This is a genomic window from Nocardia sputorum, assembly GCF_027924405.1.
Lineage (GTDB): Bacteria > Actinomycetota > Actinomycetes > Mycobacteriales > Mycobacteriaceae > Nocardia > Nocardia sputorum.
The window spans coordinates 2,624,678-2,681,209 of sequence record NZ_AP026978.1; the positions used below are offsets into that span (position 1 = coordinate 2,624,678).

General features: G+C 66.9%; 51 protein-coding genes and 1 pseudogene (1 of these 52 running past the window's edge). 26 read left to right on the forward strand and 26 right to left on the reverse strand.

The genetic code is table 11. From position 1 onward, the window contains the following. A protein-coding gene (locus QMG86_RS12075; protein WP_281880922.1) for an ABC transporter permease crosses the window boundary here: on the forward strand, nt 1-374 show its 3' end. 409 nt of this gene lie to the left of the window's left edge; the window shows 374 of its 783 coding nt (coding positions 410-783); the start codon falls outside the window, past its left edge; the stop codon is at nt 372-374. 63 nt (nt 375-437) lie between these two features. Here QMG86_RS12075 and QMG86_RS12080 read toward each other — a convergent pair whose 3' ends face one another. After that, complete coding sequence (locus tag QMG86_RS12080) at nt 438-773, reverse strand: RNA polymerase-binding protein RbpA (RefSeq protein WP_043719627.1); 336 nt, start codon at nt 771-773, stop codon at nt 438-440. Between the two features lie 243 nt (nt 774-1,016). Between QMG86_RS12080 and QMG86_RS12085 the strand changes: the two genes are divergently transcribed. After that, complete coding sequence (locus QMG86_RS12085) at nt 1,017-1,337, forward strand: hypothetical protein (RefSeq protein ID WP_159844287.1); 321 nt, start codon at nt 1,017-1,019, stop codon at nt 1,335-1,337. Here QMG86_RS12085 and QMG86_RS12090 read toward each other — a convergent pair. Continuing rightward, a complete protein-coding gene (locus tag QMG86_RS12090; RefSeq protein ID WP_350356381.1) occupies nt 1,309-2,391 on the reverse strand; it encodes a hypothetical protein in 1,083 nt (360 codons plus the stop codon). The two genes, QMG86_RS12085 and QMG86_RS12090, sit on opposite strands and share 29 nt — an antisense overlap. A 226-nt stretch (nt 2,392-2,617) precedes the next feature. Further along, complete coding sequence (locus tag QMG86_RS12095) at nt 2,618-3,334, reverse strand: M23 family metallopeptidase (RefSeq protein WP_281879548.1); 717 nt, start codon at nt 3,332-3,334, stop codon at nt 2,618-2,620. A 184-nt stretch (nt 3,335-3,518) separates the two neighbouring features. Between QMG86_RS12095 and QMG86_RS12100 the strand changes: the two genes are divergently transcribed. Next, on the forward strand, nt 3,519-3,830 hold the full coding sequence (locus QMG86_RS12100) for an ArsR/SmtB family transcription factor (RefSeq protein WP_281879549.1): 312 nt from the start codon (nt 3,519-3,521) through the stop codon (nt 3,828-3,830). A gap of 38 nt (nt 3,831-3,868) precedes the next feature. On the opposite strand, the gene QMG86_RS12105 is transcribed toward QMG86_RS12100, so the two are convergent. Beyond that, nucleotides 3,869-4,855, reverse strand: a complete 987-nt coding sequence (locus QMG86_RS12105; protein ID WP_281879550.1) for a glycosyltransferase family 9 protein — start codon at nt 4,853-4,855, stop codon at nt 3,869-3,871. A 212-nt stretch (nt 4,856-5,067) separates the two neighbouring features. On the opposite strand from QMG86_RS12105, the gene QMG86_RS12110 reads away from it, so the two are divergent. The 6 genes from QMG86_RS12110 to QMG86_RS12140 all read left to right on the forward strand — a co-directional run bounded on the left by QMG86_RS12110 (nt 5,068) and on the right by QMG86_RS12140 (nt 10,131). After that, complete coding sequence (locus tag QMG86_RS12110) at nt 5,068-5,658, forward strand: HdeD family acid-resistance protein (protein ID WP_281879553.1); 591 nt, start codon at nt 5,068-5,070, stop codon at nt 5,656-5,658. A gap of 175 nt (nt 5,659-5,833) precedes the next feature. Next, on the forward strand, nt 5,834-6,139 hold the full coding sequence (locus QMG86_RS12115) for a hypothetical protein (protein WP_039801814.1): 306 nt from the start codon (nt 5,834-5,836) through the stop codon (nt 6,137-6,139). Between the two features lie 767 nt (nt 6,140-6,906). Next, nucleotides 6,907-7,392, forward strand: a complete 486-nt coding sequence (locus QMG86_RS12120; protein ID WP_281879555.1) for a DUF4383 domain-containing protein — start codon at nt 6,907-6,909, stop codon at nt 7,390-7,392. Nucleotides 7,393-7,684: 292 nt separating this feature from the next. Continuing rightward, on the forward strand, nt 7,685-8,011 hold the full coding sequence (locus QMG86_RS12125; protein WP_281879556.1) for a hypothetical protein: 327 nt from the start codon (nt 7,685-7,687) through the stop codon (nt 8,009-8,011). Nucleotides 8,012-8,391: 380 nt separating this feature from the next. Further along, nucleotides 8,392-9,024: a hypothetical protein gene (locus QMG86_RS12135; protein ID WP_281879558.1), complete on the forward strand. Its 633-nt coding sequence runs from the start codon at nt 8,392-8,394 to the stop codon at nt 9,022-9,024. Between the two features lie 267 nt (nt 9,025-9,291). After that, nucleotides 9,292-10,131, forward strand: a complete 840-nt coding sequence (locus QMG86_RS12140; protein WP_281879560.1) for a patatin-like phospholipase family protein — start codon at nt 9,292-9,294, stop codon at nt 10,129-10,131. A gap of 201 nt (nt 10,132-10,332) precedes the next feature. Here QMG86_RS12140 and bfr read toward each other — a convergent pair whose 3' ends face one another. The 3 genes from bfr to QMG86_RS12155 form a co-directional block, all read right to left on the reverse strand. Further along, nucleotides 10,333-10,812 carry a bacterioferritin gene (gene bfr / locus QMG86_RS12145; RefSeq protein WP_067807548.1) on the reverse strand — a complete coding sequence of 160 codons (480 nt, stop codon included), beginning with the start codon at nt 10,810-10,812 and terminating at the stop codon, nt 10,333-10,335. Between the two features lie 58 nt (nt 10,813-10,870). After that, a complete protein-coding gene (locus tag QMG86_RS12150) occupies nt 10,871-11,062 on the reverse strand; it encodes a (2Fe-2S)-binding protein (RefSeq protein ID WP_281879561.1) in 192 nt (63 codons plus the stop codon). 485 nt (nt 11,063-11,547) lie between these two features. After that, nucleotides 11,548-12,000: a MaoC family dehydratase gene (locus tag QMG86_RS12155; RefSeq protein WP_281879562.1), complete on the reverse strand. Its 453-nt coding sequence runs from the start codon at nt 11,998-12,000 to the stop codon at nt 11,548-11,550. A gap of 501 nt (nt 12,001-12,501) precedes the next feature. Here QMG86_RS12155 and QMG86_RS12160 point away from each other — a divergent pair. Further along, nucleotides 12,502-14,097 carry a GMC oxidoreductase gene (locus QMG86_RS12160; RefSeq protein ID WP_281879563.1) on the forward strand — a complete coding sequence of 532 codons (1,596 nt, stop codon included), beginning with the start codon at nt 12,502-12,504 and terminating at the stop codon, nt 14,095-14,097. A gap of 19 nt (nt 14,098-14,116) precedes the next feature. Here the strand turns inward: QMG86_RS12160 and QMG86_RS12165 are convergent, their stop codons facing one another. From QMG86_RS12165 to QMG86_RS12175, 3 genes are all read right to left on the reverse strand, one after another. Next, nucleotides 14,117-14,386: a cold-shock protein gene (locus tag QMG86_RS12165; protein ID WP_281879564.1), complete on the reverse strand. Its 270-nt coding sequence runs from the start codon at nt 14,384-14,386 to the stop codon at nt 14,117-14,119. Between the two features lie 16 nt (nt 14,387-14,402). Then, nucleotides 14,403-14,564 (reverse strand): hypothetical protein, encoded by a 162-nt coding sequence (locus QMG86_RS12170; protein WP_281879566.1) that lies wholly within the window; start codon nt 14,562-14,564, stop codon nt 14,403-14,405. Nucleotides 14,565-14,687: 123 nt separating this feature from the next. Then, entirely contained in the window at nt 14,688-15,107 is a 420-nt protein-coding gene (locus tag QMG86_RS12175) for an Hsp20/alpha crystallin family protein (RefSeq protein ID WP_281879567.1), read from the reverse strand. A gap of 145 nt (nt 15,108-15,252) precedes the next feature. Here QMG86_RS12175 and QMG86_RS12180 point away from each other — a divergent pair, with 145 nt between their 5' ends. Then, nucleotides 15,253-15,639: a MerR family transcriptional regulator gene (locus tag QMG86_RS12180; protein WP_281879569.1), complete on the forward strand. Its 387-nt coding sequence runs from the start codon at nt 15,253-15,255 to the stop codon at nt 15,637-15,639. Here the strand turns inward: QMG86_RS12180 and QMG86_RS12185 are convergent, their stop codons facing one another. From QMG86_RS12185 to QMG86_RS12210, 6 genes are all read right to left on the reverse strand, one after another. Continuing rightward, nucleotides 15,640-16,059, reverse strand: coding sequence for an ATP-binding protein (locus QMG86_RS12185; protein WP_281879570.1), 420 nt, complete (start codon nt 16,057-16,059; stop codon nt 15,640-15,642). A gap of 319 nt (nt 16,060-16,378) precedes the next feature. Continuing rightward, nucleotides 16,379-16,822, reverse strand: coding sequence for a response regulator (locus QMG86_RS12190; protein WP_281879571.1), 444 nt, complete (start codon nt 16,820-16,822; stop codon nt 16,379-16,381). Beyond that, on the reverse strand, nt 16,819-18,444 hold the full coding sequence (locus QMG86_RS12195) for a sensor histidine kinase (protein ID WP_281879573.1): 1,626 nt from the start codon (nt 18,442-18,444) through the stop codon (nt 16,819-16,821). Before QMG86_RS12195 ends, QMG86_RS12190 begins: the two co-directional genes overlap by 4 nt. Further along, complete coding sequence (locus QMG86_RS12200; RefSeq protein WP_434086174.1) at nt 18,441-19,691, reverse strand: PP2C family protein-serine/threonine phosphatase; 1,251 nt, start codon at nt 19,689-19,691, stop codon at nt 18,441-18,443. Before QMG86_RS12200 ends, QMG86_RS12195 begins: the two co-directional genes overlap by 4 nt. A gap of 554 nt (nt 19,692-20,245) precedes the next feature. After that, the gene (locus tag QMG86_RS12205; RefSeq protein ID WP_281879574.1) at nt 20,246-21,298 is read right to left on the reverse strand and encodes a fused (3R)-hydroxyacyl-ACP dehydratase subunits HadA/HadB; all 1,053 of its coding nucleotides are present in this window, start codon (nt 21,296-21,298) and stop codon (nt 20,246-20,248) included. 104 nt (nt 21,299-21,402) lie between these two features. After that, complete coding sequence (locus QMG86_RS12210) at nt 21,403-21,552, reverse strand: hypothetical protein (protein WP_281879575.1); 150 nt, start codon at nt 21,550-21,552, stop codon at nt 21,403-21,405. Nucleotides 21,553-21,882: 330 nt separating this feature from the next. Between QMG86_RS12210 and QMG86_RS12215 the strand changes: the two genes are divergently transcribed. Next, nucleotides 21,883-22,173: a hypothetical protein gene (locus tag QMG86_RS12215; RefSeq protein ID WP_281879577.1), complete on the forward strand. Its 291-nt coding sequence runs from the start codon at nt 21,883-21,885 to the stop codon at nt 22,171-22,173. Nucleotides 22,174-22,196: 23 nt separating this feature from the next. On the opposite strand, the gene QMG86_RS12220 is transcribed toward QMG86_RS12215, so the two are convergent. Next, a complete protein-coding gene (locus QMG86_RS12220; RefSeq protein WP_281879578.1) occupies nt 22,197-23,558 on the reverse strand; it encodes a hypothetical protein in 1,362 nt (453 codons plus the stop codon). A gap of 109 nt (nt 23,559-23,667) precedes the next feature. Between QMG86_RS12220 and QMG86_RS12225 the strand changes: the two genes are divergently transcribed. Beyond that, nucleotides 23,668-24,570: a helix-turn-helix transcriptional regulator gene (locus QMG86_RS12225; RefSeq protein ID WP_281879579.1), complete on the forward strand. Its 903-nt coding sequence runs from the start codon at nt 23,668-23,670 to the stop codon at nt 24,568-24,570. 456 nt (nt 24,571-25,026) lie between these two features. Here QMG86_RS12225 and QMG86_RS12235 read toward each other — a convergent pair whose 3' ends face one another. Further along, nucleotides 25,027-25,650 carry a TetR/AcrR family transcriptional regulator gene (locus QMG86_RS12235; protein WP_281879580.1) on the reverse strand — a complete coding sequence of 208 codons (624 nt, stop codon included), beginning with the start codon at nt 25,648-25,650 and terminating at the stop codon, nt 25,027-25,029. 55 nt (nt 25,651-25,705) lie between these two features. Here QMG86_RS12235 and QMG86_RS12240 point away from each other — a divergent pair, with 55 nt between their 5' ends. The 3 genes from QMG86_RS12240 to QMG86_RS12250 all read left to right on the forward strand — a co-directional run bounded on the left by QMG86_RS12240 (nt 25,706) and on the right by QMG86_RS12250 (nt 30,119). Further along, nucleotides 25,706-27,151: a M14 family zinc carboxypeptidase gene (locus QMG86_RS12240; RefSeq protein WP_281879581.1), complete on the forward strand. Its 1,446-nt coding sequence runs from the start codon at nt 25,706-25,708 to the stop codon at nt 27,149-27,151. A gap of 392 nt (nt 27,152-27,543) precedes the next feature. Beyond that, nucleotides 27,544-28,986 carry an FAD-binding oxidoreductase gene (locus tag QMG86_RS12245; RefSeq protein ID WP_281879582.1) on the forward strand — a complete coding sequence of 481 codons (1,443 nt, stop codon included), beginning with the start codon at nt 27,544-27,546 and terminating at the stop codon, nt 28,984-28,986. Beyond that, nucleotides 28,983-30,119, forward strand: coding sequence for an FAD-dependent monooxygenase (locus QMG86_RS12250; RefSeq protein ID WP_281879583.1), 1,137 nt, complete (start codon nt 28,983-28,985; stop codon nt 30,117-30,119). Before QMG86_RS12245 ends, QMG86_RS12250 begins: the two co-directional genes overlap by 4 nt. 49 nt (nt 30,120-30,168) lie before the next feature. On the opposite strand, the gene QMG86_RS12255 is transcribed toward QMG86_RS12250, so the two are convergent. Beyond that, nucleotides 30,169-33,147 (reverse strand): helix-turn-helix transcriptional regulator, encoded by a 2,979-nt coding sequence (locus QMG86_RS12255; protein ID WP_281879584.1) that lies wholly within the window; start codon nt 33,145-33,147, stop codon nt 30,169-30,171. Nucleotides 33,148-33,834: 687 nt separating this feature from the next. Between QMG86_RS12255 and QMG86_RS12260 the strand changes: the two genes are divergently transcribed. The 4 genes and pseudogenes from QMG86_RS12260 to QMG86_RS12275 form a co-directional block, all read left to right on the forward strand. Next, nucleotides 33,835-34,179: a hypothetical protein gene (locus QMG86_RS12260; RefSeq protein WP_281879585.1), complete on the forward strand. Its 345-nt coding sequence runs from the start codon at nt 33,835-33,837 to the stop codon at nt 34,177-34,179. A gap of 925 nt (nt 34,180-35,104) precedes the next feature. Beyond that, on the forward strand, nt 35,105-36,058 hold the full coding sequence (locus tag QMG86_RS12265) for an ADP-ribosylglycohydrolase family protein (RefSeq protein ID WP_281879586.1): 954 nt from the start codon (nt 35,105-35,107) through the stop codon (nt 36,056-36,058). Between the two features lie 132 nt (nt 36,059-36,190). Continuing rightward, nucleotides 36,191-36,823, forward strand: a complete 633-nt coding sequence (locus tag QMG86_RS12270; RefSeq protein WP_281879587.1) for a hypothetical protein — start codon at nt 36,191-36,193, stop codon at nt 36,821-36,823. 18 nt (nt 36,824-36,841) lie between these two features. Continuing rightward, nucleotides 36,842-37,076, forward strand: a pseudogene (locus QMG86_RS12275) (protein kinase domain-containing protein); the annotation flags it as partial. Nucleotides 37,077-37,191: 115 nt separating this feature from the next. On the opposite strand, the gene QMG86_RS12280 reads toward QMG86_RS12275, so the two are convergent. Then, the gene (locus QMG86_RS12280) at nt 37,192-37,710 is read right to left on the reverse strand and encodes a choice-of-anchor K domain-containing protein (protein WP_281879589.1); all 519 of its coding nucleotides are present in this window, start codon (nt 37,708-37,710) and stop codon (nt 37,192-37,194) included. A gap of 837 nt (nt 37,711-38,547) precedes the next feature. Here QMG86_RS12280 and QMG86_RS12285 point away from each other — a divergent pair. After that, on the forward strand, nt 38,548-38,964 hold the full coding sequence (locus tag QMG86_RS12285; protein WP_281879591.1) for a VOC family protein: 417 nt from the start codon (nt 38,548-38,550) through the stop codon (nt 38,962-38,964). A 986-nt stretch (nt 38,965-39,950) separates the two neighbouring features. Next, nucleotides 39,951-41,018 carry an acyl-CoA dehydrogenase family protein gene (locus QMG86_RS12290; protein WP_281879593.1) on the forward strand — a complete coding sequence of 356 codons (1,068 nt, stop codon included), beginning with the start codon at nt 39,951-39,953 and terminating at the stop codon, nt 41,016-41,018. Between the two features lie 106 nt (nt 41,019-41,124). Here QMG86_RS12290 and QMG86_RS12295 read toward each other — a convergent pair whose 3' ends face one another. Together QMG86_RS12295 and QMG86_RS12300 are read right to left on the reverse strand one after the other, a co-directional pair. Continuing rightward, nucleotides 41,125-42,192, reverse strand: coding sequence for an IPT/TIG domain-containing protein (locus tag QMG86_RS12295; RefSeq protein WP_281879594.1), 1,068 nt, complete (start codon nt 42,190-42,192; stop codon nt 41,125-41,127). A gap of 249 nt (nt 42,193-42,441) precedes the next feature. Further along, nucleotides 42,442-47,352, reverse strand: a complete 4,911-nt coding sequence (locus tag QMG86_RS12300) for a beta strand repeat-containing protein (protein ID WP_281879595.1) — start codon at nt 47,350-47,352, stop codon at nt 42,442-42,444. Between the two features lie 290 nt (nt 47,353-47,642). On the opposite strand from QMG86_RS12300, the gene QMG86_RS12305 reads away from it, so the two are divergent. Further along, the gene (locus QMG86_RS12305; protein WP_281879597.1) at nt 47,643-47,846 is read left to right on the forward strand and encodes a hypothetical protein; all 204 of its coding nucleotides are present in this window, start codon (nt 47,643-47,645) and stop codon (nt 47,844-47,846) included. A gap of 620 nt (nt 47,847-48,466) precedes the next feature. Here QMG86_RS12305 and QMG86_RS12310 read toward each other — a convergent pair. The 3 genes from QMG86_RS12310 to QMG86_RS12320 all read right to left on the reverse strand — a co-directional run bounded on the left by QMG86_RS12310 (nt 48,467) and on the right by QMG86_RS12320 (nt 51,623). Further along, nucleotides 48,467-49,708: a lipase family protein gene (locus tag QMG86_RS12310; protein ID WP_281879598.1), complete on the reverse strand. Its 1,242-nt coding sequence runs from the start codon at nt 49,706-49,708 to the stop codon at nt 48,467-48,469. 924 nt (nt 49,709-50,632) lie between these two features. Continuing rightward, nucleotides 50,633-50,818, reverse strand: a complete 186-nt coding sequence (locus QMG86_RS12315) for a hypothetical protein (RefSeq protein WP_281879599.1) — start codon at nt 50,816-50,818, stop codon at nt 50,633-50,635. Between the two features lie 169 nt (nt 50,819-50,987). Continuing rightward, entirely contained in the window at nt 50,988-51,623 is a 636-nt protein-coding gene (locus QMG86_RS12320; protein WP_281879600.1) for a TetR/AcrR family transcriptional regulator C-terminal domain-containing protein, read from the reverse strand. A 71-nt stretch (nt 51,624-51,694) separates the two neighbouring features. Here QMG86_RS12320 and QMG86_RS12325 point away from each other — a divergent pair, with 71 nt between their 5' ends. Then, nucleotides 51,695-52,681, forward strand: coding sequence for a zinc-binding alcohol dehydrogenase family protein (locus tag QMG86_RS12325; RefSeq protein ID WP_281879601.1), 987 nt, complete (start codon nt 51,695-51,697; stop codon nt 52,679-52,681). A gap of 334 nt (nt 52,682-53,015) precedes the next feature. Here the strand turns inward: QMG86_RS12325 and QMG86_RS12330 are convergent, their stop codons facing one another. Continuing rightward, entirely contained in the window at nt 53,016-54,305 is a 1,290-nt protein-coding gene (locus tag QMG86_RS12330) for a hypothetical protein (RefSeq protein WP_281879602.1), read from the reverse strand. Between the two features lie 485 nt (nt 54,306-54,790). On the opposite strand from QMG86_RS12330, the gene QMG86_RS12335 reads away from it, so the two are divergent. Both QMG86_RS12335 and QMG86_RS12340 read left to right on the forward strand, forming a co-directional pair. Beyond that, the gene (locus QMG86_RS12335) at nt 54,791-55,654 is read left to right on the forward strand and encodes a hypothetical protein (protein WP_281879603.1); all 864 of its coding nucleotides are present in this window, start codon (nt 54,791-54,793) and stop codon (nt 55,652-55,654) included. Nucleotides 55,655-55,705: 51 nt separating this feature from the next. Further along, the gene (locus tag QMG86_RS12340) at nt 55,706-56,530 is read left to right on the forward strand and encodes a matrixin family metalloprotease (RefSeq protein WP_281879605.1); all 825 of its coding nucleotides are present in this window, start codon (nt 55,706-55,708) and stop codon (nt 56,528-56,530) included. Nucleotides 56,531-56,532: the final 2 nt, after the last annotated feature.

The following is a 56,532-nucleotide window of genomic DNA, read 5'->3' on the forward strand; positions in this document are numbered from 1 at the left end:
TCGGCGTGATCCTGCTGTTCGCGTTCGCGATGTCCTGGGTCGGCGCGCTGACCGGCTTGCTGTCACCGACCGTCGAGGTGGCGCAGAGCGCCGGGCTGATCTGGCTGTTCCCGCTGACGTTCATCTCCTCGGCGTTCATCTCGGCCGAGACCCTGCCCGGCCCGCTGCGCACGATCGCCGAATGGAATCCGATCACCGCGGTCTCGGCGGCCGGACGCAAGTTGTTCGACAACGACTCGCCGCCCACCTTCGTCCCGCCCAGCGGCTGGGCCGCCGACCACTGCGTCGAGTACGCGGTGGCCTGCTCGGTTGGGATCCTCGTGGTGGCCGTGCCGCTGGCGCTGCTTCGCTACCGCAAGGTGGCCAGCCGCTGACCCGGACAGCGAACGGCCGCCGCATCGAACGATGCGGCGGCCGTTTCCGTACTGCGCGAACCGTCAGGCGCGGCGGCGGGTCTTGAGCAGTTCGAGGCGCTCCTTGAGCAACTCCTCGAGTTCCTCCTTGCTGCGGCGCTCCAACAGCATGTCCCAGTGCGTGCGCGGCGGCTTGACCTTCTTGGTCTCCTGCGTGGTGCCCTCGATCAGCACACCCTCCTGGCCGTTGCGGCACAGCCAGGTCGGCGGGATCTCGGCGTCGTCGGCGAAGGGAACGTCGAATTCCTCGCCGTTGTCGGTCCGGTACCGGGCGATCCGACGCGGAGCCAGGTCGTGGTCGCGATCGGTCTCGTAGCTCACCGCTCCGAGCCGACTGCCTCGGAGTACGCGATCTGCCATGGTGTGCCTCTCCCTGTGTGCTCGAGTCTTCGTGCGCTGCGACCGTGTCCGCACGAGTGCGCGGGGCATCCGCCGGACTTGATGTACAACGATCGGGCCTGCGCCGATAGTTCCCGACGCGGCCGCGGTGAACCGTTCCATTGTAGTGCCCTCGGCACGCCTGCCTCGCCATGCCCGATGCGGGGCGATTCTCCGGGGGTCAGTGAGCGGATCGCGGGTCGCGGGCTATTAGTGTTCTGCGTCATGTCGCGCCGCTTGTCCTGCCAGTGGTGTGGGCGGGAGATCGTGGAATCGGAGGCCGGCCGCCGTCGCCGGTACTGCCGCCAGTCCTGTCGCCAACGCGCCTACGAACACCGCAACAGCTTGAAGGGGACCGGGATCCCCGACGACGCGGTTGTGCTCAGCGCCCAGGAGGCGGCCGACTTGGCCGATCGCTGGTTCGCCGCCCGCTGCGCCGCCGAGGACGTCGCCACCGCCATCGCGGAGGGTGCGACGTCCGATGAACTCGCCGCGCTCGGCAAGACCCTGGTCGCGCTCACCCGTGACGCCGAACGCCTCCGCTGACCGGCTCCGCAGCCGAACGGGGATGCCCCGCGCCGGCGCCGCGGTGACGGAGGTACACCGCGCCGAGCAGCACGCCGACGGTCGCGGCCAGTCCGCCTGCCGCGAGCCAGCTGGCCTCGTCCGGGTGGACCAGCGACTGCGCCCGCATCGCCTGCCAGAAGACGAGCGCGAGCACACCGGCGTACCCGGCGGCCAGCACGCCGACGACCGCGGCGCGGGCGCGTTCTGGCCGCAGCCAGCGGTAGCGGGGAGCGAGCCAGGCGAGCGCGACAGCCACCAGCGGCAGGACCTGGATGCCGTGCAGCCCGACGAAGTGCGGAACGCGCAGGTCACCGCCGACGGTGCTCCAGTGCGTGATCGGCATGCCCGCCATGGCGTCGCGCGGGGCGAGATCGCCCGCGTCGGCCAGGACCGTGTGCCCTGCGGCCAACTCGACCACGCGCCCGTCGCTGTCGCGGACGAGTTGCTTACCGGTGAACCCCATCAGGTAACCCAGCGCCATGCCGACGACGGCCAGGGCCAGACCGGCGTGGATGGCCCGCGCTGTCGGGCGGTCCACCAACCGCTGCCAGGCCAGGATCAGCACGATGATCAGATTGGCGAGGAACAGGCCGGGCACGCCGGAGGCGAAGACCACCTGCCCGATCGAGTTCACCGGGTCGTCCTCGGTGTTGAAGTGGCTGAAGGTGCCGCGGGCGGCTTGCACCACGATGAATCCGACGTCGATGAATCCGGTCACCGCGAATACCGTGCCCAGCCACCAGGTAGCGCGGTTTCCCTTGTGCGGCAACGACAGCAGCCATGCCAGAGTGAGGCTGTAGAGGAAGAAGGCCAGCCCGAACTTCATCGGCTTGAGCCAGACCGACTCCCCGAGCAGCGTGCGGTCGTCGACCAGCATCGCCGCCAGGCAGAACAGGACGAGCGCGGCCATCGCGGTGACCGTGCCGAGTAGCGGTCGATGCAGTCGCGCGCGCCCCGCCACTGTCGTGCTCGCCCGCGATCGCGGCGTCGAGGACTCGCCCTGCGGCGCCGTGGCGAAATGTGTTGTGGACATGGACCGAACGTAGAAACCGCGAACCCCGCACAGCGTCCCGCCGCAGCGCCATTCGCGCCTAGTACCCCGGTATCGGGTCGAGCGTCCCGGCGATACCAGGGAGGCGGCATGGTGGGGAGATCGGGAAAGGGCCGCGAACGCGCCGTTGCGTTCGCGGCCCCGTCGAGGGCGACGGCATTGTCGCCGAGTTTGTTCGCGGGCTCATGTCCCACGAACGGGTCCGGGATCAGTCCTCCGCGGCGAACCCGACGTCGATGCCGCGCCCGGCCAGCCAGGGACGCGGGTCGATCGGTGCGCCGTCGGGCAGGTGGACCTCGTAGTGCAGATGCGGGCCGGTGGAATAGCCACGGTTGCCGACCGTCGCGATGACGTCGCCCGCGCGGACCGGCTGGCCCACGGCGACGAGGATGTCGTTGACGTGGCCGTAGACGCCGACGGTGCCGTCGTCCTGTTGCACCCGCACCCACAGGCCGAAGCCGGAGGCGGGTCCGGCCTCGATCACGACGCCGTCGGTGACCGCGGCGATCGGCGCCCCGAGCGGGTCACCGAAATCCAGGCCCGCGTGCAGCGTGCCCCAGCGAGTCCCGAAATTCGAGGTGAGCACGCCGGCCACGGGACGGACGGTCTTCGGTGGGGTGAAGTCCTGGGCGATCCGGTTCGGGTCCCACGGTGCGGGCAGCGGGGCGGCTTGCGGCGCCTGGTTCTGGTCCGGGGCGAAGACGGCGAACTGCGTCGTGCCCTCGGCCGGGCGGATCTCGCCCGAGGCGATCTTGCCCGCGACGAGGCGGGCGGAGGCGTCGGTGTCCTGGTCCTGCTGCGCCGCGGCGAGGATGCCGACGGAGGCGGTGACGACCGCGGCGGCGGCGAGGACACGGGCGGCGGCGCTGTCGCGGCGCAGCCGGGTCACGCTCCGGCGAATCGGTAACGGAAAGGTCACGGGCATGCATCGAACGTAAGGGAGCCGGCGCGCCGGTCGGCAATCCTGTGGCTATCGTCACCGGGCATCGAACGCCCAGCTCGTCGGTCACGGGTAGGTAACGATGATTCGCTGTTCGGCGCATGAGCTGGGAATACGCCCTCTTGCCCAACTGTTGACCGGCGAAACGTCGGACGCCCACACTATGTGAGTGGCGACTAATGGAGTTCGTGCCCTGACGGCGCTGGCGGACCCGACCCGGCGCGCTATCTTCGAGGCTTTGCCGCAGAACCCGCGCTCGGTCGGCGACATCGCGCACGACCTGGGCGTCACCAGCTCGGCGGTCTCCCAGCATTTGCGCGTGCTGCGCGAGGCACGGTTGGTCATGATGCGGCCGGAAGGCAACCGGAGGCTGTACTCCTTGGATCCGCGTGGCCTGGCCGACGCCCGTGACTATCTCGAGCAGTTCTGGCCGAGTGCCATCGCCGCGTACTCCGCGGCGATCGCGACCGCGAACGCCTGAACCGCGGACGCGTCATCCCGGGTGGCGTCGGGGGGCGGTCATCCGACGCGCCGATACGCAGGTTTGCGGCGGTCGGTGTTCGTGCGGGGCCAGTTGCGCGTGCTCAACTGTTTGTCGACCGCATTGATCACCTCGGTGACCCCGATCTGCAACAGCCCGGGATCGGGGGTGTCGGCGTGCGGGTCGCCGATCTGGCCGCTCCACAACACCGCGTGCCTGCCCAGCAGGTGCGCGGGCGGGCCCGCCCACCGCGGGGGCGTGGGGCCGAACAGCAGGACGGTGCGGGTGCCGAACGCCGTGGCCAGATGGGCGACGCCGGTGTCCCCGCAGATCACCAGCGCCGCCTCGGCGACCGTGGCGGCCAGATCGATGAGGTTCTGTTCCCCGGCGAGCACCCGGCCGGCCGGCAGCCCGGCCCGCGCGGCGATGCCCAGTGCGAGTTGGCGTTCGTTCTCGTCGCCGGTCAGGACCACTTCGCGCCCGAGGACCAGCAAGTGCCGCACCACCGCGGCGAAACGGTCCGGGGGCCAGCGGCGGGCCGGCGCGCCTGCGCCGACGTGCACGACCACGCAGTCGCGGCGGCTGGTCGTCGACACCGGCGGTACCAGTCCGAGGTTGCGTCGATCGGCTCCGATGCCGTCGTACTCGAGCAGGTGACACCAGCGGTCCACAACGTGCATGTCGGTTTCCCACTCGGGGCCGGGTAGCTCGGGAAACGCGGCGTTGCGAAAGGAGAGGATGCGTCCGGGGTCGGTCTTGGCCAGCATGACGATGCTTTCCGCGCTGGCGCCGTGCAGGTTGACCGCCAATTCGGGTGGGGGCGCGTCCCAGCGGAGACTGCTCGGATCGGCGGTCGGCACCAGTGCGTCGACCGAGGCGATCAAGTCGACGATGGGCTTGAGCCGCTGCGGTGCCGCCAGGACGATGCGATCGTGGGGTTTGGCCCGGCGCAGTGCACGTAGAGCCGGGACCGCGGTGAGTAGATCACCGAGCCCACGCGCCTGCAACACGAGCAGAACCGCCACCCTCTTCTCCTAGCCACCCGAGTCTCACCGAACCCCGACCCACCCGTTCACCCCAGGGGCGCCAACGAAGAGTCACTCCGTGATGACTACCCGACCGGCCGGACGGCGAAACGTGAACTCCGGGCAACGCCGCGGTACCGGCCGAACAACCGCCGTGCGGCCGGGTCGGCAAATGATCAGAAAACGCGGAACCTCAGCTATAGCATCAATGCATGACGACAAACAGCGTGGTAGAGGGTCCCTTGCAGTCTCTTGCCCGCCGTGCGTGGCAAACCGTTCTGCTCACCGGCGTTCTGGCGGTGATCCTCGGCATCTTGATCCTGGTCTGGCCGGACATCACCCTGCAGGCGGCGGGCATCGTCTTCGGCATCTATCTGGTGGTCACCGGCTTCCTGCAGTTGATCGCGGCCTTCGGCGCGCCGGCCAGTGCCGGGCTGCGGGTGCTGTCGTTCATCATCGGCGTGCTGTCCATCGTGGTCGGCGTGTTCTGCTTCCGCGACGAACTGGCCTCGATCCTGCTGTTGGGACTGTGGATCGGCATCGGCTGGCTCTTCCGCGGGATCGCGCTGCTGGCGGCGGCGATCTCGGAACCCGCGATGCCCGGGCGCTGGTGGCAGGTGTTCTTCGGCGTGGTGACCGCGGCCGCGGGTGTCGTCCTGATCGTCTGGCCGGTTCGGTCGGTGGCTACGCTGGCCGTCTTGGCGGGGGTGTGGCTGATCATCCTCGGCATCATGGAGATCGTCGTGGCGTTCGGGGTCCGCAGGGACGTGCGGACGGTGGGCGCCGCGCACGCCGCCGCCTGACCACGGATTTTCGCCCGGCCGGACGCGATCGGCGCCCGGCCGGGCGATGTCGTGTCTCCCGGCGCCGGGACCAGCACGGTTCCGTCCGGTCGGAACTCGTGACAGAATCACAGGCGCATTTTCACGAGACGTCGGCTTCGGGGTTGGTCGACATCGAAAAGAACTGGAGGCACGAATGATTCGTACTGCTGGGTTTGTCGGTGCGCTCGCCCTGGCAGGGGCCGCGGCCATGCTGTCGGCGGGAACGGCGCAGGCCGCGGTCGGCACGCTGGGGATCAACGGTGAGCTGCACGCGGATCCGGTGGGCTGCTTGAACACCGACGGCACCTTCTACACCACGTTCCAGATCACCGTCGTCAACAGCACCGATCGTGCCGTCACGCTGTACTCCGGAAGGGACTGCACCGGTTCCGTGGTCGGCGAGCTGCCCGTGGAGAAGATCGGTTACCTGCCCAAGGGCGGCAGCGTCTCCGTCAGCTGAACCGACCGTAGCGATCGCGGCCGAGGCGTCGCGTCACCCATCGCACGAGTTTCGTCGGTGTGTGCGCGAGCGCCTCGGCCGTTTCCGTGCTCGCCCCGCCCGTGCGGGGGTGATGATCTGCGGATACGCCTGTCGCGTCGGGGATCGCGCTACCGCGCGCGTGAACTCGTTTCCATCGTGCGGGCCGGACGTCGGGTGTCCTGTGTGCGCGGCCAGTCACTCGGGTTCACCGCGGTGGATTCCGAGGTCGCCGGTGCCGGAACCGGCGGGGCGGCAGCCGAGCGGCGGCTACCCCGCGGATCCCATGCCATCGCCGACGCGGCCGCGCCCAGCAGAACGACCACGATCATCGTCACAACACACCAGACCAACATGGCCCTTGCCTCCCTGGCATCACCATCCGGTTGACAGACTGCGTCGGCTCACCAAGGCGGACAGTTGTTTTCGAGTCGGTGACAGTATTCACCGACCGGATGGCGCGCGCGAGTCCTCGGCGCGGGGCTGAGGTGTCCCGGCTTCGTCCGAAACCCGCCACTGATCTTGTGGCGGACGGGTGTGCCAGCGCGAACATCGCCGACTCGGGTCCGGTGCGGCGATCGGAGGAGACGGGGATCACGATCACGCCGTGACCGCACGTGTGTGGGTGGCGTCTCAGGTCCCACTCGTTCGTCGCGCGCAGTGGCCCGAGGGCTCGCTGTTTGCCTCGTTTTCGCCCGGGTAGCACGGTGGGGACGGAGGTCAACCCACAGCGAAGGGCTGGTTCGGCGATGTCCAATTCCACATCCGGCGCGACAACGGATCGGCGGTCTCCGCTCCAGGTCGCCGCCATGGCGGTCGGAGCGACGTTCCTGCTGGTCGGCATCCTGGGGTTCATTCCGGGAATCACGACCGACTACGGCGAACTCGAGTGGGCGGGGCATCACTCCCAGGCCCAGTTGCTCGGTCTGTTCCGCGTGTCGGTGCTGCACAACGTGGTCCACTTGGCTTTCGGCATCGCCGGAGTGCTGGCCGCGCGCACCGCTGCGTCGGCGCGCGCGTTCCTCATCGGCGGCGGCGTGGTGTATCTCGTGCTGTGGCTGTACGGACTGGTCGTGAACCCTGACAGCGACGCGAACTTCGTGCCGCTCGATACGGCCGACAACTGGCTGCACTTCGTGCTCGGCGCGGGCATGATCGCCCTCGGCGTGGTCTTGGCGCGGCGGCCCATGACTCAGGCGCCTGGAGCGGGTAGGCAGACCGGAATCCTGGAGTAGCCGACACCCCCAACCGCGGCCGGTGCGGGTAGTAGCAACGAAAGTAGCTGCAGGTCAACTGGTCTCACAGCCGAACGGGCTTCACCGACGCCGCCGGGTTCTCGGCGGTGCGCTCGATCCGGGTGATGCCGGAAAGCTGGCTTGCCGAACGCCGAACATGTTGACATCGACTGCTGTTGACAACATATGATGTCAATAACTTGCTCAGCCTGCACTCCGCGCCGTAACCGCGCGAGCCGCAGGAGTGCAGGCCTTCGACTACTTCGGCAACGATCGCGGCAAGGGAGCACCGATGAGGGCCAAACCACCCGCGCTGGGATATCTCCGCAAAGACGTCTCGGGTGTGTCCCAGGATTGGGACGAAGCGCAGATGCGGAGTTTGGCCAAGCGGCTGGGTTACGAGCTGTGCAAGACGGTGACCTTCGGCGCCGGTACCGACGCACCGGTGGATCGCCTCGTCGACGTCGTCCGCACGTTCGGCGTCGACGCCGTGATCGCTCCCGGTCTGCACCACTTCGGCAATGCGGTACCGGCGCAACTGGTCGAGGTCTGCGACCTGATCACCGTGACGCCCCAGCAGACGTACGCCCGCTCGGCGCTGTCGCGGATCTGGGCCTGAATCGGTCCAGCCCTTGGGTGAAGTCCAGCGCTGTTCAGCGCTGGCGCCAGCCCAGCGGACCCGGCAGGTCCACACGGTTCTTCTTGGTTCGGGAGTTCCGCGACCAGGGGCCGATTCTGATACTCCCCGACGACAGCCCCGATTGGGTGACGTTGAGCTTCAGCGGTCCGAACGATTTGCGCTGACGATATCCGATTGGCATGAGCAGCCTCCCTGACTCGACCCCAGGATGACGGATTCGGTTATCCCACAGGGTCTTCGCTGGTCGAGGCATCCCTGATCGGCAGCCCGGTCGGATTCATGCCGTCGAGACCGTCCCGCAGGCACTGCGACCCGGAAACGATGGGCGGTCTACTGGTGAAGTGCGCTCTACTGATGCCATGGACGGTACTGGAAGCCCTTGGGAGAATACGACGCACGACTGGGCCGGCGCCGTGGACCTCGCCCACCTGGAACGGATTCGCCGCGAGCCGGAAGCGATGGCTCCCGGCGGTATCCGTCACCTGATTCTCGAAGTCGTCGCCTACGCGGCGGACGAAGCCGCATGTGGGAACGGCGGACGGTGCGTCGTGACCTTGCACACCGATGGTTCGGTGTCGGTGTCCGACGATGGAAGAGGCACCGACACCCGCATCGACGTCGGCGGCCGCCACGTCAAGAAGCCGATCATGGCGACGAAAGATCTGCGGTTCTTCGACTTCCCTGATGCGGAATGCCTGCCCGACGGTCATCCGCGCCGTGGCATGTCCGTCGTCGCGGCGCTGAGCCCATGGCTCGTGCACACCAATCGCCGGCGGCACGGAGCTTGGACGCAACGCTATGAGAACGGCGTCCCGGTCACCGATCTGCTGCCGGTCGCCGCGGACGGCACGACCGGGACGACGGTCCACTTCCGGCCGGGCCACGACTTGCCCGAGGCGGCCGAGCCGACGGTCGACGAGCTGGTCCGGTTGACGTCGCCGTGGCGGCAGTTGTCGGTCGAGGTGATCCGCGCCGGTGCGGCATCGCGGTGAGCCACGACGTTATCGGTACACACCGGCAAACTGACGTCGCCCAACATCAGACCGGAGAAGACACCCGAGCGCGCTCCTCGCCTCCCGTCCGATACGCGACAGCGGTCCGCGATCGGTGCGAGTTATGCCCAGGCAGGAGCTGATACAGCGGACGGTTGTCGTGTCGGGTATCCGCGGACACAGCGGCGGCACGATGGTCTTACGAGGATCGTCGAGTCGGCTCGGCGAGCAGCCGTCGGCCAGGCACGGTGCGGATAGGCTGGCGGTATGTCGGACTCGGTGGTTCCCAAAGAGTTTTCGGTCGCGCTCGTGCTGGGCGGGGGCGGTCCGGTCGGCATCGCGTGGTTGGCGGGGTTGGCCACCGGGTTGCGGGAAAGCGGTGTCGACTTGGCGCTGGCGGACCGCTTCGTGGGGACCTCCGCCGGAGCGGTGGTCGGCGCGGTGCTGGCCGATGGTGGCGATCCGGCGCGGTTGTTGCGGCCGCCCTCGGCATCGGCGCCGGTGCGCGCGGATCCGGCGCGGATGGGGGAGATCCTCGCCGTGCTGCGGACGCCCGGGCAGGATCCCGCTGAGGGGCGTCGCCGGGCGGGTGCGCTGGCGCTGGCCGCCCGGGTCGGCGATCCGGACGAGCACATCGCGCGCATCGGCGGGCTGGCCGGTGTGACGCAGTGGCCCGAGCGCGACCTCGTCGTCACCGCGATCGACATCACCACCGGTGACCTGCGGGCGTGGACCAGGGACGGCGCGGCGTCGTTGCCCGCGGCGCTGGCGTCGAGCACCGCGGTGCCGGGCGTCTTCCCGCCGATTCCGATCGACGGGAGTCTCTACGTCGACGGCGGGCTGCGCTCGCCGGTCAACGCCGACCTCGCCGCGGGCGCCGATGTCGTGGTGATCGCGGAACCCTTGGCGCACATGTTCCCGCGTATCCCCAGTGATCGCGAATTGGGTTCGGCCACCGAGATTTCCATCGTCCCCGACAACGACGCCATCGCCGCGTTCGGACTCGACGTGTTCGCCCCGGCCGCGCTGGCCCCCGCACACGCGGCCGGCGTGCGTCAGGCCGCCGAGGCGGCGCGGCGGCTGAAGGACGTCTGGCCGGACCGCTGAGCGAGACGGTCGCTCACGACCCGGCTTCGTCCGGCGCGGACCCGAGGATGCCCTTCATCTCCGGACGATCGCCAGGCTGGATCGGTAGCTGTTCGGTGGCTGGCGAGCATCGGAAGTAACTGACCCGGCGATACGCGCCGGCGCGGCGAGCGCTGGAGGGCATCGCCGGGCAGTCCCGGCGTGGCGCGGCGGAAAGCCGGGTCAGTCGTCCGGGGTCTCGGTGAAGCGCTGGAGGTACAGCGGCTCGCCGAGCTTCTCCACCAGATCGAGTTCGGTCTCCAGGTAATCGACGTGCTGTTCCTCGTCTTCGAGGATGTGCTCGAAGATGCGCGCCGAAGTCACGTCCCCGCGCGACCGCATCAATTCGATGCCTCGCCGGAGTCGTTCCACCGCTTCCAGCTCGATCTGCAGATCGGCCCGCAGTTGCTCCGGCACGCTCTGCCCGATGCGCAGCGGATTGAGCTTCTGATAGTTCGGCAGCCCCTCCAGGAACAGAATCCGGTCGGTGAGGAGCTCGGCATGTTTCATCTCATCGATGGACTCGTGCCGAGTGTGTCGCGCCAGCTTGGTGAAACCCCAGTTCTCCTGCATCTTGGCGTGCAGGAAGTACTGGTTGATCGCCGTGAGTTCGGCCGTCAGTTGCTCGTTGAGCAACGCCACGATGTCCTTGTCGCCGTCCATAGCAGCGATCGTGGCACAAAAAGTGCGCAGCGCGGGAGAGACCGCCTGGTGTGTCGCTTCAGGCGGCCGTGGGTTGCGCTCCGGTCGTCGCCCGGGCGCGGCCTATCACCTCGGCCAATCGCGCCGTGCAACTGCCGCAGCCGGGTTTCCAGCCACAGGCGTTCTTCACCTGGCGGATGCTGTCGGCGCCCGCCGCAACGCAGGTGTGCACATCGCCTTCGGACACCGCGTTACAAATACAGACGTACATGAAGCCTCACAGCCAGGATCACCTTTCCGCTGAGGTTAGCCTCGACTAACGAGGTAAGCCTCCCCTAATGTATAGCACCTCCGCCGACCGGGGGGAAACCCCGACATGCGGGCCTGGCGCTTTTCTCCCCACCCGGTCGCGGCGCCGGCCGTCGGCGAGCCGCTGCACGGCGAGGCGCCGCAGGCCGCTGGACTCGAGCCCGGCGTGGCCGGGGAGCGGCACGCCGGCCGCGCGGTTCGTCGGCGTGCCGCTCCCGCGCTTCCGACGTCGAGCGGATCACCGCCCCTTAGCTGTGTGCGCCGAACCCGCGGGTATGGCGCAGTGCTCAGCCGTCGTCGCGCAGTGGCGCGGGATCCGGGGGCGCCGTCGTGATCGTTCCCGCGCTGTCCGCTGAACCATGGACAGCCCGAAGCGTCGCCCCGCTACTGCTCGGCCGAGTGAACTCACCGATCGGCAAGTGAGGTGTTGCGAATCAGTGTGCCCCCTCAGTCCAGGTAACGGACCAGGTGTTCGGCGACGCAGGCCGGCTTGTCCGCACCCTCGGCGGTAATGGTCACGGTCCGTTCGGCCTGCACGCCGCCGGGCACGTCGGTGACGGCGGTGAGCGTGACGGTGCCGCGCACCCGGCTGCCGACGCGCACCGGGCTGACGAAGCGCGCTTTGTTCAGCCCGTAGTTGATCGCCATCCGGGCCGACCGCACCGTCATCAGCTGCTGGCTGATCGGGGCGAGCAACGCGAGGGTGAGGAACCCGTGGGCGATGGTGGCCCCGTACGGGCCATTCGCGGCGCGGTCCGGATCGATGTGGATCCACTGGTGGTCGCCGGTCGCCTCGGCGAATAGGTCGATGCGCCGCTGGTCGATCTCGAGCCACTCGCCCGGGCCGAACTCGGTGCCCACCGCGGCGCGCAGGGCGTCGAAATCGGGGAAGTCGGTCATGCGGCATCCTTTCTGCGAGCGGCATCTGCACGATATCCGGGGAGCGGCAGCGTGCGGAATCCGCTGCCGCGAACGGTCCTTCATCGCCTTTCGGGTGGCATCGAGCGGCAACGCGCGCAGCAAACGAATCAAGCGTGGAACCCTGTAGCCCGCCATTCGAGCGCAGCGCAGCAAGGGCGGCGCCTACGCGGCCCCGGGACGGTTCCCCAAGAATCCTTCGTTCTCGGCGGGATGGGTGTTGAATCGCCGACGAGCAACATGGCGTTCTTGCTGCGGTGATGCGCCCGCCGGGCATTCCGTACTTTGCACTGGCGGCTCCTCCGGCAACTTCGGCTCGGCCCAACCGTGGTGCGCCGGAATGCGCGTACCTCCCCGGAATTGTGATCTTTGCTACAGATTCGCACACTACCGGACACATATGTCCGGTCATATTACTGTCCCGTAGCGGCCGTGGTCGGCCGCGCGAGTTCCCTGCTCGCGTCTGATCTTCGAGGGTGTGTGATGTCAGCAATTACGCGCCGGTCACTGTTGACCGGGGCTGCCGCGGCGGGTGGCCTGCTGGCCGCTTCGCGCTACGCGAACACGACCGGTCCGATCGCCGCGCGGGTGAACAGCGTTCCGCTCACCCGCGAGGAGCATCGGGTGGTCGTCATCGGATCGGGGTTCGGCGGCGGCGTCACCGCCCTGCGCCTTGCCGAGGCCGGAGTCCGGGTACTCGTGCTCGAACGGGGCCTGCGCTGGCCGACCGGTCCGAATTCCGAGACCTTCCCGCGCGCCTCGGCGTTGGACAAGCGGGTGCTCTGGTACAAGTCCAGCCCGGTGCTGTTCGGTAAGCCATTGGTTTTCGAGCCGTTCACCGGTTTGGTGGAGGCGGTGCCCGGGACCAACATGACCGCGCTGTGCGCGGCGGGCGTGGGCGGTGGATCGCTGGTCTATCAAGGAATGTCCCTGCAACCGGCGCAAGCGGTGTTCGACACCCACTTCCCCGAGGCCCTCGACTGGGCGACCATGGATCGCGTGCACTACCCGCGGGTCGCGCACATGCTCGGCTTGGCCGTGGCCCCGGACGAGCTGATCGCCAGTCCCAGCTACGCCGCCTCGCGGGTCTTCGCCGACCACGTGCGGCGCGCCGGACTTCCGCTGTCGAAGATCCCGATGCCCATCGACTGGAACTACGCGCTGGCCGAACTGCGGGGGGAGATGAAGCCCTCCTACACCAACGGTGACGGCGCCATGGGGGTGAACAACGGCGGCAAGCACTCGGTGGACGTCACCTATATCGCCGCGGCCGAGGCGACCGGTCTGGTGACGGTCGAGCCGCTGCACCAGGTCACCGACGTGGAGCGTGCCGCCGACGGCCGGTGGATCGTCCACGTCGAGCGCTTGGACACCAGCGGCGCCGTGCTGGAGAACAAGATCATCACCACCGGCGCCCTCGTGATGGCGGCCGGAAGCCTCAACACGACGAGGCTGCTGATGCGCGCCTCGGGCAGAGGGCTCATCCCCGACATGCCCGACGGTCTCGGTCAGGGCTGGGGCACCAACGCCGACCGCATCTATCTGTGGACCGATCCCACGGCGAGTTTCGGCGCGGAGCAAGGCGGGCCGGTCGTCTACGGAAGCGAGAACTGGGACGATCCGCACACCGCCCACACCGTGATCCAGGCGTCCATCCCACCGATGGGCGCCGACGCCAACAGCACCATGATGGTCGGCTACGGCGTCAGCGACGGTCGTGGCCACTTCGTCTACGACGCGGCCCGCGACGACGCCGTTCTGCAGTGGCCGCAGGACGGTGACAGCTACATCCAGGACAACCACATCGGTCCCGCCGCGCACCGGATCGCCGGTCCGGCAAGCATTCTCACCGACACCAACCTGCTGTTCCCGTCGACCTGGCACCCTCTCGGCGGTGCGAGCATGGGGGCCGTCTGCGACCTGGACGGCCGGGTGCACGGTCAGCGGGGTCTGTACGTGCTCGACGGCGCGCTCATGCCCGGCAACACCGCAGCCTGCAACCCGTCGATGACGATTGCCGCGGTGGCCGAGCGAGCCTTGGACAACTTGGTCGCGCAGGACGTCGGCACGATCATCTGACGGCTCCCGGCCGGGCCGGTCACCGAGGTCGTGGTCTAGCGTCGGGAAGCAGTGGACGCACCGCCGTGGCTTCGGGGCCGCGCTTGCGCATGGTGGCCGTGAACAGGACGGGCTGGCCCGCGTACAACGATTTGTAGCCGGTCATCTCGATGCTGGTGTACTCGACGAACACCTGCGTGGGATCGTCCGCGGGCTGGAGAAAGCCGAAGCCCTTCTCGATGTTGAACCAGACCACTGTGCCGCGGCGCCAGAAATCCGCCGCGGCACAGTGGTGGGGTCGGCTTGTCATGCCGGATCGGTCCGGATCAGGCGGCGTCGCGGCGCACTGGATCGGCGTGCATGATTCGCTGCCACCAGGCGTCCAATGGACTGGGGGCGGGCCAGACGACCGTCGCTTCGGGTCCGGACTCGGTCGGTGCGGGCAGCGGGTCGCGTAGATCGGTGCGTGCCATGAGCGAGCTCTCCATCAGGTGTTCCTCCGCAAGGATACCGCTGGGTGATAACGCCTTTCGCGTTCCGGCCAGGGGCGGGCCCGCGCATACGGGCCCGCCCGGAACGGGGCCGGGGCTTCCCCGTTGGCCGCGGCGATCTCAGGCGTCGATCGCCTTGTGGCCGTTGCCGCGACCGATCTCGATCTTGCGCGGCTTGGCCTTCTCCGCGACCGGAACCGTCAGGCGGAGGACGCCGTCGGTGTAGTCGGCGCGAATATTGTCGGTGTCCAGATTCTCGCCCAGGAACAGTTGACGGCTGAACACGCCGCGGGGGCGTTCCGCGGCGATCATCTCGCGGCCCGAGTCGAGTTCGGGACGACGCGCGCGCACCGTCACCACGTTGCGCTCGATGTCCAGGTCCAAGGACTCGGGGTCGATACCGGGCAGGTCGAATTCGACGACGAACTCCTCGCCCGCGCGCCAGGCATCCATCGGCATCACCGCGGGATGTGCCTTCGTGCCGAACACCTGCTGCGTCAGACGGTCCAGATCGCGGAACGGATCGGTGCGCATCAGCATGGTCGCCACCTCCAACTCACTCCATTCTCCGTAGTAGGGGCCAGATAACCTCTGTCATCTGGCATAGATTTTTTATAGCATCGAGAGAAGTTGAGTGCAAGGCGCTAAGCTAGGAAATCTATCGGGCAACACGAGGTGAGGATGAATGGCGCAGGAGAGGGGCAACTCGGGGCATCTGCCGGATCCCGGTCAAGCGGTGTACGGGATCTCGGTCGCTGCCGGGCTGGCCGGCATCGGGGTGCAGACGCTCAGACTCTACGAGCGTCACGGGTTGCTGACTCCCGCGCGTAGCGACGGCGGTACCCGTCGCTACAGCGGCAACGATCTCGCCCGTCTGCGGCGGATCACCGACTTGGTCGCCACGGGCGTGAACTTGGCGGGCATCCGGCGCATTCTCGACCTGGAGGATGCGAATGCCGACTTGCATGCCGACAACGACCGGCTGAACGCGGCCAACGACCGGCTGCAGGCCGACAATGTCCGCCTGCGGGACGCGCGGGACAACTCGGCCGATGAGGCCCAGACGCCGTGACTACCCCGAGAAGCGCGTGCGCAGATCGACCACCGTGCCGGAATCGCCGGTGGTCACCGTGACCTCTGGAATCAACGCGCGGATCAGTGGCATGCCGCGCCCGCGCAGCGAATCGGGCTGCGGATCCGGTTGTTTCCATCGACCGCTGTCGGAAATGGTCACCCGGAGTTCGTCGCCGTCGATCGATGCGCGCAAGCGGACCGTGCCGCCGTCGCCGTGATGGCCGTGCTCGACGGCGTTGGTGCAGGCTTCACCGACGGCCAGCAGCACGTCATAGGCCGGGGCCGCCGCCATGCCGCACTCGGCGAGCCATTCCTGCAGGGTGTGGCGAACACTGGCCAATTGCACCGCCTCGGCGGGGAAGTCCAGCTCCAGCGGCGTCATGGCGTCGGATAGCGGGACTCGCTCGCCCGCGCTCACGACCGCGCACCAACCGCCGGGACCGGAGTGCGTCTGTCGTGGCGCGGTCTTCCCGTCGTCGTGCCGTGCCAAGGGCGTCGATGCGCCGTCACCTCGTTACCTCCCTGTCGGGGATCGGTGCGCTGTACCCGCGCCACGCCGAGCGCGTGGACCATCGTCGGGCTCGGCTGCGGTGTTCGCCGCGCGTGTGCTCCCCGAGGCTATACCCAGTTGATCATCGCCCATTCGTCGGCTGGCTCCGTCCGTGAGAACCCGGCCCCGGCCGTCCCGTGACATCCGTGAATCGACGTGCCCGAGCCCACTGCCGCGGGGGAACGCCTCACAGACTCTGGCGCGGCAGCCGGACGACCTGGACGAAGAAGTCGTCGATCTGTTTGATGGCGGCGACGAACTGGTCGAGGTCGACGGGTTTGGTGACGTACGCGTTGGCGTGCAGGCGGTAGCTGCGCAAAATGTCCTCTTCGGCCGCGGAGGTGGTCAGCACGACCACCGGGATGTGCGACAGGTCGGGATCGGCTTTGATCTTCTCCAGCACTTGCCTGCCGTCGTACTTGGGCAGATTGAGGTCGAGCAGAATCAGGTCCGGCCGGGGCGCGTCCGCGTACCTGCCTTGACGGTAGAGGAACTCGAGCGCCTCCTCGCCGTCCCTGGCGACATGCAGGGTGTTGCCGATCTTGTTGTCCTCGAAGGCCTCTCGCGTCATCAGCTCGTCGCCGGGGTCGTCTTCCACGAGCAGGATGTCGATGGGCTGGCCGGAGGTCATGCGGGGGCTCCTTCTTGAACGGGGACGTCGGCGGTGCGGGCGGTGCCGTCGGCTCCGGCGGCGCGCAGGGTGAAGCAGAAGCGGGTGCCCGCGGTGTAATCGGTGTCGATCCAGATCCGGCCGCCGTGATACTCCACGATCTTCTTGCAGACGGCCAGCCCGATGCCTGTTCCGCTGTACTCCTCACGATTGTGCAGCCGCTGGAAGATGACGAACACCTTCTCGGCGAATTCGGGCGCGATCCCGATGCCGTTGTCGGAGACCGACAACAACCAGGCGTCGTCCTCCTCGGCCGGTTCGCAGGTGATCTCGATCTCCGGTGCGCGGTCGGGTGCGTGGAACTTGATGGCGTTACCGATCAGGTTCTGCCACAACATCGTCAGCAGCGTCGGATCGCCGACGATCTCGGGCAACTCCTCCGGGCGCCGGATGCGCGTGGTGGTGTCGTCGATGGCCGTGGAGAGGTTGGTCATGGCCTTGTCCAGGGTTTGACCGAGGCCGATGGATTCGGTGCGATCGGTGATCCGGCCCACGCGGGAGAAGGTGAGCAGATCGTTGATGAGCCCCTGCATCCGCTTGGCTCCGTCGACGGCGAAGTCGATGTACTGCTTGCCGCGCTCGTCGAGTTTGTCGCCGTAGCGTTTCTCCAACAGCTGGCAGAACGACGCCACCTTCCGCAACGGCTCCTGCAGATCATGCGAGGCGACGTAGGCGAACTGCTCCAGCTCCGCGTTGGACCGGCGCAGTTCCACGGCCTGCAGGTCGAGATCGGTTTTCTGCTCGGCGAGGACGGCTTCCTTGGCGCGCGAGGAAGCCAGCTCGGCGACGATGCGCCTGCGCATGCTCTCCACCGCGTTCGCGACGGTCACCAGGTCGGCCGGACCGTGCGCGTCGATGTGGTGATCGAACTCGCCGCTGGCCACCCGCAGCGACGCGTCGGTCAAGGAGCCGAGGGGACGGGCGATCAGGCGCCGGATCAACACGGTCAGCAGCACGCCGGTCAGCAGGAACGCGATGACCATCCCGGCCAGCACCGCGTCCCGGACCGCGCGAGTGTGCGCGAGTTCGTCCTCGTCGTCCGCGATGGCCGCCGCGAGACTGGTGTTCTGTACATCGAAGCGCGCGCGGAGTTCATCGAACAGTGGTTTGCCGCGCGCGGGGGAGGTGGGCTCGGTGCCGCTGGTCGACCCGGAGGCCAACGCCGCTACCAGCGGCTCGGCGTACTCGGTGCGCCACCGCCGCGCGGAACTCTCGATGGCGTCGAGTTCGTGCAGCAGCGACGGCCGGTCGGCCAGCAGCTCGCGCAGCCTGGCGACCGACTGCGCCTCGTCCCGGGCGCCGTCCTGGTAGGGCTGCAGGAACTGCCGGTCGCCGGTGATGCCGTAGCCGCGCAGCCCCGTCTCCTGGTCCACCAAGGCATTCTGCAACCGGTAGGCCTCGGCTGCCGCGGGCAACGTTTTGTCCAGCAGCCGGTCGGTCACCCGGTTGGTCTGCGCGATCACCTGCGCGCCCGCCACGGTGCCGATGATCACTACCAGCACCATCGCGGCCAGCACCAGCTGAAACCAAGCCTGGGCGGTCAGCCGCGCGCTCACCGGCGGCCGACCGGTCTTCGTCGTCATCGGTTCCGGTCCTGTCCTCGCCCGTCGTCGTTCCATCCCAGATACAGGATGGCGACATCGTCATCCAATCCGCCCGATTCCCCCGCCAGCGCCTCGACGCGGCCGATCAGCTCGTCGACGAACCAGTCGGGATCGGCGGCGCGCACCGCGCGCGCGACCTCCACGAGCCCGTCTTCCCCGAGCCGTTCCTGATCCGTCCCGACTCGTCCCTCGAACAGTCCGTCGGTGAACACCATCAGCCCGGAGCCGAGCGGCAGGTCCACCTGCTCGGCGGGCCACTCGGCTCGACCGGGCAGGAAGCCGAGGGCGGGTCCGCCGGGTACTTCGACCCAGTCCAATCCGGATGCCGAGCGCAGCAGCATGCCCGGATGCCCGGCCCGCAACACCTGTGCGCGGCGCTCCCCTGGATGCAGCATCAGGCTCGTCACCGTCGCGAAGGTCTGTTTGCCGGTGCGTTCGGCGAGCAGGACTTGTTCGAGCAGCCGCAGCTGCCGTGCGCCGGTCACCCCGCTCAGGACCAGGGTGCGCCAGGCCAGGCGCAACGCCACGCCGGTCGCGGCCTCGTCCGGCCCGTGCCCGGACACGTCGCCGATGACGGCGTGCACCGTGCCGTCGGTGTCCTGCACCACGTCGTAGAAATCGCCCCCGAGCAGCGCGTGCGCCCGCCCGGGACGGTAGCGCGCCACCACGTCGACGATCTGCCTGCCGCGCAGCAGCGGGGTGGGCAGCAGACCGCGTTCCAGGCGCGCGTTCTCCTGCGCACGCATATTGATCGCCTGCAAGGCCGCGCTCGTGCGCTCGGCTTGCTTGCGCTGGATCGCGTAGCGCACGGCGCGCCCGAACAACTCGGGCTCGACCCGTCCTTTGACCAGATAGTCCTGCGCTCCGGCCGCGACCGCCGCCAAACCGGTCTGCTCCTGGTCGAGCCCGGTCATCACCACGATCGCGACCTGATCGGTGTGCGTGCGGATGCGTTCCACCGCCTCGAGCCCTTGAGCGTCGGGCAGATGCAGGTCCAGCAGCACGCAGTCGGGTTCGGCGGCGGCCAGATGCTCGGCGGCCTCGGCCAGCGACCGCACCCAGTGCAATTGCAGGCCGGGGGCGCCGTCGACGACCAGTTCCTCCACCAGCAGCGCGTCTCCCGGATCGTCCTCGATCAGGAGCACCGAAGGGTGCTGCCACGGCCACTCCGCGCCCACGATCAGTTCGGGATCGTCGTCTGTCCCGTCACGCCGCACGAACGCCACCGGTCGAGGGTCCACTTGTGGCAGGACGAATGACAGCACCATTGCCGTCGTCGGTGAACACCGACAACCCGGCCTCCGATCACCATGGGGCGGCACCAGCGCACGCCGACTGTCTCAGCGGCCGTTTGCTGGACCGAGAGGCAGTCAAGATCGTATCCGATTCTCCATCCGATCGAGACATGGCGGCGTCGACCTGCGCGAAGGCAGCGACCGCGGGGATGGTGCGGGAATCAGACCGTTGTGCCCGTCAGTTCCGCGGCGTCCCGCTCGTCCCGGAGCGCGCCGGGGCGGCGCGGGGAACGAAGTTCCGCCAAGCTGCGCGCTACGACCGTGGCATGGACCGCGATGACGGCAAGGGAAGCCGAGCCGATCACAGCAAGAAGCACAACCACGACAGATACCGGTCCTTTCGGGTGCGAGCGGGCCGGTTGCCCGCTCGATCGGGTGCCGAGTTCGCGTCCGCCGGTCCCGGCGGGCGCGCGCTCCGCCTCCAACGTGCCCCGGCTGCTCCGGACCAAACCCAGCGGATGCGGCGGCGCGAACGGGTCGTGCGATCACGCGAGGGCGACCTCGGCTGTCGCGCGACCGAAGATCCTGCGTCCGTCGTGCTCGGCGATGATCGCGACGGTGGCGGTGCGCGTGTCCTCATCCAGGTGTTTCACCCGGCCGGAGAATTCGATCCGGCCGCCGGTCGCGCCGACGTGGACGGGATTGGTCAGGCGCACGTTGTAGGAGCGCAGGGCGGTGGGGTCGCCCGACCACGAGGTGAGCAAGTCCACACTCAGTCCGATCGTGAACAGGCCCTGCGCGACAATGTCTCGCAAACCCATCCGCGCGGCTGCCTCGGGGCTCCAATGAATGGGATTCGGGTCTCCCGCGACTCCGGCGTAGTTCACCAGATCGCCGCGGCTGACCATGAGCGTATGTGGGGGAAGCTCGGCTCCGGGACGAACGGTGTCGAACCGACGCCGGGCTTTCGGGCACACCGGTGTGGTCGGCAACTCGCGGGCGGGTTCGTCACCGGCCCCGACGTAGCGCGGGTGCGCGGCGCGGCGCGGCGTGCGCTCGTCCGGGCGTGCGCCGTGCATCACGACCGCGTCGAACCACGTCGGCAGGGCCTCGTCGGCCCGCCCGACCAAACTGGTCCGAGACGTGAGGACGGGCCGATCGTCCTGGTCCACGATGGTCTGGCGCAAGCCGATGAGGTCGCCGCCGAACGCGTGCCGGAACGAGTCGAGGCACATCTCGAAGCGGATCCGGTCGCCGGCCAGCAGCGGCCGGTGGAATTCGATCATCTGATCGGTCTGGATGGTCCGGCTCAGGTCGTAGCCGGGCAGGATCGTGTCGAACACCTCGGCGTAGGCGAGGTACCCGGGCACCGCGCCGAAGGTCGGGGGAGCGAGCAGGCTGCCGTAGCCCAGGTCGGCCGCGGCGTCCTCCGACCGGTGCGCCGGATGGCGGTTGCGCACCGCGCGGGCGTACTCCCGGATCTTCTCGCGCTCGACCACGTAGTGATCGCTGCTGCGATACCGGCGCCCGACCATCGAGGCGGGAACCGCGGCATCGGTCGTGTCGCCAGCACCGGATGTGGCAGGGATTCTGGACATCGCGGGGGAATCTACCCAACGGGAGCCGGAATTCCGGTCAGCCCGCACCGCACGCCGTTTCGCGGCCGATGACCTCGGCGAACGGGGTCCCGGGGCCGCCGGGCTCAGCAGAGATTCCGCTCGGCGGCCACCACAACGGCCGCGGCCTCGTCCACCGTTCGCTGCGCGCTCACCTGCACCACGATGTCGGCTTCGGACGTTCCGGCCGCCAGCTCCCAGCCGACGCCTGGTCGCCCCTTCGGACGGTGTATCAAAGAACCGCTATCGGGTCGTCCGCGCACGGCTTTCCGGCGGATCCAGTGGTCGAACCGGTTCCTTCGGTCCGCCCACCGCAGCTCGAGCAGTGGAGGCCAGGCAAGTCCGGAGCGCTCGTCGGCGCAGGTCGAAGCCCGACGGTAGACGTGCCGGTTATCTTTCCGTAATACGGCTTCCGTGTGTCCCGCGCGGGCTCTTCGATCGAATGCGCGAGCATGAACGTCGGATCCAGTGCACCGCAAGCACCGTGGTGTTTCGAATCAATTCGAGGCTCGGTGACGCCTGATGGGTCGTACCGGGCCGGCCGACGCAGATGGGAGGACCGGCTCATGTCGTTCGAGACCGAAGCTCGACCTGGCCGACGCTCGCGGCGTAAGTCCTGGCCGGCCGTGGCGTCGGGCGCTGTGGCCGTCGCCGCCGCGGTATTGGCCGCCGCGCCCGCGACGGCGCAGCCCGTACTTCGCAGCGCACCCGATGTCCCGGTGGAGGTCCCCATTCCCGGTGGATTCCAGGGCTTCCCCGAGATTCTGCGATTCGTGCCGCCCGCGCCTCCGGTTCCGCAGATGCCGCTCGGCAGAGCGGTGCCGCACCGTGACGCTGCGGCGGCTCGGACCGCATAGGCGCCGGCCACCGCGCGAAACGCCTAGCTCGGCTCCATGCGCTCGTGCCCAGCCGCCGAAACCCGGGAGATCACCTCCCGTATCGCCGCCATAGGGGCCGGGGCGCGCCGCGGCGCGGGTGCTTTCCGTTTCGGCAGGGCGCGCAGCACCATCCCGAGCCCGCAGCCGGCCACGATGGCGAACGCTGCCCATTCCGAACCCGAGACGACCGTGACCGGGCCCCAGTCGGGGAGACGATGCGGCGAGACCATCGTCCAGTCGAACGACTCGGTCCGGACCGGCGCCACGGTCGAGGGCCGCCACAGGATGGCGATCGCCAGAATGCTGCCCGCCGTTCTGGGCTGGATGTAGGACGCGCAGTAACCCGCGACCACGGCGAGGGCGGCAGTTCCGAGATGGCGCACCGCACCAGGCGGAACCAGCGCCGCGAACAGTGCGACAGCCGTGAGCAACCCGGCGCCGACCAGCGGATTCGCCAGCCGGGCCCCGCCGAAATACCCCAACAGGATCAACCCCAGCAGCAGCGGCACACTCCACGCCGGTCGGGGTCCGTTGCCCACCGCGCTGCCCGTGGCGCTGAGCCCGACCGCCAGATAGATCATGTTCCCGTCCCGGCGCGGGAGCAGCCACGCGGCGGCGGTCGTCGCCAGCAGGGTGCACAGGGCCGTCACGACGAGTTCGACGCTGCCGTCGCCGTGGCGGAAGCGCCACTCCGCGACGGCCAGTTCGGTCATCACGAGCACGATCGCGGCTATGACGGGGCTCAGCGGCAATTCCGGATAGATCGGCTCCGGGGTGAAGCGCTGTCGTGTGAGCACCTGGCACGCCACGATCAGTACGGCCACCGCGGCGAGCAACCACAGTGGCTGGGATCCGAACACCGACCACACGTGCGGTTCGGACGTCGCCCGGTGCGGGTTGCCCAGCAGCCCCGACGCCTGCGAGAGCGTGATGACCACAAAACACCCGACACCGCCCAGAACGAACCCCATCCCCGGCGCGCGGCGGCCGAGTACCGCCACCCCCGTCGCGCCGAGCAGGATGCCGCTGCCGATCGCGTCGAGGTAGGCGGTGGTAGTGAGGATGTCGGGCGAGGCGCTGTTCGCTTCGACGGTGTGCGTGACCAACAGCACCAGTGTCGCCGTGAGCGCGATCCACCACGCGGTGCGCGCCCGGGCCAGGCTGACCGCGACCACCGCGGTGACCGCCGCGACCAGGACGCCGATCGCCGCCTCGCGCGGCACGCTGAGCACCAGTTGGTTGACCTGATAGGGCGTGCAATGGCAGGTGCGGCCGAAACTGAGCGGCACGACCAGGAGCAACCCGGCCACCGCGGTAGCCAGAAACGCCGTGACGCCTTCGAGCACCTCACTCCGCCGCACCACTCCACTGGCGTACCCATCGAGGCCGAACCGAACATCATCACGCGGATCTCCCCGAAACTGGTATCAGCAGCACCTGGATACCTCTGGCACGGTACGGGAGGATCTCAGGATGACCGATGTCGTCGATGTTCAGGCGGTCCGCAAAGCCCGGCGCGCCGAGCTCGGAGCCTTCCTGAAGTCCCGGCGCGCCCGGATCGCGCCGCAAGACGTGGGACTACCCCCGGGCCCACGCAGACGCACCCCGGGCCTGCGCCGGGAAGAGGTCGCACAGCTGGCCGGAATCGGGATCACTTGGTACACGTGGTTGGAACAAGGCCGCAGTATCAATGTGAGTGTTCAGGTGTTGAACGCGGTGGCTCGGGTGTTGTCGTTGGATGCGGCGGAGAAGGCGCATTTGTATCGGTTGGCGGATGTGCCGACGGTGCCCTCGGTGGAATCCGGATCGGCGTTACCGGAGGAATTGCAGGTCATCCTGGATCACCTGGAACCGTTGCCGGGGGTGGTGTTGAGTGCCAGGTATGACGTGTTGGCGCACAACGGCTCGTACGAGGCGCTGTGCCCTGGTTTCCTAGCGGAGGAGCGGAATGTGGCGCGTCGGGTGTTTCTGACCCCGGAGTGCTGCAACGCGTATCGCCATAATTGGGATGATCTGCGCCGGATGGTGGGGTATTTGCGTGGGGCCTATGCGAAGAATCTGGGTGATCCGGGGTGGGAGGATTTCATCGCGGAACTGTGTGCGGAGAGTGAGAACTTTGCGTCGTTGTGGGCGTTGAATGATGTGGCGGTGCCGGTGAGCCGGACGAAGCAGGTGCGGAATTTGGCGGTGGGGGAGTTGGAGATGTTTTTGACGAGTATGTCGTTGCCGTCGGTGCCGAATGCGTGGATGCAGGTATATACGCCGGTGGATGAGGTGGCGTGGGGGAAGTTGCGGGCGTTGTTGGCGATGAGTCCGGAGGAGCGACAGCGTCCGTGGGCGGAGCATCGCGAGCTGTATCACGCGGCAGCGGTGTGAGGGCCATGATCCGCATCGACTACCGCGCCGCTGCGCCTGCAACGGATCGGCCTCGGGCAGTCGAATCTCACCTATCGCGTCGGCGATGCGGCGGATTCGTCGTGGATCCCGCGGCGGCCGCTCGGGCACGTGCTGGCTGGGATATCGCCGATTCGATCGGCCATTACACCCATGGGGGTACTTGCATGGCCCCCGGATCGAAGGTCGGTGGTGATGAGCCTACGAGAACGACATGCTGGAATTCGCTACCGAATGGGCGTCCTACGGCGGTAACGACGAGGAGGCGTTCGTGCGATTCGGCCTGCGCCGCAGAGAATTCTACGCCCGGCTGCTGCGATTGCTCCGAACCCTGGCCGCTCGTGCGCTCACCGGCGCGACGATAAGCGCGCTACGCGAGCAATGCCGCGAACATCTCTTCGGCTGTTTTCGCGTGTTGGCGGACACAAGACCGGCTGATCACTCGTCGGGCACGTCACAGTCACCCGGGCTCACGAGCGCGGTCAGTTGGACCGCGCTCGCCATCACGAAGTCGCGGTCCACGCTGTTCGGGTCGATCACCGCGTGTTGCGCGAATCCGGTGACCAGCGCGTGCACCGCAGGCGCCAGCCGCTCCGCCTGCTCCGCCGTGGTGCGCGCCGCGCCGATCCGGCGATCGGTGAACAGCGCGGTGAGCAGGCTCGGGGTGCTCGGCACCTGCGTGTCGACCTCCGACATCAGCTGCGGATCGCGTAGCGCGGCGGCCAAGCCCTCTAGTTCGAACGCGAAGTGCTCGCGGGCGCGGGGGGAGTCGGTCGAGTCGAGTACGGCGCTCGCGTAACCGCGCACCACCCCGGGCAGATCCAGGTCCGGGTCCGCCAGCGGCCGCAGTGTCTGCTGATACTCCTCCACCAGCCGCTTGGTGGCCGCGATGAGCAGCGCGCGCTTGCTGCCGAAGATCGAGTAGATCGCGCCGGTGGTGAGCCCCGCGCGCGCGGCGATATCGGCCAGCCGGGCCGCCTGGTAGCCGTGCTCGGCGATATCGGCGATCGCGGCGTCGATCAGAGCGTGCTGGTTGGCCTCCCGAGTCTCGGCACGTCGCATGCCGTTGATGGTAATCTGATTATTCAAATAATCGAATTATCGAAATGAGCTGCGCATGACCGAGATGGATCGTCGAACTCTGCTGGGCCTGGCCGCCGTGGCCTGCACCACCCTGACCGTCGGATGCGGCCGCGAAGACACACCTGACGCGACGGACGAGGTCGCCCGGATCGTCGGCCCGGTCGAGCCGCTGGACGCGTTCCCCACCGTGGACGAACTGAACGCCGAGATCGACCGCGTGGCGGCCGCCGCGCCGGATCGATTGCGGGTCATCGAGATCGGTCGCTCGCGCGCCGGCGATCCGATCCGTGCGGTGCAGGTGGGTACGGGCGAGCGGAACATCCTGGTGTTCGGCAGTCCGCACGCCAACGAGCCCATCGGCATGGCCACCATCGCGCACCTGGTCGGCAGACTCTCCGCCGATGAAACGCTCTCGGCTGGTGCCACTTGGCATTTCGTGCTGTGCATCGATCCCGACGGCACCCGACTGAACGAGGGTTGGTTCGCAGGTCCGCGCACCCGCACCGACGTCGCGCGCCACTTCTATCGGCCGACGGTCACCGAGCAGCCGGAGTGGGCCTTCCCGATCACCTGGCGCGGCACTCCGGTCGGCACGCCGATGCCGGAGACTCGCGCCCTGATGACACTGATCGACCGCACCCGCCCGGCGTTCATCGCCTCGCTGCACAACGCGGACTTCGGCGGTGGTTTCTTCTACACCTCCGGCGGCGACCAGTCCTACTGGTCGGCGCTGACCGACTCGCTCACCGCGGCCGACGTGCCGATCCACACCGGTGCACCGGACGCACCCGGAGGGCGGGCCTGGGCCCCCGGCGTTTTCGAGGTCCCCACCTTCGACCAGATGGCCACCGCGCTGACCGAGGCGGGCGTGGATCCGGTGGCGGCGCTCGGCGGCGGTGGCTCGCGGGACTACGCCGCGCCCTACGGCACCGCCGTGCTGGTGTGCGAGTTGCCGCTGTGGGTGGATCCCCGGATCGCAGACGAGACACCGAGCGCGCGCCCCCGCGGCGACGTCTTCGCCGCCACCGCAACGGCTTACCGCGAGCTCGCCGCCACCGTCCGCGAGTCGCTCGACCGAGTAGCTGATCGACTCGACGGCAGTACCGCGCTGGAGCGCTCAGTGCGCGCGACGCTGGCGGATCTGCCCGACATGGCGGCGGAGAAGGAGGCAGCGACCGAACCCGACCGTCCGGCGACGCTCGGCGAGATCTTCGTCGAGGACTACGTCTGGCTCGGCATGTTCCGACTTCGCATGGGCGGCATGATGTGCCGCGTGCTCGACGACCTCGCCACGCGTCGGCCGGACGACGCGCAGGTGGCGGCCGAGCGCGAGCGCTTCGGGGCGATCTTCGATGGATGGAGCGGCGAGATCGAGCGCCACGCGCCAGGACAGCCGGTGCCTCTGGAGCGACTGGTCGAGATCCAAGCGCGGGCCATCGTCACCGCGGCACTACGGTCGCAAGCGGGGCAGCCGATCTGAACGCGGCAGGCGGTGACGCCCGGGACAACACTTTCGTGACGAAGGTGGGACGCAGCATGTTGCTTCGGTCGGCCTGTCTGGCCCGTTGCTGATGTGAACCATGTCGGCGAATACAAGAATTCATGCGGCACGAACGCCATCTCGGTCGGCCTGTGCGGTCGGTCTGTTGACGAGGCGCTGATCAGCAGTGGGCCGGTTCGGCCGGAGCAGGACGGCGTCGGTGGCGTCGAAACCGCATGGTGTGCGACAGAACGGGCGCGGAGAGGCGGACGCGGCGAACGAAAGTGGGGATTTCCCTACTGCCCGTGCCTGCAACTGTGAGTCAAGACTCGGCTTCCACCGAATCTCGACATCGGCCGGGCACCCGCCCGGCTCGAGGACAGGCAGTAACGATGAGCGTTCACCGTGTCGAAACAGGCAGCTCCGCTGATCGACGAAATTCTCCCCAGGACATTCGATCACAGGATTTGGGGGCCCATCGAGCACGAGAGATCCGGGGTACGTGCCATCCGCTCGATACCGACGAAGTCCAACGGCTGGTGCTGCGGGCAGCGCGAGAGGGGGCACCGGTCTACTCGTTGAGCACCGGTCGGAACTGGGGCATGGGCTCACGTCATCCGGTGTTCGACGGCTGCACCATCCTGGATCTCAGCCGGATGACCACCATCCGGACTGCAGACCTGGACCGGGGCTACGCCGTGGTCGAACCGGGGGTAACCCAACGGCAGCTCGTGGAGTTGCTCGACGGTACACCGTGGATGCTGAACGTGACCTCGGGCTGTGCCGATGCCAGCCTCGTCGGCAACACGATCGAACGCGGCGACGGCACAATCCGGGCGCGGGTCGAGGACCTTTTGGGACTGGAAGTCGTGCTCGGCACCGGTGAGATCATGACCACCGGCGGTCTCGACCGTCACGGCGGCTGGTCCGGCACCGTAGCGGGACCCGACCTGACTCGGGCTTTCCTGCAAAGCAACCTGGGCGTGGTCACCGCGATGGCGATCGGTTTCGTTCCGCGCCCCGAGGCGGTCACCCTTGTCAACGCGACCTACGCCAAGACCGCTCTCGCGGAGGTCGTCGACACCGTGGTCCGGGTCGGCCGGACACGGGTGGCCACGCACGGCATGCTGCGGCTCAAAGAGCTCTTCGTGGTGCCCGCGGCGGGCCGCGCGGCAATTGCCGATACCGCCGACCCCGACCTCTTCACCGTCCAGGTACCCCTGCTCGGGTCTCGCGAGGCCGTCTGGATCGCCGAGAACGACATGCGCGACACGCTCGGCCGAGTGGACGGGCTCGTGTCGTACCGTTCCCTGGACACTGCGACCACGCCGATCACCGACCCGCTGTACCCGCGTACTTTGTTCGCCCGTGGGATCGCGTCCTGCCTGCACCTGCGGCAGTCCCTCGGAATCGACGAGTGCGCTCGGGCCGACGAGGCGCGGATCGGCTGGCTGACGTTCCTGCCAGTGGTTCCGCTCCAGCAGCATGCGTTGTGCAAGGCGGTCGAGCTCTTCGGGCTCGAGGCGGAACGCCACGGCGTCGCAGGCATGCTCGAGTTCAACGTGATCTCACCGCACACCACGAACATGGTTGCGCAAATCCCGTTCGTGCGGGAGCCAGAAGCGATGGAGCGGGCACACGCGCTCCGCCACGCGGTTCGCCGTGTGTTCCTGGAAGCGGGTTTCCCGCCCTACCGCTCCAACATCGACCAGATGCCATGGGAACTCGTCGATCGGTCGGGCACCTACCGAGATGTACCGCTCGAGGGACTCAAACGGCTCTTCGATCCCGCCGACATCATCTCGCCCGGCCGATACCTCGTGGTGAACCGATGAGCGCCACAAGGACGGCGCAAGCCACCGTGGACTTCGACTGTGTCATTCTGGGCGCTGGGATCGGCGGTGCCATGCTGGCCTTGCTGCTGGGACGCCAGGGCCGCCGGGTGCTGGTGGTCGACCCCGGACCCGGTGTGGCCACGCGCGGTGCGGAGATCCTCAAGCCCCGCGGCATCCGTGTGCTCGCCGAGCAGGGCTTGCTCGACACGCTGGCGAGTCGAGGCGCCTTGAAAAGGCACGTCATCGACTACCACCACGACGGTGAGTTGCTCTTCTCCTACGATTTCGCCGAGCACACCCAGCTCGGTCACTTCTTGATCGCCCCCTACAGCGAGATCGTGGGGACGATCGTTGCGGCATGCGCCGATCTGTCGCACGTGCACGTCCGATTCGGTTGTCGGATGGTCGATTTCGGGGTCGCTGATGCCCTGCTCACCAGCTGCACGCTGGACGACGGCACCGAGGTGCGGACTCGGGTGCTGGTGGATTCCGGTGGATCCGGCGCAGGGCTGCGTGAGTTCGTCGGCTCTGAACGGGATGACAACCGTTATCCCCACGCCCTGCGAATGAGCACGATTCCGATCACGGACAGCGTCGCCACGCGCAACCGGCTCTACTTCGATTCCCGCGGCTGGTTTGCCTACTTCTACCCAGTGAGTGCCGAGATGGCCAGGGTGTTCGTCGGAGTACCCCGGGAACTGGAGGAGCCGGTGTTCGACGAACACAGGATCGATCTGAAACGGCGGCTCAGTACCTTCGTCACCCAGAGCGACGACGCCCTCGCGCGGCTGGACGAGGACCGGTTCACGCCCGCCCCCGTGGCGGTTTTCACCAGCAAGCCCTACCATCGCGACAACGTCATTCTCCTGGGCAGCGTGGTGTTCTCTCCCCATCCGATGACCGGCCAGGGAATGAGCTACACCTTGGAAGACGCGACAGTGCTGGCGGAGATCCTGGCCCGGGCCTACGACGGCCGCGGCCGCCTGGAGCCGCTGCTCCAGCAACAGTACGAGATCCGCCGCTCTGGGCACAACGACCTGGTGGCGTACGGGGACGCTCTCGCTCGCTCCTACCATGACCGCGCCGCCTACCTGTCCGCCTTCCACGCCTTCCGGCACGGTGGAGACGGATGACGAGTGATCCATCGCATCGTCGCAGCGACCTGCCGTCAACGCTGTCGGGTCATTCGGCCGCGCGAGACGCGCTGTTCCGGTCACGGGCGGGCGGGGTTCGGTGGTGGTCTTGCTGAGCCGCGACCAGGGCGGCGAGTTCGGTTCGGGAGGAGACGCCCAGCTTGGCGAACAGGCGCGAGAGATGGGCTTCGATGGTCTTCTCGCTGACGTAGAGATCTTCCGAGATCTGGCGGTTGGTTCTCCCCAGGACGATGCGGTTGACGATCTCGGTCTGCCGCTCGGTGAGATCGCCGAATCCGATGTGGGTCGCACGAGATCGGCTTCGGTGGCCGGACGTGTGTCGCTCGCCCACCCGGCGCAGCGCCAGGCGCGCTTGCTCGGCCAGACGTGCGGCGTTCCGGCTGTCGAAGATCATGAGCGCGCTGTCGAACTCGCGTCTGGCGGCGGGCTTCGCGCCCAGTTCGGCCAGGGCATGACCGAGCAACAGGCGCGCCCGGGCGACTTCGAGCGAGCACCCGCTTCGTTGGTACTCGGCGACCGCTTGCTCGGCATGGTCGGCGGCAGCACGGATCTCGCCTCGCGCGAGCAGTACGCGGGCGCGGGTGCTGCGAGTGTGGCCGATTCGCATAGGCAGAAACGGCGACGCATCGGCGATGATCTCGATCCGACGAGTCGCGTGCTCCGCGGCGTCGATCCGACCGAGTGCCAGTTCGGCCTCGACGAGATACGGATGGAATTGCGGGATCAACGACGGGTAGATCTCGAATTGGCCCCCCGCGCCGAGGATCAGCCGACGGCCACGTCGATACCGTCCCGCCTGGATCAGCGCCATGCCGTATATCAGCGGGGGGTAGTAGGAGTATCGCCCTCTGGGCAATTGCTCGGTGATACGGACCGCGCCCGCACCGGCAGTGAACGCTTGGTCCGTGTGGCCCAGCAGGGACAAGATCCAGCAGCGCGTCGACTCGGCCATCGCCACCATCGGTGGGTTGTCGAGCATCAGCGCTACCTCGACGGCCTCGTCGGCCACCGCGAGCCCGCGCTCGAGCTGCCCCTGCATCAGCAGAGCCAATCCCTGCAAATGCAGGAAGTCGACCAGACGTCTGCCATGTCCGGTGCTGCGGCAGAGCCGGATTCCCCGAGTCGTGTACTCGACGGTCATCGCGAACCGCTCCAGGGAGATCGCGGAGATCACCACATCGACCAGTCCGTCGATCAACGCGAGGGGTATTTCCGCGTCGGTGAGCGTGTCGAGGGTGCGCACGGCTTCGTCGAGGTCGCGGCCCGCTTCCCGTAGCGTGTCGCCGAGTTGCGTCGTCTTCAGGAACGCGCTTGCCGCGGTACCCAGGAAGTCCATGCGGCGGTCGCCTTGCGCGCGCGCTGATCGCCGCACCTTCGCCGAGACGGCCACAGCCTGTGCCCAGTCCCGCAGCGCCAGGTGGGTTTTGGCGAGTTCGAGTTCGAGCGCGGCGGCCGCCACACCGTCGGGTCGGACGAGCGTGAGCGCTGTCGTCAACAGACGCCGACCCTCGACGGCGTTGCCGAGCCCCTGTTCGATCACGGCGAGCATGGCCATCAGGCGAGCGCGTTCGCCGGGTTCGGCGGGCGCGGTCAGTGCCAGAGTCCGGTTCAGCACTTCTCGGCTCTCCCGGAGCCGACCGCAGGCATTCAAGACCTCGGCCAGCGACATGGACAGGGCGAGTCGGCGATCGGCGGATTCCTCGTTCGGCAGCAGACGCAAGGCGGCCCGGAACCACCGGGCCGCGGCGACGGGGGCTCCTTGCGAGGCAGCTGTCCCCGCGTCGACCAGGACCGCGATGGCCTCCTCGTCTCCTGGCTCGCCACAGTGTTCGAGGTGGTGCGCTCGGATCGACAGGGTGGTGCTGCGGTTCGCGAGTGCCTTCGCTGCCCGCTTGTGCGCATTTCTGCGCCAGCCATATCCACTTCGTTCGTAGACTGCGCGGCGAATCAAGGGGTGGCGGAAGGTCAGGCGCCCGGGGGTTTCCGTTTCGCAGATCAATCCACTCGCGACCAGCTCGTCCACTGTCTGCCATATTTCGGTTTCGACCAGTTCGGCGATATCGCTCGCCAGCTCGAGATCGAATGGTTCGCCTGCTACCGCCGCGGCTTGCAGCAGGTTGCGCGCATGCATGGACAGTGCCTGTATTTCCTGCTCCAGGACATCATGAACGATCGTGGGGATATGGTACGAATCACCGGTGCTGGTCCGATGCCCGCCGAGAAGCCCGTCGAGGCGAATTCGCGCACGTGAAACTTCCTGTAAATAGAATGGATTACCACCACATTCGTGATAGAAGTCGGAAAGGTCGGCCGTGTCGACTCGGTCCGACAGCAGTTCGGCGGCTTCGGCAATCGACAACGGACCGAGTTCGACTGATGACATGGTGTTGTCGTACACGGCTCGAGCCAGCGCGTTCGTATGTGCGGTGGGGAGTTGCCGGGAGCGGTGGGCCAGCATCAACGCACACCGGGGCACGGGGTTCCGCAGTAGGTGTGCGATCACCTCGAGTGAGGCGTGGTCGACCCAGTGGACGTCGTCGAGAATCAACAACAGTGGGCGCCGAGCCGCCAGCCGTTGGAGTGCCACCCGTACACTGCGGTGACAGCGGTGCCGGTCTATTCGGGTGGATCGTGCCGGTGCCCGGCCCCACCGGTGCAGCGATGGGAGAATTCGACTCAGCTCCGACAGGCATTCCTCGCCGAGCGCCTTCAGGCTGGTTCGGGACAGTGATCCGAGCGGTTCGTCGAATGCGTCGATCACGACGGCGTAGGGAAATTCTCGCTCCAGTTCGGTGCCTCGCCCCTCCAGCACCTGGAAACCCTGGGCGAGTGCTTCCGTGCGGATCTCCTGGAGTAGGCGAGTCTTGCCGATACCCGGCTCTCCGGTAACGGCGATCGCGGATGCTCGTCCTTTCCGCGCGGCAGCGAGGGCCCGGGTCAGCTCGCGCATCTCCGCGACCCGTCCGACCAGCGGCCGGGCCACTTCGCCCGCCGAGACCCCTGACACGTCACCTCCAGGCACAGAACGCCGGGATTCGCGGGGTATTTGCGAAATCTCCGGGCTGCATACTAGCCAGCTTCGGCATCGGTGTCTTGCCGATCGCGTCCTTCGTCGCCGCGACCACCATCTCACCGCGGTCGACGCGGTCACCACCACCTCGCCGTGCCTCGTCCGGCGCCATCGCTGTCGGTGTCGTATGTCGAGCGATTCGGTCGGCGCCCTGGTCTGTCGTCGTCCCGGAATAGCGGTAATGGGGCTGGCGGCCTGCAGCGTGTAATCGGGTTGAGGTGACGACAGGTTGGGGCTGCACATGATTACAGGCGAGATCACCAGTATCTCGATGCCGAGAAAGGCGCGCCCCGACCGGCCGCTCGACCCGCCGTCCTCGGGCGGCGGTCGATGTCACGCTAAGCGGACAGGGCGAATCCTGTTGTTGTGCCGGTGAATTCATGTCGGCCGCGATTGACGATGGCGGCCCCGGCTACGCTCGGTGTGTTGCCCCGGGTGGAGTTGAAGCGATTCTGCCGTTAGGGAACGTGATGCCTCGAACTCCGTGGGTGACGAGACAAGGAATCGGCCAGGTCGGAGCGCGGGTTCGGTAAAGATCATCCGCGCAGGGTGAGTCGACGCGTGGCCTGCAATTGCGAGCCTTGATGCGGCAAGACGAAACGCATCTGCGCAAGGAGGATCTCCATGACCGACACGACCAAGATGCAGACCGAGAAGGAGACCAAGCCGTCGTCTGCCAGGGCCCAGAAGGCTGATGGGCGCAGCTGGTCGGGCTGGTACAAGCTGTACAACGACACCGACTACCACGTCTCGATCGTCCGTCGGAACGACGACTGGACGGTTATGGAACAGTTCGTGTTGGCCCCCGGCGCCACCAGCGCCCAGTACGAGGACGCGGCCGTCGTGCGCCTTCGGTGGGCCGAGTCCGGCGCGGCGACGATGATCACCTGGGATCCGGACATGTCCATCCACTACAACGCCGGTGGCACCATGACCCCGAACCAAGTGAACAACGTGAGTTCCCTCTAGGCAGAGGGCTTGAATCGATGTGGCACAGCACCGGCTTGGCGCGTGCTGTGCCACATCGATTTTGTGAGGCCAACACGGCGAACGACGCCGGCGCCGTGGCTGAGGACTACTTCTGGTCAATTCCCACCGACGAGCTGTACGGCAATTACGACCAGCCGAAAAGTCTGACGCTCGGTCAAGTTTCCGATTCCTGGCGGTGCGGGATCTGCTCGCCGGTGACGAGCACGCGCCGGGATACCACCTCGTGTGGCTCGCCGACGTTCTACGGGCCGTCGGCCATACCTATCCCGGATAGTCGGCACGTGTAGGAACGATGTCCGTCCGCCCCTGACAGCCGCCCCGCCGAGGCACATCACCCTGATAGGGCATGGTTGCGGGGCGTGTGGTGGGGTCGAGTGGGATGAATTGCTCGATGGATCCCCAGTCTCTGTCCCCGGGGTATCGGCTCCGCGCCGGCAGGCAGCGACACCGCAGGGTTCAGCCCGAACGGCGTGGCGCGGTACTCACCTTCGACGAGGTCGAGTCCACCACCGGCCGAGCCGATCGGTCACCGGCAGCACTCCCGTGCTCATTCTTCCGGCGCGATCGCCCGCGCACGACCTGTAGGGCGAGGGGGGTTCACCTGTCGGGCTGTTCGCTCGAGGAGCGGGCGCCGAGGCCGGCGCGGTCGGTGGCGCGGGCGCGGCCGCGGGGAACGGGAGGGTGATGGGGTCGCCGGGGCGGTGGGCCTCGATGAGTGCGAAGTGTGGTGTGAGGCCGGTGATGCGGGCTTGGCTGTCGGGGGTGCCCAGCGCCTGCATCACCGAGGACGGCGGGTATCGGCGATGCCAGATGTGCGCGCGCATCGCCGCGACCCACGCAGCCTCGCCACGCGGTGAGCCCCAGGTCGCGTGGTTCGTCCTGGTCTGGCAGCATGGTTGCCGATATGCCACTGGTTTCCGATGTCGCTCGTGACAGTCTCGAGGGCTTGTCCGTCGGTGATGCGCTGGGTGCTCAATTCTTCGTGCCGGGCCGTTCGCTACCTGATCTTCTCGCCGGCCGACCGCCGGCGGCGCCGTGGGAATGGACCGACGACACGGAGATGGCCTGCTCGGTGTATGTGCAGATCCGCGGCTGCGGCCGGATCGACCGTGACGGGCTGGCGGCAGCCTTCGCCGACCGTTGCGAGCCCTACCGGGGCTACAGTGGCGGCACAGTCGCTGTGCTGCATGAGATTCGCGACGGACGGCCTTGGGCCGACGCGGCGGGCGCCCTCTTCGACGGGCGTGGCTCCTGGGGCAACGGTGCTGCGATGAGGGTCGCTCCGCTCGGAGCGTATTTCGCCGGGAATCTGGACCGTGCGGCGGCCCAAGCCGCATTGTCGGCCGAGGTGACGCATCGGCATCCGGAAGCCATTGTGGGCGCCATGGCGGTTGCCGTCGCGGCCGGGCACGCCGCGGCCACGCGCGGAAGAGATTGCGCGCCTGAGGAATTACTGGCCGTCGTGGAGCCGTACCTGGTCGAGGGCCGGACCGCCAGTGGCGTCCGCCGGGCACGGCGGTTGTTGGGGCGCTCGGTGGCCGAAGCGGCATATGAACTCGGTAACGGTGCGCAAGTCAGCGCCCACGACACAGTGCCGTTCACGCTGTGGGTCGCCGCGACCTTTTTCGACGACTATCCCGCCGCTGTTACCGCATGTGTCGAGGCCGGTGGTGATGCGGACACCACGGCCGCGATCGTCGGCGGGATCGTGGCAGCGCGCACGGGCATCGGCACGCGAAGCGGCGTACGCGGAATACCCCCGCAGTGGTTATCGGCGCGAGAGCCACTGCCTGCCTGGGCGACGGATGGCGACGCTCGGCAAAAGGTCGACGACAGGCACGGCTCGAACGTTCGGTGATGCCGCGATCGGGTGATGAATAGCTCGCCGATCGCGGTCATCATATGGCCACCACGGCTACATGTTCACGGATCAGTTCTCTGGTGGGCCGAGCCGTACGCCGGTGTGACCGGCTTCGATGAGCGGGACTGCTTGGCGATGGTGGCCGATCTTCTCCCCTCCTACGAGGAGTTGCCGCCTGTGCGTCGGATCACGGCCGACATCTCACTGGCCCAGGAACTTCCGGTGAACCCGCTGGCGCTCGGAGTTTCGGTGTGGCGAGGCGTCTGGTACCCGCCGGTGAATCTCGAGATCGGGCCGACGTGGCACCCCAGTGGCGTCGGCCGAGCTATCAACCCTTCCTATGAGCCGACGACGGCCAGTGAGCTCCTGCACACGAACACTAGGTGGTGGGACGAAATCCCACACATCAATCGCCTGCTGTTTCCGCTCGTGATCATGCACTCCGCGGGCTTGGCCGACCAGATGCGGACCCTTGCCCCGACAGAACGCGAACACGTCGCCACGAATTCGGCCTACGGGGACATGGTGCGCGAAGCGCTCGACTACATGATCGCGCGGCACCCGACGCCGAACGAATGGTTCGACCCGACGCAATCTCGATTTTTCGACCAACAGGAATTGGACGAGTATCTGCGGGCCTTCCGAGACTATCTGTTCGGAAATCGGCCGGAGCCCATCTACCCACCCACCCGCAATCGGCCGTTATCGGATGGGGAGCCCGGCGGTGGAGCGAGAGACTCCGGCGGACAGAACGTCCTGTAAGCCGTACGGCGCGCGGCATTGCCGTATTACCCGTGGGATTCGTTGGATGCGTGGATTCGCAAGAATGGTCCGCTGCCGGTGGGTGGGCGTGTTGGACATCGGGGTGAAGATCGCGGGTGCCTTGGCCGCCGCGCATCGGCTCGATATCGTGCATCGGGACGTGAAGCCGGGCAATATCCTGCTGACCGAGTACGGTGAGCCGGCGCTGGCTGAGTTCGGTATCGCTCACATCGGCGGTGGATTCCGGAATTCTCGCGCTCAGATAGCGGCCTGGGTCGTCGGTGAAGCCGAACACCGCAATTCTGGATGACCTGGGGCTGTGCAGTCACCTGACTGCACAGTCCGGGCATTGGAGCGCGTCTCCCGGTTCAGGAACCCGGCTCATCCTGAGGTTCGAACTTGGCAACGAGCCAGACACGCTTGATCTCCCCTTCGGGGTTTTCGAAGTACGGCTTCACCTCGTCCTTGTCATCCAGGAAACCGCTGATGGTCACCCGGTATTCGGTGCCGTCGACGCGCACGATGTCGTTCTCGTGGACGACCGGCGGTCGCACCACATCGGGGACATCGCCCGGCTGGTTGGGCGTCTCGTCGTGACGGAAACGCAGGGTGAACGTGTGGTCGAATCCTTCGTCGTGGAAGTCGACCGTCACCTTCAGGAACACCGAGAACTGGTTGTGCGGCAGATGAATTCGACGGTTGTAGTGCGCGAAGATGCCGAGCCTGAAGTTCTGGCCGTCGAGGCGCGCGTCGACACCGGTGAGGCCGGTGAAGTCGTATCCGCTCTTCTCCTCGTCCTGGCCGCTGCCCCATCTGATACTCGATTTGACGCCCGTACTCGACCTGACGCCGGGCTGCCGTAAACCCTCGAACTGCGACTCGTCCACGCTGACGCGCGTCCAAACGCCCCTTGTGTCAATTTTTCCCATGGCGGATGTGCCCCCTTGTTTCCGGATCGACCGACGAACTGCCTATCTACCGCGAGACTCATCATCCCCCACAGTGGGGCAACTTGTCCTCGAAATCGATTGTGCAACAACGACGTTCCGCTCAATTCACTGCCCTGCAGCGGAATGTTCACCCGCGCCGCATCGTCGGGTGTGACCGCAGCGCCCCTCGAAGCTCACCACCAGGCCGGAGGCGCGGTTGACGATTGCCTCGAGCGCGATTCGCATGTCGAGGAGGTGATTTCGATGTCTTTCGAGGGCGTCGGCGTATTGGCGGGGCAGGGGCGCGGTTTCGAAGGCGCAGGTCCCCGGGCGACTGCCGAAAGCGTTGAGCGACGTGGCAGTAACCCCGGGCGCTGTGAGGGCGGCTGAGCTAGTTGTACTCGCTCGGTCTCCGCGCTGGACGGTCCGGAGGTCGGGGTCACCAGGATCTGAGCGGTGTGTGCTGCCCGGCGGCACCCGGGAGGCGATCCGTCGCAAGCACGAGAAGTACGTCCTGAAGTTGGCGGGCCGCAAGGGATTGCGCGGCGCGGAAGACCGGGCTCCCGAACTTCAGTCCGTTGTCCGTGCCGCATTGGAGAAAGAGTTCGCCGTCCTCTTCGCGGGGCGGGACCGCGACCGCGGGCGAACCTTGTGGGGCGCGCCCGCACGGCATTGCGACTGTAGTCTCGCAGCCCGGCCCGATCCTCGTCGGTGCCCGGCGCCGATATCCTCACCGGCAAGACTTCGCGGTCCTGTCGCCGGGGCGGAGCTGGTTGATCTGACAGGATCTCAATCATGCCGATTTCCACCAGTTCGTTCGACCATGTCCGCTTGACAGTGACCGACATCGCCAGATCCAGGGCCTTCTATGACGCCGTCTTCGGATGGCCGATCGCTTGGGAGTGCCCTGCGGACGCGGACGAAGCCACCCGTGCGCGGTTCGGGTTCCTCTTCGGCGGTGTGATCTACCAGATGGGTGATGCACTGCTCGGACTCCGCCCTGTCGCCGGCGACGAGTTCGACGAAGATCGAGTAGGACTGGACCACCTCGCCTTCGCCCTGGCCACCCGGTCTGATCTCGATTCGGCGGCTGCCTTGCTCGACGAACTCGGTATCGCGCACGCGGGGGTGAAAGACCTCGGTCCTATGTACATTCTCGAATTCCGCGATCCGGACAACATCGCGCTGGAATTGGTCGTACGCAAGCAGTAACGGCCCTCGATCTCGCAGTCGGGGTGTGCGGACGGCGCAGGCGTTTATACGGCTCCGGATCGGTCACGCTGTCGTAGGAGTGCACCGTGCGTGCATGACCAGGCTGGCGTGGCCACCGCGCAAGCGCGCTGGGGCCGGACGGGTCAAACGTCTTCTTGCGGCGTCGCCCGGGTGGCGCGGGCTGTTCGGAGGAGGACTCGAATCTGCGCTGCGCGCGCTCGATGAATCATGCCAGGCCGTATTCGAACGTGTGCTCGCCGTGGGCGCCGTGGATGTGAGAACGCATGGTGACCAGATCGCACAGCGCGGGATTGTCCCGGAACAATCGCCACATCGTGCGGAGCGCTGGCGCAGCGCTTCGGCCCACCCCGCCTCCGAATGTTGGGGTCTGCCGGGGCGGGTGCGGGCCACGCTGATGCCGTCCAGCGGTGGCAGTATCTGTTGCCCGCAAGGTGCCCGAAGCGTGCAGGACGCTGGCCGACGGGTAGCGGCGATGCCCGAGATCCGACTGCATCACGGTGATGAGACCAGCCGCCCCGTGGTGTCGCACGGTGGCGGTGTCGTTCCGGTCGTGCTGCTGTGGTGGTCAGTGCTCTTGGTTCCTCATCGAGGGTGCATCTGGTTATTTGCCGAACTGGACGCTTGGGGAGATTGAAAAGTGGTCCGACTGTGGATGGGACCGTTGATTCCGCGAGCGATCACCCGTGCGGCGGACTGGCCGGGCGTACCGCTGGGATTCGCACGCCACGCCGAATCCGTTGACGGTCGTTGAGTTCGTTTGCCGACTGGGCGCGGCATAATCAATCGACACGTTGTGGGAGAAAACCGGCCGACCGACTGTTACCCGGGGCGGCTGACGCTCCGGTTTGCGACCAGTTGATACACGTTTCGACGACATAGGGGCCGAGCAGTTTGCTGTTATCGGCGGCCTGGCGGGCGGATCCACCGAACGATGACTCGAACCGCGCCGATCGATGATGAGAGGAGTGATTTTGGGTTTCACCGGAGTCGACAGTGAGGATGTTGTCGCCGAAGCTGTCGTGAGCGTGCTCGAACGCGAGAATGCGCGTGATTTCACGCTGTGGCCGCAACTTGCCGAGTCCGGCTTACTCTCGCTCCCATTGCCCAAGCGCTGCGGCGAGGATACGGGCCTGCTCGAGGTATCGGCTATGCTCACCGAGCTGGCCACCGACGCTGTGGAGGTGCCGGCGTTGGCGACATTCGGCTTCGGAGTACTACCGCTGGCAGAAGCCGCTCCGAAAAGTGTGACGCAGAGAATTTTCCCTGCTGTAGCGCAGGGCGCGATACTTACCGCCGCGCTCAATGAGCCCGGCGCACCGTTCGTGGCGACTCCGAGGACAGTGGCGGTCGTCGAGGGTGGGTCGGTGCGGATCACTGGTCAGAAGGTGTGTGTCCCGTATGCCGGGTCTGCACGCTGGATTCTGGTGCCTACGGATTGCGGAGTCGCCGTCGTCGATTCCTGCGCTCCTGGCGTCAGGTGTGTTCGAAGCCCCGGTGTGAGTAGTGCACCGGAGTATTCGGTGTACTTCGAGCAGGCTGAGATCCCGGTGGAACAATTGTTGATCGACGGCGCTGCGCCACTGCAGCGGCTGGCGCTGGCGACAATCGGTTCCGTCGCCAACGGGCTGCTCCAAGGACTGCTGAGGTTGCTCACCGAACACATCCGTATCCATCGACGGTTCGGGCTGGCGCCCGCCGAGGTCAATGCGGCGAGACGAGAGTTCGAAGAGGTCCATGACGTGTCGCGGCTGTTGCACACAGCATCGCGGTCGGCGAATCAATTGCTGTCGCATCGACGCGACCATCTCGAGTATGACGAACGGGTCCGCGACGAACTCGGTACGCTCGCTCACTGGATCACTGCGCAGCTGCCCGCGGCTATGCGCAAATGTCACCGGCTGCACGGCGGTCCCATTACCGCGGAGCCGTTCCGCCGCTACCACGCACAGGCCGAGGACCTGGTGCGCTGGCTCGGTGATGACTCGTTCCCGATGTTCTCTGCCCTGGAGAAGGCCGAGCCCTCCCGGGCTTGAACCAGCCGCCAGCGCGGAAACGGGAAATCTCATCCGCGGCATCGACACTCCCGTCGCGGGCCGGGCCGCCGGCAACAACGTGCCGGCGGCCCAGCCGAATCACCTGTCAGACGTAGGTGTAGCTGACGCCGTTACTGGTTCCGCCCGCGGTGATGACGGTGATATCCACCGTCCCCGTCCCCGTCCCGGGAACGGCGATCGCGGTGATCTGTGTATCGGAATCCACGGTGAAGTCGGACGCCACGATGCCGAATCTGACCGATGCGCCGGTAGCGAGACCTGTCCCCGTGAGGACGACCGTGTTCCCGCCTGCTTCCGGCCCCGACGTCGGGTTGGCCGACGTCAGAGAGGGAACCGGAACATAGGTGTAGGGCACACCGTTGCTGGTACCACTCGGGCCGGTGGCGGTGACCTGCACGGTGCCCGTCCCGGCAGGGGTGAAAACGGCGATCTCCGTGTCGGAGTTGACGGTGAACGACGTCGCCGGCGTACTACCGAACGTGACCGCGGTGACTCCGGTCAGGCCGCTCCCGTTGAGGTAGACGAGGTGTCCGCCTGCTTCGGGCCCCTGGAATTGGAAGATCGACGCCAGCGCCGGGACATAGGCGTAGGAGACGCCGTTGCTGGTACCACCCACAGCGGTGACCGTGACCTGCACGGTGCCCGTTCCCGCGGGGGCAACGGCCGTGATCTGCGTATCGGAATCGACGGTGAACGACGTCGCCGCCGTACCTCCGAACGAGACCGCACTGGCAGCGGACAGATTCGTACCGGTGAGAGTGACCGTGGTCCCCCCTGCGGCCGATCCCGAACTCGGGGTGACCGCGGTGAGAGTGGGAGCCGCGGCACAGCTGCAAGGAATACAGTTACCCGTCTTCGTGATGGTGAACTGCAGCGTCCCGGTCACGGTGATGGTCGTGGTACCGGCGGATGGTGAATACGTATAGGAGACACCATTACTGGTTCCACCAGCGCCGGTGACGGTGACCTGCACGGTGCCCGTCCCCGCGGGAGCGGTGGCGGTGATCTGGGCGGGGGAATCGATGGTGAAGGCGGCTGAGGTGGTACCGAATTGCACGCTTGTGGTATCGGCGAAGCCGGTACCGGTGATCGTGACGCCGGTACCCCCCGTCGTGGGGCCGGACGTCGGGACGAGGGAGGTGATGGTAGGCATGGCGCTGCCCCTTTATTGCTGAAGTGGTTCCTCGGCACCGTGTGGTGCTCGGTTGTATCGGCGGCCCGCCTTGCCATTAACGCCCCTGCACCGGTTGCCGAGCAATGCATCTTCAATCCGGTTTGGTCCGTTTCCAATTCGCTTTTCGCGCGGCAGCCGCTACCTTGTCGAGCATTGCCCCCCGAAGGGGCGCGGATACGAGACCGGGCCGCCGGCAACAACGTGCCGGCGGCCCGGCCGAATCACCTGTCAGATGAAGGTGTAGGCGACGCCGTTACTGGTCCCACCTCCTGTCGTGGCGGTGACCTGCACGGTGCCGGTTCCGGCGGGAGAGACTGCCGTGATCTGGGTCGCGGAGTCGACCGTGAACGAAGCCGCCGGTGTCGCACCGAAATCGACCGCGGTGGTCCCGGTCAGATCGGTTCCGGTGAGGACTACCGTCGTGCCGCCCGCTGCCGCCCCCGAATTCGGGGTGGCCGTACTGAGGGTGGGCGCCGGGACATAGGTGTACGTGACACCATTGCTGGTTCCACCCGCCGTGATGACAGTGATCTGCACAGTCCCCGTCCCCGGAACAGCGGTCGCGGTGATCTGTGTATCGGAGACAACGGTGAAGTCGGACGCGGAGATACCGAACAGGACCGCACCTGCGGTGGACAGACCCGTTCCGGTCAGGGTGACCGTATTACCGCCTGCTTCGGGCCCTGAGGTGGGGCTGTCCGAGGTCAGGGTGGGAACCGGGATATAGGTGTAGGACACACCGTTGCTGGTTCCATTCGGGCCCGTCGCGGTGACCTGCACGGCGCCCGTCCCCGCGGGGGCGAAGGCCGTGATCAGCGTGTCGGAGTCGACTGTGAACGACGTCGCCGGTGTCGCGCCGAAGGCGACCGCGGTGACCCCGGTCAGGCCATTCCCCGTGAGGAAGACCTGATTTCCGCCCGCTTCCGGTCCTTGGAAGGGGAACGCCGAACTCAAGGCCGGAACATAGGAGTAGGAGACGCCGCTACTGGTACCACCCGCGGTGGTAACGGTGACCTGCGCCGTTCCCGTTCCGGCGGGAGTTACGGCGGTGATCTGCGTGGGGGAGTCGACGGTGAACGACGTCGCCGGTGTCCCGTCGAAACTGACGTCGGTCGCTCCGGTGAGATCCGTTCCGGTGAGCACGACCGTCGTCCCGCCCGCTGCCGTTCCCGAACCGGGTACCACCGTGGTCACTGCCGGAACCGGTGCGAAGGTGAAGGCCACGCCATTGCTGGTACCACCCGGGGTAGTGGCGGTAACCTGCACCGTTCCGGTGCCGGCGGGAGAGACTGCCGTGACCTGCGTCGGGGAATCGACCGTGAACGAAGCCGCCGGTGTCGCACCGAAACTGACCGCGGTCGTTCCCGTCAGATCCGATCCGGTCAGCACGACCGTCGTCCCACCCGCCACCGGTCCCGAGCTGGGAACCGCATTCGTGAGAGCGGGAACCGGAATATAGGTGTAAGCGACGCCATTGCTGGTGCCGCCCACGGTGGTGGCGGTGACCTGTACCGTTCCGGTTCCGGCCGGAGAGACTGCCGTGATCTGTGTGGGGGAATCCACGGTGAACGAGGTCGCCGGTGTCGCACCGAAACTGACCGCGGTCGCTCCGGTCAGATCGGATCCGGTGAGGACAACCGTCGTCCCGCCCGCCGCGGTTCCCGAGTTCGGTGCTACCGCGGTCAGAGCGGGAGCCGGAACGTAGGTGAAGGCCACGCCGTTGGTGGTCCCACCCACGGTAGTGGCGGTGACCTGCACCGTGCCCGATCCGGCGGGAGAGACTGCCGTGATTTGGGTCGCGGAGTCGACCGTGAACGAAGCCGCCGGTGTCGCACCGAAAGCCACAGCTGTCGTACCGGTGAGGTTGGTCCCGGTGAGAACGACTGTCGTGCCCCCGGTGACCGGACCTGAACTCGGTACCACCGTGGTCAGGGTCGGAGCTGGAACGTAGGTGTAGGCGACACCATTGCTTGTCCCGCCCGCGGTGGTGGCGGTGACCTGCACGGTTCCCGTTCCGGAAGGGGTGACCGCGGTGATCTGGGTCGCGGAGTCGACCGTGAACGAAGCCGCCGGCGTCGCACCGAAAGTCACCGCGGTCGCTCCGGTCAGATTCGTTCCGGTGAGAACAACGGTTGTCCCACCACCCTCCGGCCCCGAGTTCGGCACCACGGTGGTCAGGGCGGGGGCCGGAACGTAGGTGTAGGCGACGCCGTTGGTGGTGCCGCCCGCGGTGGTGGCGGTGACCTGCACGGTTCCTGTTCCGGCGGGTGCGACCGCAGTGATCTGGGTCGGGGAGTCGACGGTGAACGAGGTTGCCGGGGTCGCACCGAAACTGACCGCGGTGGTTCCCGTCAGCCCTGTTCCGGTGAGGACGACCGTCGTGCCGCCGGTGACCGGCCCCGAGCTCGGCACTACCGTGCTCAGCGTGGGGACGGCGACGTAGGTGTACGTGACGCCGTTACTGACTCCGCCGACCGTCGTGACGGTGACCGCGACGGAACCCGTCCCCGCGGGGGTGACCGCGGTGATTTGTGTCGCGGAGTCGACCGTGAACGAAGCCGCCGGTGTCGCACCGAAAGTGACGGCGGTGGCCCCGGTCAGGTTGGTTCCGGTGAGAACGACCGTTGTCCCGCCGGTGACCGGACCTGCGCTCGGCACCACTGTGGTGAGGGTCGGAGCCGGAACGTAGGTGTAGGCGACGCCGTTGGTGGTGCCGCCCGCGGTGGTGGCGGTGACTTGCACAGTTCCTGTTCCGGCGGGTGCCACGGCGGTGATTTGTGTCGCGGAGTTGACGGTGAACGAGGTTGCCGGTGTGCCACCGAAGGTGACCGCGGTGGCTCCCGTCAGCCCTGTTCCGGTGAGCACGACCGTCGTCCCGCCGGTGACCGGCCCCGCACTCGGCGCCACCGTGCTCAGTGTGGGAACCGCGACATATGTGTACGTGACCCCGTTACTGGTCCCACCGACCGTCGTGGCGGTAACCTGCACGGACCCCGTGCCCGCCGGGGTGACCGCGGTGATCTGGGTGGCGGAGTCGACCGTGAACGAGGTCGCCGGTGTACCACCGAAACTGACGGCTGTAGTTCCGGTCAAGTTGGTTCCGGTGAGGACGACGGTCGTTCCGCCGGTGACCGGGCCCGCGCTCGGCGCCACCGTGGTCAGGGCGGGGGCCGGAACGTAGGTGTAGGCGACGCCGTTGCTGGTTCCGCCTGCGGTGGTGACGGTGACTTGTACGGTTCCTGTCCCGGCGGGTGCCACGGCGGTGATCTGCGTCGCGGAGTTGACCGTGAACGAGGTTGCCGGTGTGCCACCGAAAGTGACGGCCGTGGCTCCGGTCAGGTTGGTTCCGGTGAGGACGACCGTTGTCCCGCCGGTGACCGGACCTGCGCTCGGCACCACCGTGCTCAGGGTCGGGGCCGGAACGTAGGTGTAGGCGACGCCGTTGCTGGTTCCGCCTGCGGTGGTGACGGTGACTTGTACGGTTCCTGTCCCGGCGGGTGCCACGGCGGTGATCTGCGTCGCGGAGTTGACCGTGAACGAGGTTGCCGGTGTGCCACCGAAAGTGACGGCCGTGGCTCCGGTCAGGTTGGTTCCGGTGAGGACGACCGTTGTCCCGCCGGTGACCGGACCTGCGCTCGGCACCACCGTGCTCAGGGTCGGGGCCGGAACGTAGGTGTAGGCGACGCCGTTGCTGGTTCCGCCTGCGGTGGTGACGGTGACTTGTACGGTTCCTGTCCCGGCGGGTGCCACGGCGGTGATCTGCGTCGCGGAGTTGACCGTGAACGAGGTTGCCGGTGTGCCACCGAAGTTGACCGCGGTGGCTCCGGTGAATCCTGTTCCGGTCAGGACCACTGTCGTTCCGCCGGTCACTGGTCCCGAACTGGGAACCACCGTGGTCAGAGTCGGTACGGGGATGTAGGTGTAGGACACCCCGTTACTGGTTCCGCCTGCGGTGGTGACGGTGACTTGCACGGTTCCTGTTCCGGCGGGTGCGACGGCAGTGATCTGTGTCGCGGAGTTGACCGTGAACGAGGTAGCCGGTGTGCCACCGAAGTTGACCGCGGTGGCTCCGGTGAATCCTGTTCCGGTGAGCACGACCGTCGTTCCGCCCGCCGCTGGCCCGGAATTCGGCACCACCGAGCTCAGAGTGGGCACGGCGACGTAGGTGTAGGGGAGTCCGTTGCTGGTGCCACCAGCAGTGGTGACGGTGACCTGGACCGTCCCTGTCCCCGCGGGGGCGACCGCCGTGACCTGCGTGTTGGAATTGACCGTGAACGAGGTCGCCGGTGTACCACCGAAAGTGACCGCGCTGGTGGTGGACAGCCCCGTGCCGGTGAGCACGACGGTTGTGCCGCCGGTGACCGGCCCCGAAGTGGGGTTGAGCGACGTGAGGCTGGGAACTCCGGCATAGGTGTAGGAGACGCCATTGCTGGTTCCACCCGAGCCGGTCACGGTGACCTGGACGGTACCGGGCGACCCGGCGGGAGCGGTGGCCGTGATCTGGGTAGGTGAGTTGACGGTGAAAATGGCTGCGGTGCTACCGAACCGTACCGTCAGCGGGCCGGTGAAGTTGGTGCCGGTGATCACGACACTATTGCCGCCCGACGCGGGTCCCGCGGTCGGCGAGATGGACGTGATGGTCGGGACGATGACGTAGACGAAGGTGACCGGGTTGCTGGTACCGCCCGGCCCGGTCACGGTGATCGACACTATGCCGGTCCCGGCCGGGGAGACGGCGGTGATCTGGGAATCGGAGTTGACCGTGAACGAAGTGGCCGGTGTGCTACCGAAATTGACCGCGGTGACTCCGGTCAGGCCCGAACCGGTGAGGGTGACCGTCGTTCCACCCGAGGTCGATCCTTGGCTGGGACTGACACCGCTCAGGGAGGGAACAGGCAGATAGGTATAGGAGACCCCGTTGCTGGTTCCGGCCGCGGTGGTGACGGTGACCTGGACGGTACCCGCTGACCCGGCGGGTGCGATGGCCGTGATCTGGGTGGGGGAGTTCATGGTGAATGTAGTTGCGGTGCTGCCGAATCTGACCGTCGTGGGGCCGGTGAATCCGGTGCCGGTTATCGTGACGCTGGTGCCCCCCGACGTTGGACCTGACGTGGGGGAAATGGAAGTGATCGTAGGCATGGCGGAGCCTCCTCGTCGCTGTGGTGCTGGTTGCTCTGCACCGGATCGGTGCACGACTGGATTCGCGGGCCCGCTCTTCCATTAACGCCCACCACTAGTTGCTGGGCAATGTGTCTGCGATCCGTTTTCGGTCCGTTTTGGATGCCGGCGATGGAGACGAGAGCGGCTTGACGGGATGCATCACTCGACGACCGCGGCCGCGATCCGGACCTGGCATGCGCTTGCCGCCGCGCAGATGAACGCCTGCCTGAGGCCCGCACGAGGGGAGGCCGCCGTCGGCGCCGGAGGTCGTGAAGGACTTCGGCCCCAACTTCTACGACTGGCCGGACACGGTCACCGACGACTTCCTGAGCAGCGTCACCTTCGCGCTCGGCGCCCACCAGGAAGCCACCGGTGTCTGCGACCGAGTTGATCGCCAGGTCGAGCACCCGCTCCAGCCGGTGCCGAACGGATCGAGTAAGTGGGCGTCGGTAATCGCTCGCCGCGCAAGATAATCGACGCGAGCCCCGCAGTACCCGGAGCGGACGCGTTCGGCAACACGACCCGCGCCCCGAGAACACATCCTCGACGGCGTACGCATCCCCCGGGACCTTTGCTGTCCTGCGGAGCGCGCCACCAAGCTCTGCCGCGTCGCGAGCCAGCTCGGTCGATCGCTGTGCTGGACAACCATTCCGGCATCCCGAGTCGATCCTCTTCCTGGATCGGTCGGCGTCGACGACGAGGGGGGTCAGCCACTGGGCAACGCCTGCTCACTCATCGTCGCCGGCATCGGGATCGCGCAGCGGGCCGGTGGATGCCACGGCGTCGGCGCGTCCGACGACTCGGTGACCGGGCTATGAGCTCGCCGATCACGCGATCGCAAACGCGAGGGCCGCTCCGGTGGCCGGCCACCGAGCCTCGACACCGAGACCTACGAACGGCTCGAACCACGGGGAGACACAACGTAGTCGTGGCGGCCGACTCCCGAGGCCTGCGCTGCGCCTCGTCGACTGATGTGTTGTCGCCGAGCGCTGCCCGCCGGAATCGACCGCCACGTCCTGCCTCGTTGGAGCACTTTCGCGCTGTACCGGATTCAACCTCGCGTGCCACCGGGCGCGAGGCCCGGGGCATCAGTTCATGCGGAGGTGGGATCGAACGCGGCGGTGACGCGGTCCACGAGGTTCTTGGCTTCGGGGCTGTCGTGGTCGGTGGGCAGCTCCACGGGCTGTCCGTCGAGCGGGACGGTTACCGGCCGACGGTCCGCGAGCACCTTTCCGGCTCCGTCGCCGAGCGGTAGACCGGCCGCCGCCCGGATGCGGTTCATCACGATGTCGGTGCCGACCGGCGGGAGGGCGACGACGCCCTGCGGCCACTGCACGCCGTTGATTTCGAAGAACCCATGGTAGCCGCCTATGTGCTGGTACCCGACCTGGTTCCAGTACAAATCATCTGGCGTCGAGCCTTGCGTTTGATCTATCTCATTGTTGAACGTGCCGTGGAACACGCCGCTGGTGGGGTCGAAGTGTGCATATTGGCCTGACACGGACGCCTGTATCTCGAGCAACTCGAACACAACCTCCATACCACCGGGGGCGGGCCGGTTGTTCTTGGAGTAGAGAGCCTTGGCGCCATCGATGTCGGGCGGGTTCCACATGTGCGGGACGACGTCGAGGTCGTTCGCGTAGCGCTTCACTTGTTGCAGGCGCTGGGTGGTGTAGGTGACGAATTCCTGATTGCAGAAACTCGGTCCGGCGGTCGAGAGCACGCTGATCCTGGCTTTCTCGGAATTGTCCCAAAGCCACTGGGTGTCGCGCAGGAACAGGGCCAGCGTGAGTGACAGGGCACCGCCGAGGCTGTGGCCGGTGACGGTCAGGTTGATCGCCTTGTCGTCGAGCGCGCTCAGGAACTCGGGCAAGCTGTGACCGGCGCCGGGACGGGGCCCGGAGGGTCTGATGCCGAGAAGGGTTTTCACCCCGATGGCCGTGCCGATCGTGTGCCATGCGGCGTTATTCGCGAACCACGGCGTCTGGAGAATGAAGGAGTCCTCGACGAGCCAGTCGAACACCAGTGCGTCGCTGCTGCCTGCCATGGCGATCACGTACCGGGAGCGATCCTCGGTGCTTCGCACCATATACAGGGCATTGACCGCGTACAAGTCGGTGTCGAACAGCGCGACTCCCGGACCCCAGACGATCTCCCACCCTCCGATGACCTCCTGGTTGGTGTCGAGATACTGCTGGATCTTCTGATAGAGCGTGGCCTCCAGGTCGCTGTCTTCTTTGCTGATGCTGTTGACCAGATTCGCGTACTCGCACAGCTGATATGTGATCTTGTCTTGCAGAGTCGGCTCATTGATCGTCGTGGATCGTGCAGTCATGTACCGCTCCTTACCGTATGAGTTTCATCCGAAACAGAGAGGAGAAAGCGGTGACGCGAATTCACACGCCGCACCCGCGCCGGGGACAGAACATCCCGGACCGGTAGCTGCGTATAGGACTCTAGACGATCCACCACACATGCGGGCGAATAATCTGCCCGTCCGGGACCTGACGTCGTCGCCTGCCGGCGGAGGCTCCGCGCGGTCACCGGAGACGCTGGTAGCCGTTCCTTGCGGCCCGAGCGCGAATTTGGCCGAATGTCCTGATTGCTCGCATGCGCAGCGCGCTGGCCTCGAATCTCAGCCAGGAGGCCCGGAAGGTCTTTGGATTCTTCGGTGACCTGGAGAGCTACCTTGCGAATGCGTGGGGCCGGATCGTGGGCTGATCAACGATCGCCGGTTCCGGAACTTCTCCGGGACCGGCGGCGATTCCAGTCCGCTGGACGCGGTGGCGGGGGCGGTCGGGGAGCGGGCCGGTGGTCTCCGACGACTACCAGCCGGCGCAAGTGAGGAGTAGCGCGGCCGCTGCTGCTGCCGCGATGGTCCGGCGCATTGGTCAGCTGAGGCCGAATCCGATTCCGAACGTGAGGGCGAGCCATCGGAGGACCGCGTGGAAGCCGGCGCCGAGATCGAGGCCGAAGGAGTCCATCGATCTCATCTCCTTCCGAGATCGAATCTTCTGCGGTTCCCCGACCTGTTGATCATTTTATCGCTGGTCACGGCCTTTCCGCAGCATCGATCGGCACTGATGGAAGGTTGGTCGGCGCGGTCGGTGGCGCGGGCGGGACACAATCGTTGTACTGCCCCGGGGAAGTGTCGCGGATTGATTTCTGTGGCCGGAGCATTCCGTGCGGAAAGAGGCCGGGCGGATTCGTGATCCGCCCGGCCGTCTCGACCACCTCGATTCGATTCTTCAGGAGAACATCAGAACGGCAAGAACAGGCCGATGGTCGCACCGATGGCAGCGCCGACCGCGCAACCGATGACGGCGCCGACGAGGAAGAACCCGATACCGATCAGAACGCCTACGGCGCATCCGATCGCGGCACCCACGAAGAGCCCGACGAGCAGTGCGTCATGCAGCAGCCCCTTCGGCCTCGGGAAGTCCAATCATCGGACGATGTATTTGGAATTCCCCCGGGCGGGCGACATTGTCCGTCAACCTGATCTTTCTCCGTCGACATCGGCAATGTCGATAGGTGTCCGGTATGAAGTTTTGTCGTAATACCGGTCGGGAATAATCTCTGATCGGTTATCGCGGCATTCGGCGACCCGGCCGTCAGCGCAACCGAGCCGCGAGCCCGTCGAGCACGACGCCGAGGTGTCGTTCGAACCTGCTGTCACCGTCGTCGCGGAGGTGCCCGGCGGCCTTGACCAGATCGGCGCCTTCGCCCAGCCACTCGTCGCGTTCGGCGACCGAGTACCGGGCCGGGTCGGCGTCGGCCGACTGGCTGCGCTCATGCTCCTCGATGACGAAGCCGACGACGTACGCGGTGACCAGGTCGAGGGCGTCGTCCGCCTCCGCCAGTGAGAACCCGGCCGCGGTCAAGCGCGCGAGCCAGGATTCCTTCGCTTTCACCACGTCGGGGTCGGAGAAGCGCGTGCCGCTGAAGATGCGCGCGCCGTCCCGGTGGCGCAGGTACTCCGCGCGCAAGGCGCGGGCGTAGGCGGCTACGTCGTCACGCCAGTCGTCGCCGGAAGCGATCGCCGAGAGGGCGTCGGTGACGCGGCGCATCACGAACGTGCTCATCTCGTCGAGCAGTTCCTGCTTGTTGCGGACGTGCCAGTACAGCGCGGGGGCCTTCACTTCGAGCCGGGAAGCGAGCGCGCGGACGGTGAGCGCGTCCATGCCCTTCTCGTTGAGCAACTCGAGCGCCGCCGCCACGATCCGCTCCCGGGTGATGCCCTTCGCCACAGTTGACACCTTAACAAAGTTCAGGAAAGGTGGGTGACAGGGTCAAACCTAACTTAGTTAAGGAGTTTGTCATGCGCGCTGCGGTCGTCAACGCCCCAGGAGCGACACCCGTCTGCGGAGACTTTCCCGACCCGGAACAGTGGCCGGGCCGGGCGCCGCTGAGACTTGTGGGCGCGGGTCTGCACCACGTCGTTCGCGGGCTGGCCTCCGGCCGCCACTACGGCAGCGACCATGCCTACCCCGTCGTGCCGGGCGTCGACGCCGTGGCCCGGACCGACGACGGGCGGCTGGTCTACACGGGCCTCGCCCGGTTGCCGTGGGGAACGATGGCCGAACGGCTGGTCACTCCGTTCGAAGTGGATCTGCCCGTCGGGGCCGATCCGCTCGTGACCGCCGCCGGCGTGAACCCCGCCTTGTCGGGCTGGATGCCCCTGATCACCCGCCGCAAGGAGACGGGCGAACTCGGCACCGTGCTGGTGCTCGGGGCGACCGGCATGTCAGGCGGCCTGGCCGTGCGGGCGGCGATGTCTCTCGGCGCGAAACAGGTCGTCGCGGCCGGGCGCGATCACGAGGCGCTGGAGCGACTGCGAGGCCTGGGCGTCGTCACCGTTGCGCTCGCGACCGCCACACCCGATGCCGGGGCGGCCACCCTCGCCACCGTTGTCGCCGAGGCGCAGCCCACGCTCGTGCTCGACTTCGTGTGGGGCCCCGTCGCCGAGGCCGCCTTCGCCGCGCTGGAGAAGCGCGGCACGGAGGACGACAGCACGGCGATCGACTACGTGCAGATCGGCTCGCTCGCCGGAACCGAGGCGGCGTTGCCCGCGGCGCTGCTGCGCGGCAGGCGGATCCGGATCAGCGGCAGCGGCGCCGGCTCGGTTTCGAAGGCTGCGATGATCGCCGAGCTTCCCGAGGTCCTCGCCAGGTTCGCCGACGGCACCTTCGACGCGCCGTACACCGCCTACCCGCTCAGCCGCGTCGGCGAGGCATGGGCGCATCAAGGGCGCACCCGTGCCGTCGTCGTCCCCGACCGACCGGCCCCGCTCGAGGTCGCTACCTAGGTCTGGTCAGCCTTGCCGGTCCCGGTCCCGGCGCAGCCGTTCGATGGCTTTCGCGATCAGGGTGGAAGGAGTCGCCGCTAGCCGCGCCTCCGAAAAGCAGGAGTTCACCGAACAAGGCCGGGGCCAGGATGAGCCATCCGACATCGCGCAACCGCAACTGATGAATCCCCGGCGAATCCGCTACTTTCCGCAGCCACGGTTACTCGTCAGAGACCGGCATCGGCACGCTTTGCTACGTCAATCGTGCGCTGTCGCAGGGCCGGAGTCCCTCGATCCGCAAGGTAAAGCAGAACACCTGCGTAATTGGGCTGCCCGGCCGACTGGCGGCGATGGATCAGCCCGGCAGTCGGCCGACGGTCGAGGTGCTGGACCGACCTCGGCGCACTCGCCGAACGAGTCCGCGGGCTATCGGGAACCAGAGCGGAGTGAGGACGGTGAGCGCGAGTGCGTGCCAGAGGGGCCGCCACCACCATGAGACGACCGGCGGGAACGATGTTGCGGTGGATGCGAGCGGCGCGGCGAAGGACCAGGCCAGGAAAGCGTCGCCGATGGGGAGGGCGCCGAAGGCGTAGCGTTTGGAATTGCCGAGAGTGACCGGCATGCCCAGGCTTTCGCCGAGGCCGGTGATCGGGCCGGCGAGGTTGCGATCGCCGTGCACCCGGGCCGCACCGATGGTGACCACCGTGGCCGAGGCGCTGACACCGAGAATAAGTGGCCCGGAATCGACATCGCCCGCGCCGCTGCGGCCGTGCGGATACTCCCGCACTCCGGGCAGGCCAAGCGGGGTATCTATGAAGAGTCGGCGGAAAGTACGGTACTGCTGCGCGGCCCACGCGGGGTCTATCTCGGGCAGGAACCGCTGGATCATCGATTGTGACGAGCCGCGCGCACCCTCCATCATGGGTGCGGCTCGGTGCGGCAGTAGACCGGTCGCCGGATCCAGGTGCGCGCGAGCCGAGGTGAGCCATTCGGCGATCACCGGCTCGAAACGCGAGCCGAAGATACGATCGTGCAACCGCAACGCGGACACAGCCACCACGTTGTCGACCGGCCAAGCTTGACCCGGATACGCCGCAAGGAACGGCCCGTCCGTACCGAAGGCCACCGCGAGTGCTTCGCAGTCCGCGATGAATTGCGCCGCCTCCGGTGCGGCGGCGCCCGCGAGTTCGATCACGGCCCCGCGCAACCGGCTGGACCATCCGACATAGAACACCCCGTATGCCGGGCGCAGTCGCGCATCGAAAGCGCCACGGCCCGAGCCGGATTCCAAACGCTCCAGCGCCCAGCGTGCCTCCCGGAGCGCTTCGTCCCGATAGGTCGTGTCGCCGCGCGCCAGATCAGTCCACGCCAACCCGTACAGAACGTGCGAAAAGAAGAATCCCTCGGGGAACATGCCCTGCATCTCCTCCCCGAGCCCCGATCGCAATTCGGAACGAAGAAACCGCATTTGGGCGATGACATCGGTGCGCGGCTGCTCATCCCGATACAGCCGAATCTGGGGAACGAGGAACACCAGCGTGAGCACAGCCGCGACGGCGACATACAGCGCCCCCGAGAGGGTGCGATGCGATTCTGGGTCCCGGTCGGCCGCAGAGGCCCGAGCGGAGCCGATCTTGTACCCCATACTGGCGGAATCTATCAGAACGCATGTGGAGCAGAGAGTTTCGCGAGTTCGTGCGTCTCCTGGATCTGTGCTGGACGAATGCCGACGAGCCAAAGTTCTCGAGCGGGGTCGGCCCCTCCTTGCGGCTACTGGTCGCTGTGTCGGGCCGCGTGGGACCGGGAAGGACGGCTGCCGAGGAAGGCCATCGACTCGGCATTCAATCCTCGTTCTCCGGCCCGGGGAACTACACCGTAGCGTCCGTCGGCCCCCGCGCGTTGCGCATTCGAATGCGCGCGGTTGCGGCATGGAAAGGGTTGGTCGGGCTCTCACTGCCGGATCCTAGGACCGAGTTCATCCGGTGTTGGAGCTGGCGACACGTCCGTTTCAGAAGTCGCGTGCATGTCGACCGCAATTCGAGTAGGCCACTACTCGCGCAATGACGAGGCTGTTCGGCCACGATGATCGTGTCGGCGCGCCGAGCGTGAGCAGAGAAAGGAACACAACAAATGACGACAACGCGGCAAACCCCCGATCTGATCGACAAGCTGCAGACTGCGATGCGTAGTCGAGAGGTGGTTGCGATACGGCCTCCAGCGGGTGACGGTGCCCAGGCAGGCGAGAGTTCGCGCGAGTGTGCTCATCGCTTCGAGCGGGCAAAAGATCAACTGCTCGAAGAGATAGTAGATGAGCAAGCGAGCGTGGATTGGGAGGTAGCCCTGCTTCCGTTCAGGCTGGACGGTGAAGCAGGGGTGGGCACGATCGCGCGAGACATTCTCGAGAGCCGGGACGCCCTCACCAGCCTCACTATCGGCCCGGGATGCAGTGTCGTCGGTACGCCGTACGACCATGCGTACACAACGGGAACCGGATTCTCCGGCAAGCTCGATGGAAAGCCGCAGGTCGTTGGGGCGACCGATGGCGAGTCGGCAGGTGGAGCCGCTATCGATCTGTTTTCCGATAATCGCCTGGATGTAAGTGTGATACCAGCTGGGACATACTCCTGGAGCGTTCTCGCGTCCAACGCGGTACCGAACGCACGCAGCAGGGGTGGATTGGCGACGGTGACCTTTGTCGGCAACAATCCCAATCCGTCACTGCGGCGCGTGATTACACTGTGGGACGTGCAGGGCCTGGGGCAGCTGCACGGCTTCCACGGCGAGGGCGCAATCGCCGACGCCTACACTCCCGGGACCGGGCCGTTCAAGGTTACTTTGGCCCCCATTCCAGGCAGTTTGTTCCCTGGAGAAAGACTTGAAGTCTGGGTATGGGCCTGGATCATAAACAGCGGCGCGAACGGCGTCTTTTCTGCACTGACCTTGAACATGCCATCGTTCACCGTGTGTGCGGGGCACCCGGTCCCCGTTGGATGACTTGGACGTCGTCGCATAACGCAACACAAATACACCGAGAAGGAGTACGTCATGGCCAGATCCATCAACACCGCGAGGCGGGCGAGTTCGGCAACCGGTGCGTTGCGGCTACGGGACGTCGATGATGCGGCCCGTGAAGTCGAGGCCGACGTCCACGTATACGGGCAGAAAGTCATTTGCGAGACGGACTCACGAGGCTACGCCACGCCCCAGAATCGATCGCTGACCGAGATAGTCGTCGACGCCTCAGAGGGCTTCATCCCGCTGTGGGACAAAAGCACGACGCTGCGATGGCGTTTTCAGAACCGTTCGATCGCCTTGTTCGAGCAGCCGGATGCTGCCAAAGCAAAAATCAAGGAACTACTCGGGAAGGCGCTGCTGGCTTGGGGTGATGCGGCGCCTGTGAAATTCAGCCAGCGCGATGACGCCTGGGATTTCGAGATCGTGATCAGGGAAGCCGACCGATGTAACATCAACGGGTGTGTTCTGGCCAGCGCCTTCTTTCCCGACTCGGGTCGACATCGATTGACGATTTATCCCAAGTTGTTCGAGCAGAGCGCGCAAGAGCAGATGGAAACTTTGGCACACGAGATCGGACACGTCTTCGGACTGCGGCACTTTTTCGCCAACCTCAGCGAAACGGACTTTGCGAGCGAGATTTTCGGAAAGCACAACCCGCTGACCATCATGAACTACGGCAACCAGAGCCAGCTGACCGAGGACGATCGGGACGACCTGAAGCGGCTGTACCAAGCAGTGTGGAGCGGCACGTTGACGAACATCAACGGCACTCCGATCAGGTTGGTGAAACCATTCAGCTCCACCGGAACGGTGGTCGGTGGTCCGCCGATACTGGCTGCTGCGGCGCTTGTTTGAGC

What these genes read in the sequence shown, in the direction of transcription:
- QMG86_RS12080 (WP_043719627.1), bottom strand. Translation starts at nt 773, where the DNA reads ATGGCAGATCGCGTACTCCGAGGCAGTCGGCTCGGAGCGGTGAGCTAC.
- QMG86_RS12085 (WP_159844287.1), top strand. Translation starts at nt 1,017, where the DNA reads ATGTCGCGCCGCTTGTCCTGCCAGTGGTGTGGGCGGGAGATCGTGGAA.
- QMG86_RS12090 (WP_350356381.1), bottom strand. Translation starts at nt 2,391, where the DNA reads ATGTCCACAACACATTTCGCCACGGCGCCGCAGGGCGAGTCCTCGACG.
- QMG86_RS12095 (WP_281879548.1), bottom strand. Translation starts at nt 3,334, where the DNA reads ATGCCCGTGACCTTTCCGTTACCGATTCGCCGGAGCGTGACCCGGCTG.
- QMG86_RS12110 (WP_281879553.1), top strand. Translation starts at nt 5,068, where the DNA reads ATGACGACAAACAGCGTGGTAGAGGGTCCCTTGCAGTCTCTTGCCCGC.
- QMG86_RS12115 (WP_039801814.1), top strand. Translation starts at nt 5,834, where the DNA reads ATGATTCGTACTGCTGGGTTTGTCGGTGCGCTCGCCCTGGCAGGGGCC.
- QMG86_RS12120 (WP_281879555.1), top strand. Translation starts at nt 6,907, where the DNA reads ATGTCCAATTCCACATCCGGCGCGACAACGGATCGGCGGTCTCCGCTC.
- QMG86_RS12125 (WP_281879556.1), top strand. Translation starts at nt 7,685, where the DNA reads ATGAGGGCCAAACCACCCGCGCTGGGATATCTCCGCAAAGACGTCTCG.
- QMG86_RS12135 (WP_281879558.1), top strand. Translation starts at nt 8,392, where the DNA reads ATGGACGGTACTGGAAGCCCTTGGGAGAATACGACGCACGACTGGGCC.
- QMG86_RS12140 (WP_281879560.1), top strand. Translation starts at nt 9,292, where the DNA reads ATGTCGGACTCGGTGGTTCCCAAAGAGTTTTCGGTCGCGCTCGTGCTG.
- bfr (WP_067807548.1), bottom strand. Translation starts at nt 10,812, where the DNA reads ATGGACGGCGACAAGGACATCGTGGCGTTGCTCAACGAGCAACTGACG.
- QMG86_RS12150 (WP_281879561.1), bottom strand. Translation starts at nt 11,062, where the DNA reads ATGTACGTCTGTATTTGTAACGCGGTGTCCGAAGGCGATGTGCACACC.
- QMG86_RS12155 (WP_281879562.1), bottom strand. Translation starts at nt 12,000, where the DNA reads ATGACCGACTTCCCCGATTTCGACGCCCTGCGCGCCGCGGTGGGCACC.
- QMG86_RS12160 (WP_281879563.1), top strand. Translation starts at nt 12,502, where the DNA reads ATGTCAGCAATTACGCGCCGGTCACTGTTGACCGGGGCTGCCGCGGCG.
- QMG86_RS12165 (WP_281879564.1), bottom strand. Translation starts at nt 14,386, where the DNA reads ATGACAAGCCGACCCCACCACTGTGCCGCGGCGGATTTCTGGCGCCGC.
- QMG86_RS12170 (WP_281879566.1), bottom strand. Translation starts at nt 14,564, where the DNA reads ATGGAGAGCTCGCTCATGGCACGCACCGATCTACGCGACCCGCTGCCC.
- QMG86_RS12175 (WP_281879567.1), bottom strand. Translation starts at nt 15,107, where the DNA reads ATGCTGATGCGCACCGATCCGTTCCGCGATCTGGACCGTCTGACGCAG.
- QMG86_RS12180 (WP_281879569.1), top strand. Translation starts at nt 15,253, where the DNA reads ATGGCGCAGGAGAGGGGCAACTCGGGGCATCTGCCGGATCCCGGTCAA.
- QMG86_RS12190 (WP_281879571.1), bottom strand. Translation starts at nt 16,822, where the DNA reads ATGACCTCCGGCCAGCCCATCGACATCCTGCTCGTGGAAGACGACCCC.
- QMG86_RS12195 (WP_281879573.1), bottom strand. Translation starts at nt 18,444, where the DNA reads ATGACGACGAAGACCGGTCGGCCGCCGGTGAGCGCGCGGCTGACCGCC.
- QMG86_RS12205 (WP_281879574.1), bottom strand. Translation starts at nt 21,298, where the DNA reads ATGTCCAGAATCCCTGCCACATCCGGTGCTGGCGACACGACCGATGCC.
- QMG86_RS12215 (WP_281879577.1), top strand. Translation starts at nt 21,883, where the DNA reads ATGTCGTTCGAGACCGAAGCTCGACCTGGCCGACGCTCGCGGCGTAAG.
- QMG86_RS12225 (WP_281879579.1), top strand. Translation starts at nt 23,668, where the DNA reads ATGACCGATGTCGTCGATGTTCAGGCGGTCCGCAAAGCCCGGCGCGCC.
- QMG86_RS12235 (WP_281879580.1), bottom strand. Translation starts at nt 25,650, where the DNA reads ATGCGACGTGCCGAGACTCGGGAGGCCAACCAGCACGCTCTGATCGAC.
- QMG86_RS12240 (WP_281879581.1), top strand. Translation starts at nt 25,706, where the DNA reads ATGACCGAGATGGATCGTCGAACTCTGCTGGGCCTGGCCGCCGTGGCC.
- QMG86_RS12245 (WP_281879582.1), top strand. Translation starts at nt 27,544, where the DNA reads ATGAGCGTTCACCGTGTCGAAACAGGCAGCTCCGCTGATCGACGAAAT.
- QMG86_RS12250 (WP_281879583.1), top strand. Translation starts at nt 28,983, where the DNA reads ATGAGCGCCACAAGGACGGCGCAAGCCACCGTGGACTTCGACTGTGTC.
- QMG86_RS12260 (WP_281879585.1), top strand. Translation starts at nt 33,835, where the DNA reads ATGACCGACACGACCAAGATGCAGACCGAGAAGGAGACCAAGCCGTCG.
- QMG86_RS12265 (WP_281879586.1), top strand. Translation starts at nt 35,105, where the DNA reads ATGCCACTGGTTTCCGATGTCGCTCGTGACAGTCTCGAGGGCTTGTCC.
- QMG86_RS12285 (WP_281879591.1), top strand. Translation starts at nt 38,548, where the DNA reads ATGCCGATTTCCACCAGTTCGTTCGACCATGTCCGCTTGACAGTGACC.
- QMG86_RS12295 (WP_281879594.1), bottom strand. Translation starts at nt 42,192, where the DNA reads ATGCCTACCATCACCTCCCTCGTCCCGACGTCCGGCCCCACGACGGGG.
- QMG86_RS12300 (WP_281879595.1), bottom strand. Translation starts at nt 47,352, where the DNA reads ATGCCTACGATCACTTCCATTTCCCCCACGTCAGGTCCAACGTCGGGG.
- QMG86_RS12310 (WP_281879598.1), bottom strand. Translation starts at nt 49,708, where the DNA reads ATGACTGCACGATCCACGACGATCAATGAGCCGACTCTGCAAGACAAG.
- QMG86_RS12325 (WP_281879601.1), top strand. Translation starts at nt 51,695, where the DNA reads ATGCGCGCTGCGGTCGTCAACGCCCCAGGAGCGACACCCGTCTGCGGA.
- QMG86_RS12330 (WP_281879602.1), bottom strand. Translation starts at nt 54,305, where the DNA reads ATGGGGTACAAGATCGGCTCCGCTCGGGCCTCTGCGGCCGACCGGGAC.
- QMG86_RS12335 (WP_281879603.1), top strand. Translation starts at nt 54,791, where the DNA reads ATGACGACAACGCGGCAAACCCCCGATCTGATCGACAAGCTGCAGACT.
- QMG86_RS12340 (WP_281879605.1), top strand. Translation starts at nt 55,706, where the DNA reads ATGGCCAGATCCATCAACACCGCGAGGCGGGCGAGTTCGGCAACCGGT.